This is a genomic window from Pseudomonas pseudonitroreducens (assembly GCF_021603645.1).
In the GTDB taxonomy this organism is placed as follows: domain Bacteria; phylum Pseudomonadota; class Gammaproteobacteria; order Pseudomonadales; family Pseudomonadaceae; genus Pseudomonas; species Pseudomonas pseudonitroreducens.
This window is the reverse complement of the sequence record NZ_BQHJ01000006.1, coordinates 280904-336308: the sequence shown is the minus strand read 5'-3', so window position 1 is coordinate 336308 and position 55405 is coordinate 280904. Positions and strand designations below refer to the sequence as shown.

Below are 55405 nucleotides of genomic sequence, written 5' to 3'. Positions count from 1 at the left end.
ACCGGGGTCAGTGCCTTGACGATGAAATCGCCGCTGGGCAGTGGCTTGATGTAGCTGTCCTCCTCGACGTCGTGCTCGTCCTCGATATCGCCGACGATCTGCTCCAGCACGTCCTCGATGGTCACCAACCCCGCCACGCCGCCGTACTCGTCGATGACGATGGCCATGTGGTTGTGGTTGGCACGGAACTCGCGCAGCAGCACGTTGAGTCGCTTGGATTCCGGGACGAAGGTGGCCGGCCGCAGCAGGTCCTTGATATTGAAGGCGTGTGCGTTGTCGTGAAGGATCAGCGGCAACAGGTCCTTGGCCAGCAGCACCCCCATGACGTCGTCCAGGCTCTCGCCGACCACGGGGTAGCGCGAGTGCGCCGCCTCGATGATCGCCGGGAGGAACTCGCGCGGGGTCTGGGTGGCCTTGATGCTGATCATCTGCGAGCGCGGCACCATGATGTCGCGGACCTGGAGGTCCGCTACCTGGATTGCGCCTTCGACGATGGACAACGCTTCGCTGTCGAGCAGCTTGTTGTCGTGGGCTTCGCGCAGCAGCTCGAGGAGCTCCTGGCGGTTTCTCGGCTCATGGGCAAAAGCCTGGGTGATCTTGTCCAACCACGACTTGTGCCCATTGCTCGATCGGTCTTCGCTCATCATTCCTGCTCAGTGGCTTTTATTCTTCATCGGCCGCGTACGGGTCGGGGTGACCCAGTTCGGCCAGCAATTCCCGTTCCAGACCTTCCATTTCCTCGGCTTCCACATCGTCGATGTGATCGTAGCCGAGCAGGTGGAGGCAGCCATGGATGACGAGGTGGGCCCAGTGGGCCTGCACGGACTTGCCCTGTTCGGCGGCCTCGCGGGTGACCACGGGGGCGCAGATCACCAGGTCGCCGAGCAGCGGGATATCCAGCAGCTCATCGGGAACATCGGCGGGGAAGGACAGTACGTTGGTGGCGTAGTCCTTGTGCCGCCAGGTCTTGTTCAGTTCGCGCCCTTCGGCTTCGTCCACCAGGCGGATGGTGAGTTCAGAATCATTCTGGCGCTGGCGCAGGGCCAGTTCGCACCAGGCTCTGAACTCGGCCTCGCTTGGCAGGCCGGCCGCTTCGGAGGCGACCTGCAGGTCCAGTTCAAGCATTCTTGTTGCCCTGGCCTTCTATGCCGGTCAGACGGTTCTCATAGGCGTCGTAGGCATCGACGATGCGCTGCACCAGCGGGTGGCGCACGACGTCCTTGGACTTGAAGTGGGTGAAGCTGATGCCGGGGACGTCGCGCAGCACTTCCATCACGTGCTTGAGGCCCGAGCGGGTGCCCTTGGGCAGGTCGACCTGGGTGACGTCGCCGGTGATCACCGCGGTGGAGCCGAAGCCGATCCGAGTGAGGAACATCTTCATCTGTTCCATCGTGGTGTTCTGGCTTTCGTCGAGGATGATGAAGCTGTTGCTCAGCGTGCGGCCGCGCATGTAGGCGAGCGGTGCGACCTCGATGACCTGGCGTTCGATCAGCTTGGCCACGGTCTCGAAGCCGAGCATCTCGTACAGCGCGTCGTAGAGCGGGCGCAGATAGGGGTCGATCTTCTGCGACAGGTCGCCGGGCAGGAAGCCGAGCTTCTCGCCGGCTTCCACCGCCGGGCGCACCAGCAGGATGCGGCGGATCTGCTCGCGCTCCAGGGCGTCCACGGCGCAGGCGACGGCAAGGTAGGTCTTGCCGGTGCCGGCTGGGCCGATGCCGAAGTTGATGTCGTGGTCGAGGATCGCCTTGACGTAGCGCTGCTGGTTCGCGCCGCGCGGACGGATGTGTGCCTGGCGGGTCTTGAGCGTCACCAGCGGGACGACGGGCTCGGCGGCGAGTTCTTCCAGGCCGGACTCCTGCAGGAACAGGTGCACCAGGTCGGGCGTCATCTCGGTGCCGTTCTGCACTTCGCGGTAGAGGCGCTGCAGGAGGTTCTCGGCGGCCTGGGTGCGCTCGGGGTCGCCGACCAGTTCGAACTGGTTGCCGCGGTTGCGGATCTCGATGCCGAGGCGCTTCTCGATCTGGTGCAGGTGTTCGTCGAACTGGCCGCACAGGTTGGCGAAGCTACGGGCCTCGAAGGGCTCGAGCATGAATCGATGGATATCCAGGGGGGCGTTCAAGGGCTGTCTAGGTCGCCGTGCTGCAAAGGGAGATGGTCGAAGAATAACCCCCGGCGAGCGAGTACGAAAGTTCAGTCGCCAACGGGGGATTCAACGGTCGAGGTTCAGTGACGTGCTTCCACCAGGGTCGCGCGCAGGGAATTGGGCAGTGCCTCGTAGATTTCCACGTCGACGAACTGGCCGATCAGGCGCGGATTGTCGCAGCGGAAGTTGACCACGCGGTTGTTCTCGGTACGGCCCTGGAGCTGGCCCGGGTCGCGCTTGGCGTAGTCGGTGACGAGGATGCGCTGGATGCTGCCGACCATCCGTCGGCTGATCTCGAAACCCTGCTGGTTGAGGCGGCTGTTGAGGATCAGCAGACGCTGCTTCTTCACTTCGTCGGGGGTGTCGTCCACCAGGTCGGCGGCCGGGGTGCCCGGGCGCGAGCTGTAGATGAAGGAGAAGGAGAAATCGAAGCCGACGTCTTCCACCAGCTTCATGGTCTGCTCGAAATCCTTCTCGGTCTCGCCAGGGAAGCCGATGATGAAGTCCGAGCTGATGCAGATATCCGGTACCGCCGCCTTCAGCTTGCGAATGAGCGACTTGTATTCCAGCGCGGTGTGGTTGCGCTTCATTGCCGCGAGGATGCGGTCGGAGCCGGCCTGCACCGGCAGGTGGACGAACTTCACCAGCTGCGGCACCTCGGCGTGGGCGGCGATCAGCGAGTCGGAGAACTCCAGCGGGTGCGAGGTGGTGTAGCGGATGCGCTCGATGCCATCGACCTCGGCGACCACGCGGATCAGTTCGGCAAAATCGGCGATTCGGCCGTCGTGGGTCTGGCCACGGTAGCCGTTGACGTTCTGGCCCAGCAGGGTGACTTCCTTCACGCCGTTCTCGGCCAGGTGGATCACTTCGGCCAGCACGTCGTCGAACGGCCGGCTGACTTCCTCGCCGCGGGTGTAGGGCACCACGCAGAAGGTGCAGTACTTGCTGCAGCCTTCCATCACCGAGACGAAGGCCGTCGGGCCGTTCACCTGTGGCTCGGGCAGGCGGTCGAACTTTTCGATCTCCGGGAAGGACACGTCCACCTGCGGTTTGCGCGTGGTGCGGGCGGCGTCGATCATTTCCGGCAGGCGGTGCAGCGTTTGCGGGCCGAAGACTACGTCGACGTAGGGCGCTCGCTCGCGAATCGCCGCGCCTTCCTGGCTGGCCACGCAGCCGCCGACGCCGATGACCAGGTTCGGGTTCTGTTGCTTCAGCGTGCGCCAGGCGCCCAGTTCGGAGAACACCTTCTCCTGGGCCTTCTCGCGGATCGAGCAGGTATTGAGCAGGATGACGTCGGCTTCTTCAGCCTTTTCGGTGATTTCCAGGGCCTGGTGTTCACCCAGCAGATCGGCCATGCGCGAGCTGTCGTACTCGTTCATCTGGCAACCGTGGGTCTGGATGAAAAGCTTCTTGGCCATGGAGTCTTTCTTGGTCTGGTTAAAAAATGACCGCGCATTATAAGCCCGAGGCGAGTCGTCTGCCACCGGCTGGGGCAGGGGCCGGCCTGGAGGTCGCGCGGCTGTGCTATGCTGCGTGCCCTTTTTGCAAAGCTGTCATCCTTCGTTCATGAGCAAGCGCGAGAACCCGATCTACAAGGTGGTCTTCCTCAACCAGGGCCAGGTGTACGAGATGTACGCCAAACAGATCTACCAGAGCGATCTGTGGGGCTTCCTGGAGATCGAGGAGTTCGTCTTCGGCGAGCGCACCCAGGTAGTGGTCGACCCCAGCGAGGAGAAGCTCAAGGCGCAGTTCGATGGCGTCATCCGCAGCTTCGTGCCGTTGCACTCGATCATCCGCATCGACGAGGTGGAGCGCCTGGGTACCGCGAAGATCAGCGATGCCAAGATCACCGGCAACGTGATGCCGTTCCCCATGCCGATGCCGAGCAAGGACAGCTGATTCATCACTTCGTAGGAGAGAGCGTGCTCGCGAACCGCCCGACGCCGACATCAGCCGAATAGCCCTGTTCGCGAGCAAGCTCGCTCCTACAGGGAGTGGTGTTTGGCGTGTGGCTCAGGGCAGCGGCGAGAACGGCGAGTTGCCGGCGGTCTGCAGTTCGATCAGGTAGTTGCGGAAGATCTGCCCGAGCACCTTGGTGGCGATGTCCAGCTCGTCCTTGTTCATCTGCTCGGCGACCAGGTCGGCACTGTCCATGGCGTCTTCGGCGCCGTTGACCGCGGCCATCTTCAGCACGATGTAGGCCTGCACATTGTTGGCTTTCACACCTTCACCACGGAAGAACATGGTGCCCAGGCGCAGCTGTGCATCGGCGTGGCCCTGCAGCGAAGCCTTCTCGTACCAGTGCAGGGCGGCCTGGAAGTCGCGCGGGGCGCGTTCGCCGGTATAGAAGAATTCCCCCAGTTCGAACTGTGCCTGTGCGTCGCCGGCATTGGCAGCCTGCTGGCAGCTGGCCAGAGCCTGCTGCAGCTGTTCGGGCACGGTGTTCAGGGTGCAGCGCCCGGTGGCTGGAATCAGCAGCGAGTTGCCGCCCGCCTGAGTGAACAGGGGCAGTGCGAGCAACAGGCAGCCCAGCAGGGTGCGACCAGAACGGTACATGGGGAGAAACGGCCTCCAGGATCGGGGCGGGTAAAACCCGGCCAGCGAAATGCGCCAGCCTTCACATTATGAAATAAGCCGGCGCCTCCTTACAAAGTCTTTACCTTCTTTTCTGTTTTTTTGCTGGAAACGGCTACGGCGGCGGGGGCGGTGTAACGCCAGGATAAAGCCCCGAAAGCCTCGGGGCAGAGCGCAGGGCGCCCGGATGGGCGCCCTGCGTGGAGCGGCTTACTTGAGGGCGGCGAATGCGCGCTCGGCGGCGTCCAGGGTCAGTTTCAGCTCGGTTTCGCCGTGGGCGATGGAGGTGAAACCGGCCTCGAAGGCGCTCGGAGCCAGGTAGACGCCGGCATCCAGCATCAGGTGGAAGAAGCGCTTGAAGCGTTCCGCATCGCTGGTCATCACGTCGTCGAAGGTGACGATGGCGTCGGCGCCGGTGAAGTACAGGCCGAACATCGCGGCGCCCGCCTGGGTGGTCACGAAGGGGATGCCGGCAGCGTCCGCGCGCTCCTGCAGGCCTTGCAGCATGTGGGTGGTGTAGGTGGTCAGCTCGTCGTGGAAGCCGGGGCGGCTGATCAGGCGCAGGGTGGTCAGGCCGGCGGCCATGGCCAGCGGGTTGCCCGACAGGGTGCCGGCCTGGTAGACCGGGCCGAGCGGGGAAATCTGCTCCATGATCTCGCGCTTGCCGCCAAAGGCGCCCACCGGCATGCCGCCGCCGATGATCTTGCCGAAGGTCGACAGGTCCGGGGTGATGCCGTAGTGCGCCTGGGCGCCGCCGAGAGCGACGCGGAAGCCGGTCATCACTTCGTCGAAGATCAGTACCACGCCGTGCTTGTCGCACAGGCTGCGCAGGCCTTCGAGGAAGCCCGGCGCGGGCGGCACGCAGTTCATGTTGCCGGCGACCGGTTCGACGATGATGCAGGCCACGTCCTTGCCGACTTCGCCCAGGGTCTTCTCGACGGCGGCGATGTCGTTGTAGGGCAGGGTCAGGGTGTGCTTGGCGAAGGCTGCCGGCACGCCGGGGGAGTTCGGCACGCCGAAGGTCAGGGCGCCGGAGCCGGCTTTCACCAGCAGGCTGTCGGAGTGGCCGTGGTAGCAGCCCTCGAACTTGATGATGCTGTCGCGGCCGGTGTAGCCACGGGCCAGGCGGATGGCGCTCATGGTGGCTTCGGTGCCGGAGCTGACCATGCGCACCATGTCCATGGACGGCACCAGCGAGCAGACCAGATCGGCCATTTCCACTTCCAGCGCGGTCGGCGCGCCGTAGGACAGGCCGTGGTCGAGCTGCTTGCGCACGGCATCGAGCACGTCCGGGTGGCTGTGGCCGAGGATCATCGGGCCCCAGGAACCGACGTAGTCGACGTAGCGCTTGTCATCCTCGTCCACCACGTAGGCGCCTTCCGCGTGCTTGAAGAACAGCGGGGTGCCGCCGACGCTCTTGAACGCGCGCACCGGCGAGTTCACGCCACCGGGGATGTGTTTCTGGGCATTGGCGAAAAGCGTTTCGGAACGGGACATGGTGTACCTCGCGAAGCTGTGAAGGGCCGGGCGCGTGGGCGCTCAGCGGGTTTCGAAGAGTTGGCTGAAGGCGCGTGCGCGCTGTTCGACTGCGGCCGGGGAGTCGGCGGCGAACAGCGCGTGGATCACGGCGATCATGTCGGCGCCACGGGCGATCAGCTCGGGCGCGTTATCCAGGGTCACGCCGCCGATGGCCACCAGCGGCACGTTGAAGCGGGCCTTGGCCTGCTCCAGCAGTTCGAGGCTGGCGGCGGATGCGCTGGGCTTGGTCTGGGAGGCGAAGAAGCGGCCGAAGGCGACGTAGCTGGCCCCTTCGGCGATGGCTTTCTCGGCCAGCTCGAGGCTGGCATGGCAGGTGCCGCCGATGACGGCATCACGGCCAAGCAGGGCGCGGGCCGCGGCCAGCGAGCCGTCGGTCTGCCCCAGGTGCACGCTGACGCCCAGACGCGCGGCCAGTTCGGCGTCATCGTTGATCAGCAGCGTGGCGCCATGGCGCGCGCAGAGATCGCGCAGGGCCTCGGCTTCGCGCAGGCGGCGCGAAGCGTCGTCGGACTTGTCGCGGTACTGCAGCAGTTTGGCGCCGCCCTTCAGGGCGGCCTCGACGTAGGGCAGCAGGCGGCCGCCGTCGAGCAGCTGGCTGTCGGTGATGGCGTAGAGTCCGCGCAGTTTCATCGGTGCCTCGATCATTGGTGCGGTTGAATCAGTGGCAGTAGTCCAGCGGCAGCCGGCGTGGAACGTACTGGCCATGGCCAGGGGCTTCCGCGTCGCGCAGGGTGCGCCAGGTGTAGTCCAGGGCGCTGCGTACCGCGCTCACCAGTTCCTCGCCCAGGGCCAGGCGGCCGGCAAGCGTACTCGCCAGGGTGCAACCGGAGCCGTGGTAGCTGCCGGGCAGGCGCTGGCAGGTGAAGGTGTGGCGCTGGCCGTCACGGGTGTACAGGCGATTGTGCACCTCGGACTCGTCGCCATGGCCGCCGGTGATCAGCAGGGTCTGGATATACAGCAGCAGCTTGTCGGCGCACTCGTCCGCGGTGCCCTCGGGCAGTTCGGCGAGGATGCGCGCTTCCGGCAGGTTCGGCGTGGCCACGGCGGCGATCGGCAGCAGGCGTTCGCGCATGGCGTAGCCGACGTCGTCCTTGCCCAGCGAACCGCCTCCACCGGCGCGCAGCACCGGGTCACAGACCAGCGGGATGCCCGGCAGGGACTGCATGATCTCGACGACGGTATCGACCATCTGCACCGAGCCGAGCATGCCCAGCTTGACCGCGGCCACCGGCAGGTCGGCGATCACGGCGTTGGCCTGGGCCAGCACCCACTCGCGGTCGAGCACGCGGAAGTCGGAAACGTTGACGGTATCCTGAACGGTCAGTGCGGTGACGGTAGGCGCCGCGTGGCAGCCTTGGGCGATCAGGGCTTCGATATCGGCCTGCAAGCCGGCGCCGCCACTGGGATCGTGACCGGACAGGCAGAGCACTACGGGACGGGAGGCAGGTGTTTTCATGGCGCGGGAGCTTATCACCAAAATGCGCCGCTGAGCTGACCGAACGGTCCATTGCGCAACGCCCGGCCGTTGCCTGGCCGAATGGTCGAATGCCACGGGGCACAAGGCCTGTGCTAGAGTTCGCCGATTCCAACACAACGCCTCCACGGCGCGCCAAAGCGGGAGATGGGGATCTCCGGCGCGGCTGTCGGTGGCACTGCGGGGCACCATGCGGCACTGGCTGATCTTCCTGATCCTACTCATCCTCTCGCCAGTGGCGAGCGCCATCAGCTTCGATGAGCACGTCGGGCAATTGCCCCTGGGGCGGGCGATGGACGTCTTCGAGGACGTGCGCGGCACCGCCGATATCGCCGAGATCAGCTCGCCGGCGCTGGCCGCCAGTTTCCGCCGGCATGAGCGCGACGTGCTCAACGCCGGTTATTCGCGCTCGGTGTTCTGGCTGCGCCTGGACCTGGATTATCAGCCGCAGGTCTCGAAAGATCCGGCCAACTGGCTGCTCGAACTGGCCTATCCGCCGCTGGACAAGCTCGAGCTCTACCTGCCCGATGGCAATGGTGGCTTCAAGCTGGCCCAGCGCACCGGCGACACGTTGCCGTTCGACAGCCGGCCGATCCGCCAGAACAACTACCTGTTCGATCTCAAGCTGGAGCCGGGCAAGCCGCTGCGCGTCTACCTGCGCCTGGAAAGCCAGGGCTCGATCCAGGCGCCGCTGACGCTCTGGTCGCCCAAGGCCTACCTCGAGGAACAGCCGCAGCGCATTTATGTGCTGGGCATCATCTATGGCGTGCTGCTGGTGATGCTGATCTACAACCTGTTCATCTTCCTCAGCGTGCGTGACACCAGCTACCTCTATTACATCCTCTATATAGCCTCGTTCGGTTTCTACCAGATATCGGTCAACGGTGCGGGCATCGAATACTTCTGGCCGAACAACCCCTGGTGGGCCAACGCCTCCACGCCGTTCCTGATCGGTTCGGCCGGGCTGTTCGGTTGCCAGTTCGCGCGCAGCTTCCTGCACACCCGCGAGCACAGCCTGTGGATCGATCGCATCCTGCGCGTGCTGATGGCCGTCGGCGCGCTGGTGATGGTGCTGGCGCTGACCGTCAGCTACGCCGTCGCCCTGCGCCTGGCCACCTACCTTGCGCTGGCCTTTACCGTGGTGATCTTTGCCGCCGGCATCCTCGCCTGGCTGCGCGGCATGCGCGTGGCGCGCTACTTCATCTTCGCCTGGAGCGCCTTCCTGCTTGGTGGGGTCATCAACACGCTGATGGTGCTGGGCTTTCTGCCGAACGTCTTCCTCACCATGTACGCCAGCCAGATCGGTTCGGCGCTGGAAGTCGGCCTGCTGTCACTGGCCCTGGCTGACCGTATCAATGCGATGAAGGAAGAGCGCACGCGGATCCTCCAGGAAACCAGTCGCAAGCTGGAGCAGTTGAACCTGGAACTGGCCAGCAGCAACCGCCTGAAGGATGAGTTCCTCGCGACTGTCACCCACGAGCTGCGCACTCCCATGAGCGGGGTGATCGGCTCGCTGGAGCTGATGCAGACCGTGCCGATGGATGTCGAGCTGGGCCAGTACCACAAGACTGCCACCGGTTCGGCGCGGGACATGATGCGCATGGTCAACGACATCCTCGCGCTGATCGAGCTGCAGGCCGGCAAGCTCTATCCGCGCCGCGAACCGTTCAGCCTGCGCGGCCTGTGCGATGGCCTGCGTGCGCAGTACGCGCCGCGCGCCGAGGAGCGCGGGCTGCGCTTTGTCCTGCAGCTGGACGAGAGCCTGCCCGATACCCTCGAGGGTGATGCCGGCAAGCTGACCCAGGCGCTGGGTTACCTGATCGACAATGCCATCAAGTTCACCCACCAGGGTGGTGTCAACCTGCGTGTGGGTGGCGTGCCGGGCAAAGAAGGGCTGGCCTTGCGCATCGAGGTGCAGGATAGCGGCATCGGTTTCTCCACCCCGCCGGATGGTGCGCTGTACCAGCGCTTCTTCCAGCTCGACGGTTCGCTGACCCGCGAATACGGCGGCCTGGGTATCGGCCTGGCGCTGTGCCGCAAGCTGGTTGCATTGCTGGGCGGCACATTGACCCACGAATCCGTGCCGGGGCAGGGCAGTCGCTTTACCCTGGAACTGCAGGTCGGCCAGCCGGTGCAGAACATTGCCCCGCCGCCGCGCCGTGCGGGCGGCCAGGTGTTGCGCAGCCCGGACCAGTGCACGGTGCTGGTGGTGGAAGACAACGCCATCAACCAGCTGGTGATCCGCGGCATGCTGCTCAAGCTCGGTTACCGCGTGCGCACCGCTGACAACGGCGCCGAAGCGATCGAGTTGCTGCGCCGGGAAACCATCGACACCGTGCTGCTGGACTGCCAGATGCCGGTGATGGACGGTTTCGCTACCTGCCGGGCGATCCGCACGCTGCCGGGTTGCGCCGATCTGCCGGTGCTGGCCATCACCGCCCATAGCCACAGCGGCGACCGCGAGCGTTGCCTGGCGGCCGGGATGAGCGACTACATGGCCAAACCGGTGAAGTTCGAGGAGCTGCAGGCGCTGCTGCATGACTGGCTGCTGTGCCAGCCGGCGCTGCCCAGTCACGCCTGAGGCTGGACAATGCGTAGGAGCGGACTTCGTCCGCGATAGGTTCGCATCGCGCCGGATAGCATCGCGGACAGAGTCCGCTCCTACGCGATGACAAATCCCTCTGCCGGGCCAATGAAAAACGCCGCGATCCCTTTCGGTATCGCGGCGTTTCTGTTTCAGCGAGCAGTCAGGCTCAGACCTTGACGACCCAGCCTTCCGGGCCTTCCACGTCACCCTTCTGGATGCCGGTCAGCTCCTCGTAGAGGCGACGGGTCACCGGGCCGACGTCTTCGCGGCTGAAGAACACGTGCAGGTTGTCCTTGTACTGGATGCCGCCGATCGGGGTGATCACCGCGGCGGTGCCGCAGGCGCCGGCTTCCTTGAAGCGCGCCAGGTCGTCGATCTGTACGTCGCCTTCGATCACTTTCAGGCCCAGGCGCTGTTCGGCCAGCTGCATCAGCGACAGGCGGGTGATGCCTGGCAGCACCGAGCTGGAGCGCGGAGTGACGAATTCGTTGTCGTGGGTGATGGCGAAGAAGTTGGCGGAGCCCACTTCCTCGATGCGGCTGTGGGTGGCCGGGTCGAGATAGATGCAGTCGGCGAAGCCGTCTTTCTTGGCCTGCGCGCCCGGCATCAGGCTGGCGGCGTAGTTGCCACCGACCTTGGCGGCGCCGGTACCGTTGGGCGCGGCGCGGTCGTAGGTGGAGATCACGAAGTCATGGGGCTTCATGCCGCCCTTGAAGTACGCGCCAACCGGGATGCAGAACACCGAGAAGATGAACTCCGGAGCCGGGCGCACGCCGATGTTGTCGCCCACGCCGATCACGAACGGACGCAGGTACAGGGCGCCGCCGGAACCGTACGGAGGAATGAAGCGCTCGTTGGCGCGGACGACCTGGCGGCAGGCGTCGATGAACTGCTCTTCCGAGACTTGCGGCATCAGCACCCGAGCGCAACTGCGCGCCATGCGCGCGGCGTTCTGGTCCGGGCGGAACAGGTTGATCGAGCCGTCCTTGCAGCGGTAGGCCTTCAGGCCTTCGAAGCACTGCTGGCCGTAATGCAGGGCCGAGGAGCCTTCACTGATGTGCAGGGTGTTGTCTTCGGTCAGCTTGCCGTCGTCCCACAGACCATCGCGCCAGTGGGAGATGTAGCGGAAGTCGGTCTTGATGTAATCGAATCCGAGCGTGCCCCAATCGATGTCTTTCTGTTCCATGGTTGCCTCATTCAATGGGATTACCTGCGGCTGCCGCGAGCCGTGCAAGGCCGGCGAGCATCCGGGCAGAGTGTTTGGCGGGCTCTGGCGGCGGGCTGCCCGAATCGGCGGGGATTCGGGCGTGCGGCGGGAACGGCGTTCTCCGCGGGATGGTCACCGCCAGGACTCCATCAAGACTTGCCATGATACCGGCGATATTCGCGGCTGTGGGCCCCTGCTGGCGAATATCGCTGCCATCAGTCGCATCGACCGCTTGAAGGCTGAGGTTCAGGCGATATCGGCTGAGCGGGGCGACATCGCATGGCTTTCACTGTTTCAGGTGAAATGACCAGGTTTCCTGAATGTCATTTCACCTGGTGAATATCATTTGCTCAGTCTGCTGGCGTGGCGACGCTCTGTGGGAACAGCGAGCGGCTGATGAAGCGGGCGGTCTCATGCAGGCTGGTGCCGATCTGTTCCAGCTTTTCGCGGTCGTGCTGGGCGCTGATGCCGATGCCGGAAATGATGAAGCGAGGCTGGCGGTCGTGGTCGATGATCGCGCTGGCGACCATGCTGACGCCGCGGTAGAGGTGGTCCAGGTCGATGGCCCAGCCGCGTTCCAGGGTGGCGCTGGCGCCGCTGCAGTACTCCTCGAAGCTGGGTGGGTTTTCCCAGCGCACGCGGGTCAGGCGGCGGCGCAGTTCATCCTCGGGAAGGTTGCGCAGGCCGGCAATGCAGCGCCCGGCGGCGCCCGCCAGTTCGGGCAGGCGCGAGCCGATGGCGACGTTGACGTGCGCCACGGTAGGCGCGGAGACGGCGATCACGCGGATGTGCGCGTCGTCGGTCACCTGCCACAGGGCGATCAGGATGTGGTGGTTGGTGCTCAGGCGCTCCAGTTCCGGCTGGATCAGGTCGGCGTAGCTGCGGCCGATGAAGCTGACTGCCAGCTCCGACAGGCCCAGGCCCAGGCGGTAGGTCTTGGTCTCGTTGTCGAACGAGGTCAGCTGCTCGTTGCTCAGCGTGCGCAGGATATTGAAGGTCGTGCTCGGGCTGATGCCGGTGGCGCGGGCGATGGCGGTCGCGCCCTCGGGGCCTTCGGCGTTGGCCAGGTGGCGGAGGATCTGGATGGCGTTCACCACGGCGCCGACATCCTTGGCGCTGCCGGTGCGTTTGCTGCTGGCTTCTTCGACGGTCTTTTCAGTGGTCATATTCTGTATTCTGATTGACATTCAGTATTGTGAATGTATTCTGACCCTGCGACGCCTGCAACGGCTTCCGTGAAGCTGGCTTGGCATGGGCGGTAACGCACTTTGCAACAAAGGCAGAACAAGAACAAAGGAGAAACCTCGATGGTGGATTTCCCCGACCGCAGCATGCCAGGGCCCGAGGCGCAGTACCTCGCGTTTCTCGCCCAGGGTCGTTTCATGTTGCAGCGCAGCGCCTCCACCGGCCGGCACGTGTTCTACCCGCGCACCCAGGTGCCCGGCAGCGGCGAAACCGACCTGGAATGGGTCCCCGCCAGTGGCCTCGGCACTCTTTATGCCCTGACCGTCAACCGCGCCCGCAGCGGTGACTACAACGTCGCGCTGATCGACCTCGATGAAGGCGTACGCATGATGTCGCGCATCGAAGGGCATCTCAGCCTGCCCATCGGCACCCGCGTCAAGGCGCGCATTGCCCAGCAGGACAGCGGCGCCGTCGTGGTCTTCGAACCTCTCGCGGAGGTGCCAGCATGAGCCAGGTCCTGCGCGGCAAGACCGCCATCGTCGGTATCGGCAGCGCCGGTATCGGTGAAGCCCACGGCTATAGCGCCATGGAACTGCTCGGCCAGGCCTCGATGAAAGCCATCGCCGATGCCGGGCTTGCGCTCTCGGACATCGACGCGGTGTTCTCGGCCACCAGCTCCCACGCCTTCCCGACCCTCTCGGTCTGCGAGTACCTGGGTATCAAGCCGAAGTTCGTCGATGGCACCAACGTCGGCGGCTCCAGCTTCGAGCTGCATCTTCTGCAGGCGACCCTGGCCCTGGAGGCCGGCCTGTGTGACGCAGCGCTGATCTGTTACGGCTCCAACCAGCGTACCGCGGGCGGCAAACTGGTATCGATGAGCGAGCCGCAGTGGCACGAAACGCCCTACCAGCCGCGCCACCCGATCACCGCCTACGCGCTGGCTGCCAGCCGCCACATGCATCAATACGGCACCACCCGCGAGCACCTGGCCGAAGTGGCCGTGGCCGCGCGCGGCTGGGCCAACCTCAATCCCGAGGCCTTCGCCCGTGGCCCGCTGAGCATCGATGACGTGCTCGCCGCACGGATGGTCAGCGACCCGCTGAGCAAGGCCGACTGCTGCCTGGTCACCGATGGCGGTGGCGCCTGCGTGATGGTGCGCGCAGACCGTGCGCGGGACCTGCCCAAGGCGCCGATCTACTTCCTCGGCGCCGCCGGCGCGCAGTGGCACCGCTCCATCGTGGCGATGCCCGACCTCACCGTCACTGCCGCTTCCGAGAGTGGCCCGCGCGCCATGCAGATGGCCGGCGTGCAGCACGCGGACATCGACCTGGTGATGGTCTACGACGCCTTCACCATCAATACGATCCTGTTCCTCGAAGACCTCGGCTTCTGCCCGAAGGGCGAGGGCGGTCGCTTCGTCCAGGGCGGGCGCATTGCCCCTGGCGGCGAGCTGGCGGTGAACACCAACGGCGGCGGGCTGTCCTGTGTGCATCCGGGCATGTACGGCATGTTCCTGATCATCGAGGCGGTCACCCAGTTACGCCGACAGGCCGGAGAGCGCCAGTTGAAAAAGGCCGATATCGCCCTGCTGCACGGCAACGGCGGCACCTTGTCCAGCCAGGTCACCGCGCTGCTCGGCACCCAGAACGTGCTCTGAAATCCGGGCAAGACGCCCTCCCGGTGGCCACCTGCGACAAGCGGGCGGCCCGCCGTGGACGCGTTCGCCCTCGCGCCGGCACGCCAGCGTCCGGCATCCGTCAATGTTTCAGGTGGAACGTCATGTCAGTGAGTCACTTGCAACACACCGGCTTCTCCAGTCTTACCCCTCTGGTGCAGCCGCGCTCGGTCGCCGTGGTCGGCGCCTCCAGCGACCCGCACCGCATCGGCGGTCGCCCCATCGCCTACATGCTGCGCAACGGTTTCAGCGGTCGCATCCTGCCGGTGAACCCCAACCGCAGCGAAATCCAGGGCCTGCCGGCCTACGCCAGCGTCGATGCGCTGCCCGAGGCGCCGGACGTGGCGATCATTGCGGTGCCGGCGCCGCAGGTGCTGGAGACCGTCCAGGCGCTGGGCCGCAAGGGTGCACGCAGCGCCATCGTGTTCTCCTCCGGCTTCAGCGAAGTCGGCGAGGAAGGCGTGGCCATGCAGGACGCCATCGTCGAAGCCGCCCGCGCGGCGAACATGCGCCTGCTGGGGCCGAACGCTCTGGGCGTGTTCAACGCCAACCTGGGCTACTACGCCTTCTTCTCCACCAGCCTGGAGCGCGGCATCCCGCTGGCCGGGCGGGTCGGCATCGCCACCCAGTCCGGCGCCTACGGCGCGCACCTTCTCGGCCTGTCGCGGCAGCGTGGGCTGGGTACGCCGATCTGTGTCGCCACCGGCAACGAGGCCGACGTCACCCTGGGTGATGCCATCGGCTGGCTGGTGGAATCGCCGGACATTGATGTGGTGATGGCCTACGCCGAATCCATCCGCAACGTCGACAGCTTCCTCGCCGCCCTCGAAGCGGCCCATCGCGCCGGCAAGCCGGTGATCCTGCACAAGGTCGGGCGCAGCGAGCTGGGCGGTCGTGCGGCCATGTCGCACACCGCCTCCCTGGCCGGTGACGACAAGGTGCTCGACGCGGTGCTGGCCGACTACGCCGTGGTCCGCGCGCGCACCACCGAGGAGCTGGTGGATATCGCCTACCTGGCCACCCAACGCATCTACCCGGTGAACAACAGCCTGGGGATGATCACCGTCAGCGGTGGCGCCGGGATCATCGTCAGCGACGCCGCCGAGGATTTCGGCCTGCCCATGCCGCCGATGCCCGAAGCGGCCCAGGCGCGCCTGAAGCAGCGCCTGCACTATGCCTCGCCGCTGAACCCGGTGGACTGCACCGCCCAGGCGCTCAACGACCTGAGCCTGGTGCACGACTTCACCGAGTCCATGGTGGTGGACGGCGGCTATCGCTCGCTGATCGCCTTCTTCACCCAGGCCGGTACCGCCGCCTCCATCGGCCCGCGCCTGGCCGAGCAATTCGCGCGGATCAAGGCCGATCACCCGGACCGCCTGTTCGTGGTCTCGGTAATGGGCGAGGGTGAGGAGCTGGTGCCGTACCAGAACGCCGGCTTCGCCCTGTTCGAGGACCCGACCCGCGCCGTGCGCGCCATCCAGGCCATGGGCCAGTTGGGCGAAGCATTCGCCCGGCCGCTGCGCAGGATTCCTCTGCCCGGTGGCGTCGAGCTGCCGGCCAGCACGCCCGGTGAGGCGGAAGCCAAGCAATTGCTGGCGCGCGCCGGCATCGAATCGGCGCCCGAGCGTGTGTTGAAGAACGCTGCGGAAGCCGCTGCGTTCGCCGAACAGATCGGCTTCCCGGTGGTACTGAAAATCGCCTCGGCGGACATCCTGCACAAGTCGGAAATCGGCGGTGTGCTGCTCAACGTCGGCAGTGCCCAGGCCGTGCGCGAGGGCTACGAACTGCTGCTGCAACGCGCTGCCGAACACGCGCCGAAAGCTCGCCTCGACGGCGTGTTGGTGGCGCGCCAGCTTCAGGGCGGCGTCGAGTGCTTCATGGGCATCCAGCGCGACCCGCAGTTCGGTCCGGTGGCGGTGTTCGGCCTCGGCGGCATCTTCGTCGAGGTGCTCAAGGACGTGGTGTTCCGTCGCTGCCCGTTCGGCGTCGACGAAGCCGAGCAGATGATCCGCAGCATCAAGGGTGCGCCGCTGCTGCTGGGTGCCCGTGGTCGCCCGGTGACCGATATCAAGGCCCTGTCGCGGGTGCTTGCGCAGCTCTCGCAATTCGCCGCAGAAGCCGGCCCGCGCCTGCGCTCGGTGGACCTCAACCCGGTCTTCGCCATGCCTGAAGGGCAGGGCGCCTGGGCCGCCGACGCGGTGCTGGAAGTGGAGGAGGTGGCCCATGGCGCTGAATCCTGAGCACCTGCTGAACTACCCGATCCCGGAAGTACGCCAGCGCTTCAGCCGTCACGACAGCGCCTTCTACGCACTGTCGGTCGGCCTCGGCGCGGACCCGATGGACGAGCACCAGCTGACCTTCGTCGACGCCAATCGCGAGCTGCAAGCGCTGCCGTGCATGGCGGTGGTGCTGGGCCATCCCGGCTTCTGGCTGGGCAACCCGGACACCGGTGTCGATGCCCTGCGCCTGGTCCACGGTGAGCAGAGCATCGAGTGGCTCAAACCGCTGCCGGTGGAAGGCGAAGTGATCGGCCGCACCCGCGTCACCGGGCTGGTCGACAAGGGCGCCGGCAAGGGCGCGCTGCTCTATAGCGAGAAGGTCGTCAGCGATGCGCAGAGCGGCGAGGTGCTGGCGATTGCCCGCGGCACCACCTTCCTCCGCGGCGATGGCGGCTTCGGCGGCGACAGCCAGTCGCTGAGCCAACCGCACCGTCTGCCCGAACAGGCGCCGGACCTGGTCATCGACCTGCCGACCCGCCCCGAGCAGGCGCTGCACTACCGCCTGAACGGCGACGACAACCCGATCCACGCCAGCCCCGCGGCGGCGGCGCGCGGTGGCTTCCCGCGGCCGATCCTGCATGGCCTGTGCACCCTCGGCGTGGCCTTCCACGCGTTGCTGCGCGGTTACGCCGATTACCGCGCGGAGCGTTTCGCCCACCTGCAGGTGCGCTTCTCCGCACCGGTATTCCCCGGCGAAACCCTGCGTACCGAAATCTGGAATGACGGCTCCTTCCGCACCCGCGTCGTCGAGCGCGACGTGGTGGTGCTGGACAACGGCCGCGTGCGCCTGACCCCGGAGATGGGAGAACACGCCGGGCGGGCCTAGCGCGACGACGACCTCAACCAACCTGCGAGAACAACAACAATGAACGCACCCGACAGCTTGGCCCAGCGTGCCGCGATCCCGCGGCGGACCCTGGTGATCGCCTTCCTCTTCTGCTTCCTGGGTCTGCTTGCCGATGGCGCCGACCTGATGTTCCTCGCCTACAGCCTGAACAGCCTCAAGGCGGAGTTCGGCCTCTCCAACTTCGAGGCCGGCTCGCTGGGCAGCATCACCCTGGCCGGCATGGCCATCGGCGGCATCTACGGTGGCTGGGCGTGCGACCGCTTCGGCCGGGTACGGGTGGTCACCTGGACCATCCTGGTGTTCTCCTTGGGCACCGCGTTGCTCGGGCTGGCGCACAACTTCTGGGCCTTCGCGCTGATCCGCTTCGTTTCCTCGCTGGGCCTGGGCTCGCTGTTCGTCGCCTGCAACATCCTGATGTCCGAGTTCGTCACCGCCAGGTACCGCACCACCATCCTGGCGACCATGCAGGCCGGCTGGACCGTCGGCTACCTGGTGGCGACCGTGCTCGCCGGGCAGATCATCCCCGACTACGGCTGGCGCGCGCTGTTCTTCACCGCCATCGGCGCGGCGCTGATCTGCCTGGCGCTGCGGCCCTGGGTGCCGGAATCGCCGTCCTGGCTGGCAGCCCGTGCACAACGGGTGCAGCAGGCCAGCAGCGGTCGCCAACAAGCGGTTACCAGCGGCGGTATGCGCCAGTTGCTGGTCGATCCGTCCACGCGGCGCATGTTCCTGCTGTGGAGCATCACTTCGTGCTTCCTGCTGTTCGGCTACTACGGCACCAACAACTGGATGCCCTCGTACCTGGAAAGCGAGCTGGGCATGAACTTCAAATCCATGACCGGCTACATGGTCGGCACGTACACCGCGATGATCCTCGGCAAGGTGCTCGCCGGCATCGCCTCGGACCGCTTCGGCCGCCGCGCCACCTTCGCCGCCGGGGCCATCGGCACCGCCATCTTCATGCCGGTGATCGTGTTCTGGCACACCCCGGACAACATCGTCTGGATCCTCGCGCTGTTCGGCTTCATCTACGGCGTACCGGTGGGCGTACTCGCCACCTACATGACCGAGAGCTTCTCCACCCAGGTGCGCGGCGCCGCCGTGGGCACCTCCTACAACCTCGGCCGCATCGGCGCGGCGGTGGCCCCGGCGGCCATCGGCCTGCTGGCCTCGCACGTGTCCATCGGCGCCGGCTTCCTGGTGATGGGCATCACCTACGTGATCACCGGCCTGATCCCGGCACTGCTGATCCCCAACCGCCTGTATGACCCGAACCGCGAAGCGCGCACAGCGCAGCCCGGCACACCCGCACGTGCGTCGACGCACAGCGCTGCCCGCCCGCTGGGCCAACCCGTTACCGAGGAAAGCCTGAGATGACCGATCTCACTTGCGCTGCCAATCCGCCCGGCCCGGACATGTTCCCCCGCGATCGATACACCTTCCAGGAGTTCCTCGGCCTGGAACGCTGGATCGATGGCGAGGTGGTGCGGGTGCGCCTGCGCCATCGCCCGGAGCTGATGAACTACATCGACAGCTTCCACGGCGGCGTGCTGATGAGCGTGCTCGACGCCGCCATGGCCGGGGCGATCCGCGCGCAGATGCCGGGTTGCTCGATGGTCACCATCGACATGGCCACCCACTTCATGGGCAGCACCCGCGGTGAGATCAACGCCGTCGGCCGGGTGCTCAAGCGCACCCGCACGCTGTGCTTCTGCGCGGCGGAAATCTTCGATGCAGCCGGCGAGCTGATCGCCAGCGCCACCGGCAGTTTCAAGTACCGGCCCGCGGCGGCCGGAGCTGTTCAACCGACACGGGAATGATGAAATGACCGACCACACCGCGATGGCCGAGGAGCGCGAAGAGCGCCTGCGGCTGATCCGTGACAGCGCCGCTTCCCTGGTCCCGCGCGGCGGCGACCTGGGCCGGGTGCGCCGTCTGCGCTTCCAGCAGGCAGGCGTCGACCGCGACGCCTGGGGCGAAGTCTGCGCCATGGGCTGGCCGGGCCTGCGCCTGGCGGAAGAACTGGGCGGCAGCGGGCTGGGCATGGCCGAGTACGCGGCGCTGCTGGAAGAACTGGGCCGCGGCCTGCTGCCCGAACCGCTGATCGAGGTGAGCCTGATCGCTCCGCTACTGCCGGCGGACGAGCGCGAAGCGCTGCTGGCCGGCGAGCGGCTGATCCTGCCCGCCGGTATCGGTTATGAAGCCGGCGCCGCCGTGCCGGTGCTGCACGACGGCCAGTTGCGCGGCGAGATTGCCCATGTGGTACTCGGTGCTGCCGCCGATGCCTGGCTGGTCGCCTGCGACGCCGGTCTCGCTCTGGTGCAAGGCAATGCCGAAGGTCTGAGCGTTCACCAGGAACCGACCCAGGACGGTGGCCACCTGGCGCGCCTGCGCTTCGACGGCACGCCGGCACAGCTTGTCGAAGCTGCGCCAGCGGCGCTCGATGAGTCGGCACTGGCCTGCTCGGCCTATCTGGTCGGGCTGATGGATGCGGCCTTCGAGCAGACCCGCGACTACCTCGGCGTGCGCCGCCAGTTCGGCCGCGAGATCGGCAGCTTCCAGTCGCTGCAGCACCGCATGGTCGATCTGAAACTGCAGATCGAACTGGCCCGCGCCATCGTCGGCGAAGCGGCTACCGCGCTGGACGACGGTGCGCCGATTGCCCAGGTACAGCGCCTGGTGTCCACCGCCAAGGTGCGCGCCGCCGAGGCCGCCATGCTGGTCACCCGCCAGGCGATCCAGCTGCACGGCGGCATCGGCTACACCGACGAGGCCGACATCGGCCTGTTCCTGCGCCGCGCCATGGTGCTGCTCAACAGTCAGGGCTCGCTGGCCTTCCACCGGGCGCGCTACATCGCCCTGCTGCATGCGGAGGTGGCGTGATGAGCGAGATGCTGCTGCAGGAAACTCACGGTTCTGTGCGCCTGCTGCGCTTCAACAATCCGGCGCGGCGCAACGCGCTGTCCCCCGCACTGCGGGCCGAGCTGCTCGACGCGCTGCGTGAAGCGGACGCCGATCCCACCGTGCGCAGCGTGGTGCTGACCGGTTCGGCGGAAGTCTTCAGCGCCGGCGGCGATCTCAGCGACATGCACGTCACCGACCTCAACGCCGGCCGCGTGCGCATGCAGAAGAACGCCGACCTGATCCGCCAGATGCTGCGCATGGGCAAGCCGATCATCGCCGCCATCGAAGGCTGGGCGGTGGGCGCCGGGCTGTCGGTGGCGCTGGCCTGCGACAGCCTGGTGTGCGGTGTCACGGCGCGCTTCGCCGCCGGCTTCGGCAAGGTCGGCTTGATTGCCGATCTCGGCCAGCTGCACACCCTGCCGGCGCGCATCGGCAACGGGCGGGCGCGGCAGGTGCTGATGTTCGGCCAGGTGATCGAGGCCGAGGAAGCGCTGCGAATCGGCCTGGTGGACCAGCTCTGCGCACCGGGTGCTGCTCTGGATGCGGCGCTGGCACTGGCCGCGAAGGTCGAGCAGCAGGCGCCGCTGGCGCTGTCGCTGACCAAGGCCCTGCTGGCCGATGGCCTGGAGCTGCTGCTCGAACGCGAAGGCGACCTCCAGAGCCAGCTGTTCCTCAGCGCCGACCACGCCGAAGGCAAAGCGGCCTTCCTCGAAAAACGTTCCCCGAATTTCCGGGGCCAGTAATCAAGAGAGCAGTGACATGACCGATTACAACGCCCTTGAAGATGGCGAATTCCGTCGGCTGGTGCGCGACTGGGTCGCCGCCAATTACCCGCAGCGCATCCGCAACCTGGCCCACCGTCTGGGCCGCGACGACACCTGGGAGTGGTACCAGGCGCTGTCGCAGCAAGGCTGGCTGTGCCCCGGCTGGCCGGTGCAACACGGCGGCATGGGCCTCTCCGCCGGCAAGCAGCTGATCATGATCGAGGAGATGGAAAACTACGGCTGCGCGCGCCTGCCCGACAGCGGCATCACCATGCTCGGCCCGCTGCTGATCCGCTACGGCAGCGACGCCCAGCGCGAGCGCTTCCTGCCGCGCATCTTGAGCGGCGAGGACATCTGGTGCCAGGGCTACAGCGAGCCCAATGCCGGCTCCGACCTTGCCAGCCTGCGTACCGAAGCGGTGTTGCGCGACGGCGAATGGGTGATCAACGGCCAGAAGACCTGGACCACCATGGGCACCGAGGCCAACTGGATCTTCGTGCTGGCGCGCACCGAGCGCAGCGCCAAGGCACAGCAGGGCATCAGCTTCCTGCTGGTGCCGATGGACAGCCCTGGCGTCGAGGTGCGGCCGATCCTCAACCTGGAACTGCAGGGCGAGTTCTGCGAGGTGTTCTTCAACGACGTGCGCGTGCCGGAGGAAAACCTCGTCGGCGCGGTCAACCACGGCTGGGGCATGGCCAAGGCGCTGCTGGGTTTCGAGCGCATCTTCCTCGGCTCGCCGAAGCAGGCCACCTTCGCCCTCGAGCGCCTGGTGCGCCTGGCCCGTCACCAGGGCCTGTGGGACGACCCGGTGTTCGCCCAGCGTTTTGCTGCGCTGAGCATGGACCTGGACTGCCACAAGGCGCTCTACGAGCGCTTCGCCGAACGCCTGCGGCGCGGCGAGGAACTGGGCCCGGACGTTTCCCTGCTGAAGATCCACCAGTCCGAGCTGTACCAGCGCATCAGCGAGCTGGGGCTGGAGATCGCCGGTCTCGATTCGGCGCTGCTCAACCCCTTCAGCGACGATCCCGAGCTGCACCCGGCGGGCATCTTCATCCAGTCGCGGCCGACCACCATCTACGGCGGCACCAACGAAATCCAGCGCAACATCCTGGCCAAGGCCGTGCTCGGCCTGCCGAGCTGATCGTGCGCACGACGAACCTCAAACACGAATTGAAGTAAGGAACGAGCAATGACCCAACGACTCAACGAAGGCAAGGTAGCGATCGTCACCGGCGCCGGTGGCGGCATTGGCCGCGAGATCGCCCTGGCCCTGGCCGACAGCGGCGCGCGGGTACTGATCAACGATATCGGCGTGTCCCTGCAGGGCGAGGGCGGCTCGGCGTCCCCGGCCGAGGAAACCCTCGGGCTGATCCGTCAGCGCGGCGGCGACGGCGCGATCAATACCGACAGCGTGTCGGACTGGGACAGCGCCCGGCGCATCGTCTCCAGCGCCGTCGACGCCTTCGGCCGCGTGGACATCGTGGTGAACAACGCCGGCATCCTGCGCGACACCATCTTCCACAAGATGAGCGCCGAGGACTGGCTATCGGTGATCAACGTGCACCTCAACGGCAGCTTCTTCGTCAGCCGCGCCGCCGCCGAGCACTTCCGCGCGCAGAACAGCGGCGCCTTCGTGCACATGACCAGCACCTCGGGGCTGATCGGCAACTTCGGCCAGGCCAACTACTCGGCGGCCAAGCTGGGCATCGTCGCCCTGAGCAAATCCATCGCCCTCGACATGCAGCGCTACAACGTACGCTCCAACTGCATCGCGCCCTTCGCCTGGAGCCGCATGACCGACTCCATCCCGGCCGAGACGCCGGAGCAGAAAGCGCGGGTGGAAAACCTGCAGCGCATGACCCCGGACAAGAATGCGCCGCTGGCCGTGTACCTGGCCTCCGATGCCGCCAGCGCGGTCAACGGCCAGGTGTTCGCCGCGCGTAATCACGAGATCTTCCTCATGAGCCAGAGCCGCCCGCTGCGCAGCGTGCACAGCGACAACGGCTGGACCCCGCAAAGCATCGCCGAGCACGGCATGCCGGCGCTGCGTGGCAGCTTCATGGACCTGGCGCGCAGCCCGGACGTGTTCTCCTGGGACCCGATCTGACACTTCGGAGGCAGGCCCATGTTCAAGACCCGATTCACTGAAACCTTCGGCGTCGAACACCCGATCATGCAGGGCGGCATGCAGTGGGTGGGGCGCGCCGAGATGGCTGCGGCAGTGGCCAATGCCGGTGGCCTGGCAACGCTCTCGGCGCTGACCCAGCCGACGCCGCAGGCGCTGGCCGACGAGATCGCGCGCTGCCGCGAGCTCACCGACCAGCCCTTCGGCGTCAACCTGACGCTGCTGCCGACGCAGAAGCCGATTCCCTACGCCGAGTACCGCGCGGTGATCATCGAGAGTGGCATCGGCGTGGTCGAAACCGCCGGGAACAATCCCGGCGAGCACATCGCCGAATTCCGCCAGCACGGGGTCAAGGTGATCCACAAGTGCACCGCCGTGCGCCATGCGCTGAAGGCCGAGCAACTGGGAGTCGATGCGGTGTCCATCGACGGCTTCGAGTGCGCCGGCCATCCGGGCGAGGACGACATTCCCGGCCTGGTATTGCTGCCCGTCGCAGCCAACCGGCTGCGAGTGCCGATCATCGCCTCCGGTGGTTTCGCCGACGGCCGAGGGCTGGTGGCGGCGCTGGCGCTGGGGGCCGATGCGATCAACATGGGCACGCGCTTCCTCAGCACCCGCGAATGCCCGATCCACCCGCAGGTCAAGGCGGCCATCCGCGCCGCCGACGAGCGCTCCACCGACGTGATCATGCGTTCGCTGCGCAACAGCGCGCGGGTTGCGCGCAACGCCATCAGCCAGGAAGTGCTGGCCATCGAGGCGCGTGGCAATGCCACCTACGCCGACATCGCCACGCTGGTCAGCGGCCTGCGCGGGCGCACGGTCTACGAGCAGGGCGACACCGACCTGGGCATCTGGTCCGCCGGCATGGTCCAGGGCCTGATCGATGACGAACCGACCTGCGAGGAACTGCTGCGCGGCATCGTCGAGCAGGCGCAGGGCCTGATCCGCAAACGACTGGAGGGCTTGCTCGCCGATTGATCCCGAGTGCGGCGCCTTCAGGAGCGGCGCCGCCTTCATCTCACCTGACGAAGAGACAACAACAATGAAAAATCTTCCCGTACGGGCGCTCGTATCGAGCTTCGCCTGCCTGCCCCTGTTCGCCCACGCGGACTTCATCGCGGACAGCAAGGCCAACCTGGAACTGCGCAATTTCTACTTCAACCGCGACTACCGCCAGAGCGGTGCCGCGCAGTCGAAATCCGAGGAGTGGGCGCAGGGATTCCTGCTGCGCTTCGAGTCCGGCTACACCGAGGGCACGGTCGGCGTGGGCGTGGACGCGCTCGGCCTGCTGGGCATCAAGCTGGACTCCAGCCCGGATCGCACCGGCTCCGGCCTGCTGCCGTATTCGGCCAGCGACAAGCGCGCCGCCGACGATTACAGCGACCTGGGCGTGACCGCCAAGCTGCGCGCCTCGAAAAGCACCCTGAAGGTCGGCACGCTGCTGCCGAAGCTGCCGGTGGTGCAGTACAACGACACCCGCCTGCACCCGCAGACCTTCCAGGGTGGCCTCGCCGAGATCAACGAGATCGACGGCCTGACCGCGCAACTCGGCCAGCTGCGCCAGGTGAAGCAGCGCGACTCGAGCAACGACGAAGACCTGTCGATGACCCGTGGCAACAAGCGCAACATCGTGCTCGGCAGCCACACCAGCAGCGACCGCTTCAACCTCGCCGGCGGCACCTACCGCTGGACCGACAACCTCAGCACCAGCTACCACTACGGCGGCCTGGAGAACTTCTACCGCCAGCACTACCTGAGTCTGGTGCATACGCTACCCATCACCGAGGGGCAGTCGCTCAAGTCCGACATCCGCTGGGCGCGCTCCACCGACGACGGCGGCAGCAATGTCGACAACCGCGCGCTCAACGCACTGTTCACCTACCGCATCGGTGGCAGCGGCTTCGGCGTGGGCTACCAGCGCATGTCCGGCGACACCGGTTTCGCCTACCTGTCCGGCACCGACCCGTACCTGACCAACTTCGTGCAGATCGGCGACTTCGCCAACAAGGACGAGCGCTCCTGGCAGGCGCGCTACGACTACGACTTCGCCGGCCTCGGCCTGCCCGGCCTGACCTTCATGACCCGTTACCTGCAAGGCGACCACATCGACCTGCTGAACGGCCAGGGGCGCGGCAAGGAGTGGGAGCGCGACACCGACATCGGCTACGTGGTGCAGAACGGCCCGCTGAAGAACCTCGGCTTCAAGGTGCGCAACGGCGCCTTCCGCAGCGATTTCGGCAACGACATCGACGAAACGCGGGTCATCGTCAGCTACCAGATGCCGCTCTGGTAATAGTCGTTACGGGCGGTGGCGGTTTGGCCAGAATCGCCCCGCCCGTGGCGGGAATGTCCCTTTCAGACAAAGTCTGAACCATGATTCACTGCTTTCAATGCAGTGAATCAGGATTCAGACCATGGCATACCGGCAAACCCAGGCCCGGCTGCAAAAGGACGGCGAACTGCGCGAGCGCATTCTCGAGCTGGCGTTGGCGCGGGTCGTCGACGGCGGCTTCGCCGCGCTGACCATGCAGAGCCTGGCGGACGCCGCCGGTATCGCCACTGGCAGCCTCTATCGGCATTTCAGCGGCAAGGGCGAACTGGCCGCCGAAGTCTTCGCCCGCGCCAGCCAGCGCGAGGTCGATGCGCTGGGCGCGCTGCTGAACGACTCGGGCAGCGCCGCCGAGCGCCTGAGCCGCGGCCTGCACCAGTTCGCCGCCCGTGCCTGGGGCAGTCGTCAGCTGGCCTTTGCGCTGATCGCCGAACCGGTCGACCCTGAGGTGGACGAGCAGCGCCTGGTCTACCGCGAAGCCTACGCCGCCCTGTTCGTCACCCTGCTGGAGCAGGGCATCGCCGCCGGCGAATTCCAGCCCCAGCCGGTGCAACTGACCGCCGCCTGCCTGGTCGGCGCGATTGCCGAGGCGCTGATCGGCCCGCTCTCGCCGCCAGCCCGCGCCGCGCGGGATGCCGGCGAATCCAAGGTTTCCCTGGAGGACGTCAGCGACGCCCTCGTGAACTTCTGCCTGCGCGCCGTCGGTGCGTTCCCTGCTGCTTTGCCAAAAACTGCCAGGCCCACGCCTGTGATGGAGGACCAGCCATGATCCCGCACCAGTACGCCGAAACCCACGAAGTGACCAACCAGGTGCCGCCGCTGGATGGCGCCAACCTCTATCGCGTCGACGTACCGCTGCAGGAGTGGGTGCGCCGCTACGGCGGTGGCTTCGCCGAGCAGAAACTCGACGCCTACGGCGCGCTGGCGGGCGGGCCGCTGATGGCAGCGGGCTTCCTGGCCAACGAGAACAAACCGGTGTTCAAGTCCCATGACCGCTACGGCCATCGCGTCGACCTGATCGAATTCCACCCGGCCTACCACGAGCTGATGCGCGCCTCCATCGAGGCCGGCATCCCGTCCATGCCCTGGACCGACCCGCGCGCCGGTGCCCAGGTCGCCCGCGCCGGCCTCAGCTACCTGCACAGCCAGGCCGAAGCTGGCACCGGCTGCCCGCTGACCATGACCTTCGCCAGCGTGCCGGCCATCCGCCTGCAAGCGGATATCGCCGAGAAGTGGCTGCCGAAAATCCTCTCCACCGAGTACGATCCGCGCAACCTGCCCATCGAGCAGAAGGCCGGCGCCACCATCGGCATGGCCATGACCGAGAAGCAGGGCGGCACCGACGTGCGTGCCAACACCACCCGCGCCTATCCGGTGGGCATGCCCGGCCCGGGCCAGGCCTACGAGCTGGTCGGCCACAAGTGGTTCTGCTCGGCGCCGATGTGCGACGCCTTCCTCACCCTGGCCTACACCGACAAGGGCCTGACCTGCTTCCTGCTGCCGCGCCACCGCCCGGACGGCAGCCGCAACGAGTTCTACATCCAACGCCTGAAGAACAAGCTGGGCAACTGGTCCAACGCCTCCAGCGAAGTGGAATACCGTGGCGCGCTGGCCTGGATGGTCGGCGAGGAAGGCCGCGGCGTGCCGACCATCATCGAGATGGTCGCCATGACCCGCTTCGACTGCATGATCGGTTCCAGCTCGCTGATGCGCCAGGCGCTGACCCAGGCCGCGCACCACTGCGCCTACCGCCAGGTCGGCGGTCGCGTACTGGCCGAGCAGCCGCTGATGCAGAACGTGCTGGCCGACCTCGCCCTGGAAAGCGAAGCCGCGCTGGCCCTGACCATGCGCATGGGCCGCGCCCTGGACCACCTGCATGACGAACAGGAAGACAAATTCGCCCGCCTGGTCACCGCCGTGGGCAAGTACTGGATCTGCAAGCGCGCCCCCGCAATGATCAACGAGGCCGCCGAATGCCTGGGCGGCGCCGGCTACGTCGAGGACACCATTCTCCCGCGCCTATACCGCGAGGCGCCGGTCAACTCCACCTGGGAAGGCTCGGGCAACGTGCAGTGCCTGGACGTGCTGCGCGCCCTGTCCAAGGAGCCGGGCGTGCTCGATGCCCTGTTCGCCGAACTCGGCGACGGCCATGGCGATGCGCGCCTGGCCTCGTTCATCGGCAACCTCAAGGCGTCCTTCGCCGATACCCAGGACATCCAGTACCGCGCCCGCCAGCTCACCGAGAACGTCGCTGTCGCCCTGCAGGCCAAGCTGCTGCTGGAAGCGGGCAACTCGGTAGTCTCCGACGCGTTCATCGCCAGCCGCCTGGACGACGGCGGCCGCGTCTACGGCACCCTGCCGCGCGGGGTGGATGTGGAAGCGCTGGTGGCGCGGGCGACGCCGCACCTGGCGTGAGGTTGAGCGATAGGCTCAGGGCGGTGCTATGCCGCCCTCGGCTTGACCTCGTCGATGATCTGCTGCCCTGATTCCAACTCTGCGACGCGCAGATCGAAGGCTGTCTGCAGGTTGACCCAGGACTGAGCGTCCCCTCCGAAGTAGCGTGCCAGGCGCAATGCGGTGTCTGCCGTAATGCTGCGGCGTTCGTTGACGATCTCGTGGATTCGCGTGGCGGGAACCCGCAGGGCTGTAGCCAAGGCGTTGGCCGACATTTCCAGCGGTGCCAGATATTCCTCCCGGAGGATTTCGCCCGGGTGAACCGGGCGCATGCGATTTTGCGTCATGTCTGTTTACCTTCAGTGGTAGTCCACTATCTCAACGTCGTGCACGTTGCCATCGACCCAGCGAAAGCAGATTCGCCATTGCCCGTTGATACGGATGCTGTGCTGGCCAGCCCTGTTACCCTTCAGCAGCTCCAGGCGATTGCCCGGTGGCGACTTGAGAAAGTCCAGCGTCGCCGCTGCGTCCAGCATTTGCAGCTTCCGTTCCGCCTGCGCCTGAAAGGATCGGAATGCTTTCGGACAGGCTCCTTCGAACAGCGCTTGCGTGTGCTTGCAGGCAAACGACGTGATCATGGTTGAACGTTATCACGGCTAGCGTATAACGCAATGCGTAATATGCTTTGCGTTAAGGTGTCGTTGGAAAGACGTTGTGACATGGTTTCGGGCTTCGTGCCGACGGTGTGTACCTGGTTTCGTAGGGCGAATAACGCGCCAGCGTTATCCGCCGTGGAGATTCCGGCGGATAACCTGTTCCAGGTTATGCGCCCTACGGGGGCGTCAGGCGCCAGCGCAAGGAGCGCCACCAGCCGGAGCGTGGTGCGGTAGCGGTTTTGGGCTGCAGGAGCTGCGGCACGTCGCTGTAGCGCACCCAGAGCTGGTCGTTCCATTCCAGCAGCGCGATGTCGCGGCTTTCCCAGCGCAGCAGGGAGCGGCGTGGGGGCTGGACGGGGAGGGTGGGGCCGCGCAGGGCGGGGATGACTTCCTGGGTGATCCACTGCCGCAGGCTGCGGTTTTCCGGGTGGCGGTAGCGGGACAGGAGATTGAAGAAGCCGGCTTCGCAGACCAGCCAGGTGTCCTGCTCGCCATTGTGGGTCTGCAGCCGCTCCCGGCGCTTCAGGTCGGCGTCGAGGCGATGTACGGTGAAGTGCTCCGCCGGGCAGCCCATCAGGCCGCCCAGATCGCTGGCGGCGAACCAGGGTTGGTTTTCCAGCATCAGGGCCCGGAGCGGGCGCTGGTGGCGGATAAATACAGTTGCATTGAGAGCTTCTTGATTCATAGAGGTAGCAGCCCAAACAAAGTGAAGGTACCTGCTGCCCTCCGCCGTCAATCGAAGGGTGGCAGACCGCGCGGGGTTGACGGACCGGCGTTTGGACGAACCGGCAGACCCATTCAATGAATGAATCTCCCTGCGCGATCTGCCATTGAGCGTGACTGCTTGAGTTGCAGACGCAGAACGGCTTGCAAAGATGGGCATCATCTTCACGTGCATTGCTAGACGCATAAGTGCCCAAACCATCAGGCCGTCAAACCCGGCTGCGGGATTGACCGCAGCGCGGCCAATCTAGCGGCGGCACCTTGATAAACAAGACGCTTCCAGCAGCTTGGGACGACCTGACAAGCGATATACGAAAATGGAATGCCGTCGATTCCTTTCGGCTGTCATCCGCACTCGCGGTCGCGGATTCTGTCATAGGCTTTCTTCAACCCTTCCGCTCGTCCTGCCGGTTCGGAATCTGTCATCCCTTTCTGTGACGGAAGCAGGCAAGATGGAGCTGATCGTTCAGACAGGATGCCCACCATGAGTCTTACGACTGGCGACGAGTTCTTCGTCGCGCAGACCGCCGAAGAGGCCGTCGATCGACTGGCCGTGCTCCACGAGCGCGCCACCGGCGCCCTGAACCAGGCGCTCAAGCGGTACCTGAAGGACCGCGAAGTCCCCGACGCGCAGCAGCGCGAACAATTCCGCTACCCGCTGCTGCGGGTGACCTACCTGTGCCAGGGCGAAGTGCCCTCCACCACCCGCGCCTACGCCAAGGTCCAGGTGCCCGGCACCTACGCGGTGACCATCACTCAACCCAAGGCCTTCCGCAAATACCTGCTCGAGCAACTGCGCCCGCTGATGGAAGACTTCACCGTGCGTGTGGAAGTCGGTGTCAGCCAGCAGAACATTCCTTACCCCTACGTGGTGGAGAGCGGTGACGAGCTGGGCGGTTCCGGGGTGACCGCCGCCGAGCTGGCGCGGGTGTTCCCCAGCACTGATCTGTCGGCGACGTCCGACGGCGTTGCGGATGGTCTGTACGAATGGGAGAACGCCGACCCGATGCCGCTGGCGCTGTTCGACGCCGCGCGCACCGACTTTTCCCTGCGCCGCATGGTGCACTACACCGGCAGCGACTGGCGCCATGTGCAGCCGTGGATCCTGCTGACCAACTACCACCGCTACGTCGACCAGTTCATCCACCTGGGCCTGGAGCGCCTGCGCGATGACCCGCGCTTCGTGCGCATGGTGCTGCCGGGCAACGTGATCATCGAGCGCGGCCTCGATGCCGGCGAGGCCAACGCCATTGTCGCCAGCGTCGAGTGGCATCGCTTCCAGATGCCGGCCTACCACCTGATCGCCGAAGATGGCGACGGTGTGACCCTGGTGAACATCGGCGTCGGCCCGTCCAACGCGAAAAACATCACCGACCACCTCGCCGTGCTGCGCCCGCACTGCTGGCTGATGGTCGGCCACTGTGGCGGCCTGCGCCAATCGCAGACCATCGGCGACTACGTGCTGGCCCACGCCTACATGCGTCGCGACGGCATTCTCGACCGCGTACTGCCGCCGCACATCCCGATCCCGGCGCTGGCGGAAGTGCAACTGGCGCTGCAGGAAGCCGCGGCGGTGGTCACCGGCGAGCGCGGCGACCAGCTCAAGCGCCGCCTGCGCACCGGCACCGTGCTCACCTACGACGACCGCAACTGGGAGCTGCACTGGGCCCAGGAACGTCCGCTGATCAACCTGGCGCGGGCGATCGCGGTGGACATGGAAAGCGGCACCATCGCCGCGCAGGGTTACCGTCTGCGGGTGCCCTACGGCACGCTGTTGTGTGTATCGGACAAGCCGCTGCACAGCGAGATCAAGCTGCCCGGCGCGGCCACCGCGTTCTACCAGCGCGCGGTGAGCCAGCACCTGTCCATCGGCATCGCCGCCGTCGATCTGCTGCGCACCCAGCTCAACTCGCTGCACTCGCGCAAGCTGCGCAGCTTTGACGAGCCGCCGTTCCGCTGACCTGCGACAGGGCGCGGCGCGGCTGCCGGGGCGATGGTGATTGCCCCGGCTGCATCAAGGAAGCCGCGTAGGGCGCATAACGCGCCAGCGTTATCCGCCGTGGCGGTTGCGGCGGATAACCTGTTCCAGGTTATGCGCCCTACGGTGCAGGCCGTCTGAAGAAAGCCGATGGAGAGTGTTGCCGATGACCGATCCTCGCAAGACCCCGGCGGGCCGCGTGCTCGCCCTGCTGGACCTGACCTCGCTGAATGCCGGCGATGACCTGCAAAGCACCGTGGAGCTCTGCCGCCGCGCGCTGACGCCGTATGGCGAGGTGGCGGCGGTGTGCGTCTGGCCGAAGCTGGTGCATGTAGCCCGGCGCACGCTCAACACCTTGGGCGGACGCGGCGTGAAGGTCGCCAGCGTGTGCAACTTCCCCGCCGGCACTGCGCCGTTGGCGGAGGTGGTGGAGGAGGTGCGCAAGACCCTCGCCGAGGGCGCCGACGAGATCGACCTGGTCTACCCCTGGCGCAAGCTCAAGGCCGGCGAGGCAACCGCTGCAGTGGAGCTGATCCGTACCTGCAAGACGCTGTGCGGACCGTACCACCGACTCAAGGTGATCCTGGAAACCGGCGAGCTGGCCGATTCGCAGCTGATCCGCACGGCCTGCCGCGAAGCTATCGCCGGTGGCGCCGACTTCCTCAAGACCAGCACCGGCAAGGTGGCGGTGAACGCCACGCCCGAGGCGGTGCGGGTGATGCTCGAAACCATCGAGGAGGAGGGCGGCAAGGTAGGGCTCAAGGTGTCCGGCGGCCTGCGCACGCTGGCCGATGCGCAGCTCTACCGGGCGCTGGTGGAGGAGCGTTTCGGCGCCGGCTGGATCACTCCGGAGCACCTGCGCTTCGGGGCTTCATCGCTGCTTGACGACCTGCTGCGCGAGTTGGGCACGCAGGCCAAGCCGATTTCCACGCGCAGCTACTGAATCGCCCGCGTTGACGCAGCCCGAGGCGAGCCTAGAATGCTCGCCTCCCGCGCCATGGGGAATCGTGGCGCGTCCTTCCGGTCGGACTTTCGCCGACCTCTTCCGCTGGTGATTGCATGCCGTTTCGCGCCCCCTCGCACCTGACCAACCCCTTGCGCCGCTTCGCCCGCCGCCTGGTGGAAAACGGCACGCCCGAAGTCGCCGCACCGCTGCCGCTGCCGGACAGCATCGCCGGCGAACCCTGGTTCTCGGTGGGCAAGGCGGTGGAGGGGCTGGGCGGTGAGCGGGTAGACGGCTGGTGCCTGGAAGAGTGGCCGGGGCTGGCCCTGCGCGCCCGCTTCAGCGCCTGCTGGCGCGATGCCCAGGGCCGCCTGTGGAATGTGCTGCCGGGTGGCGAAGCCATCGCCTTCCTGCCCGACCCGAAGCGTCGCTACGAAGGCGTGCCGCTCGCCGAACAACTGCATGCGCTGGAGCGTGACGAGCTGCTGGAGGATTACCTCTGGCTCAGCCGCGAGTTGAGCAAACCGCAGATGGATGACGAGCGCCGGGAAGTCCGCGAATCCATGCGCCAACGGCTGGAAAGCTGGCTGGAACTGGGCGGCCGCGGCGACAAGCCGTGCCCATGCAACAGCGGCAAGCGCTATCGCAATTGCTGCAGCAAGCGGGTGCGGGAGAACTGAGACTGCTCTTCGCAGGAGGGAGCTGGCTCGCGAACCGGGTGTTGTCGATGGACCGGTGTTGGCCTGACGCCAATCGCGGACGAAGTCCGCTCCTACCCAGAGACAACCGCCGTGCGCTTTTGCAGGGGCCTTACGCCCGGCTTTCTGTAGGAGCGAGCTCGCTCGCGAACCGCCCAGCACTGCCGCCGCCGGAAAGCACGTTCGCGAGCACATTCGCTCCTAGAGGGAAGCATCCGGCATCGGTGGCACGAGCCACTGCTCGCCGGGCTTGGGCGCGCGGAAACGCTCTGCGGCCACGCCGTGCTGCTCAAGGGCCTTGGCCAGGTCGCTGAGCGGCGTGAACTGCCCTTCATCGCTCAGGCGGAAGGTACCGAAGTGGATCGCCATGCTGCACTGCGAGTCGAGATGCTGGTGCGCCTGCACGGCGTCGTCCGGGTTCATGTGGTGGTGGCGCATGAACCAGCGCGGCTCATAGGCGCCAATCGGCAGGGCGGCGAAGCGCATGGGGCCGAAGCGTTCATGCATCAGACCGAACTCTTCGCCCAGCCCGGTATCGCCGGGGAGCAGCAGCGGGCCGTCCGGCGACTCCAGCACGAAGCCCATCCACAGCGTACGGTTGGTATCGCGCCGCGAACGCGCCGACCAGTGCTGCGCCGGCACGCCAGTGAGCAGCATGCCCTCGGGCATCGGCAGGCTCTGCCACCAGTCCAGCTCGGCGATGTCAGTGAAGCCGCAGGCGCGGATCAGCTCGCCATTGCCCAGGCCGGTCACCACCTTCGCCGACGGGAAGCGCCGGGCCAGCTCGCGCAGGCTGTGGATATCCAGATGGTCGTAATGGTTGTGGCTGACCAGGATCAGGTTGATCGGCGGCAACTCGTCCAGCGCCAGACCCGGCGGATGTACGCGCTTGGGGCCGACGAAGCTGAACGGGCTGGTGCGCTCGCACCAGAGCGGGTCGGTGAGGATGTTCAGGCCGCGGTGCTGAATCAGCAGGGTGGCGTGGTTGATGTAGGTGACGCGCAGCTCGTCGCCTGCGACGCGCGCTGGTGTCTCCGGACGGGCGTCGGGGCCGGGCTGGGTGATCCATTCCTGCTGGCGGCCGCGCTCACGCTGCCATTTGAGGAAGGCGCGCAGGCCGTTGTGCGGTTGGCGGTCGAGATTATGGAAGCGCGTGCCGTCGAAGTGCGCCGACTGCGGGCCGCGATAGCGGGCGCCGAGGCGACCGCTGAGGTTCTGCAAGGTGATCAGCCAGGTGGGGTGGCTCATGGGCATGCTTGTGCCTGCTCTTGCGATGAGTACTCGGCACAACCTAGCATGCCGGGCATTCGCCGTACCCCAACCTCGGTTACCAGTCTTTTCGCCATGCCTCGTCCTCCGCGCCCCGCCAATCGCCGTCCTGCCGCCCGTCCCGCGCCCCGCCGCGTGGCCAAGGCGCCGCCGGCGCAACCCAGGCTGATCCTGCTGAACAAGCCGTTCGACGTGCTGACGCAGTTCAACGACAGCGACGGTCGCGCAACGCTGAAGGATTTTGTCGATGTGCCGGGCGTCTATCCGGCCGGGCGCCTGGACCGCGACAGCGAAGGCCTGTTGCTGCTGACCAACGACGGCCGCCTGCAGGCGCGCATCGCCGATCCCAGGCACAAGCTGCCGAAGACGTATTGGGTGCAGGTGGAAGGCGAACCGAGCGACGAGCAGCTCGAGCAGTTGCGCAAGGGCGTGCAGCTCAACGACGGCCCGACCCTGCCGGCCGAGGCGCGGCGCCTGGATGAGCCACAGCTGTGGGAGCGCGACCCGCCGGTGCGTTTCCGCAAGTCGGTGCCCACGGCCTGGCTGGAACTGGTGATCCGCGAGGGACGCAACCGCCAGGTGCGGCGGATGACGGCGGCGGTCGGCCTGCCCACGCTGCGCCTGGTGCGCGTGCGCATCGGGCCGTGGCAGTTGGACGGACTGCAGCCGGGAGAGTGGCGGGAAGTCAGCCCCGAGCTGTGATCATCGGGGCGGGGACGTGCTTCAGAAGCCGCCTTCGAGTCCGGCGACGACCACCGACTTGATCAGGAAACCGAGTACGCCCAGGCCCAGTGCGAAGAACAGCACCATGGTGCCCATGCGGCCGGCCTTGGACTTCTTCGCGAGGTCCCAGACGATGAAGGCCATGAACAGGATCAGGCCGGTCACCAGGCCATACATCATCCAGTCTTCGAAACTTTCGTTCATTGCTGCTCCTGCCCGGTACGGACGTGTCTCGTGGGGCGCCGGGACTGAGGGTGGTGGTGGAGAAGGCGCGCATTATACGCATGCGACGCTTTGTCGTTCAGAGCCGTTCATAAATTGACCAGTTCCTCCTGCGCGACGGACGCAATGCCGCGAAAATTCCCGCCGCAGCCCGGCTGGCGGGGAAATTTCCGGTATCGATTTCGTTCGGCGGGAGACAGGGTGCGCTGCTGTGTCGCAGGGGCGGTGCAAGTTGTAGGAGCGAGCTTGCTCGCGAACAGAGCTCGCCTGACAGACTGATGCTTGGCGGTTCGCGAGCAAGCTCGCTCCCACAAAAAACTGATCAGACGCGCAGGTGATCCAGCGGCAATTCGGTGCTCGCCAGCACGTTGCGCAGCACGAAGCTCGACCGCACGCTGGTAACGCCCTCGATGCGCGTGACCGTGCCGAGCAGGAAGTGCTGATAGTGCTCCATGTCCGGCACCATCACCTTGAGCTGGTAGTCTGCGTCCATCCCGGTCACCAGGCTGCATTCCAGCACTTCGGGACACTTGCCGATGATCTGCTGGAAGTGCTCGAAGCGCTCCGGGGTGTGCCGGTCCATGCCGATCAGCACGAAGGCGGTAAGGCTCAGGCCGAGTTTCTTGCTGTCCAGCAGGGCGACCTGACGGACGATGTAGCCGTCGTCCTCGAGCTGCTTGACCCGCCGCGAGCAAGGAGAGGGGGACAGGCCGATGCGTTCGGCCAGTTCCTGGTTGGAGATGCGCGCATCGCGTTGCAGTTCGGCAAGAATTCGCAGGTCGTAGCGGTCCAGCTTGTCCATGAAAGCCTCGGATTTTAATTGAATTGCGCTTTTGGCGTAATTTTTAGCTGTTTGTTGCTCAGGTGGTGCCTGTGTGAGCAATCTTAGCAATCATTTCCTTGCTCTGTCGCCGTACTATTTCTTCCAGATTCACAGCCCGGACATTACGTCCCCTGCGATCCGCCCAATCAGGCGCTTCGCGGCCCGCCGAACCCACAGGATCGCGCCGGCCACCGGGCTACGCACTGCCCAGAAGGCGGAGCGAGGTGAGCCGGCGCCAACAGCGACGAGCAGGACGAGATTCCACAAAGGGAGGCTGACGAGCCTCCCTTTTTTCTTGCCCGCGATTTGTCCCCATCTTTACCCTGACTTTACCCAACACCTTGCAATGCGGGCGTTGCGCCGTGGTCTATGGCATTGTCACATCACTGTTTTCGGCCGTCGCCGAAGTGAGGAATTCATGAAGTCGGGCATCGGGCGGTTCGCCTCCTTCGCTGTGCTTTCGCTGGCGCTGGCTGTGCAGACCGCCACGGCTGCCGGTTTTGGCGGCGCGGATACGCAGGGCGGCCAGGGCCAGCCGCCGAGCCAGGGCAGTGGTCAGGGACGTCCTTCCGGCGGTTCGGGCAACGCTGGCGGTGGCAAGTTCGGCTCCCACGAAGTCCCGAGTGGTTCTGGCGGTGGCTGGCAGGGGCGTCCGCCCAGCGGTGGCAACAATGGCCAGTGGCAGGGCCGACCTCCTGGCGGCGGCAACAATGGCCAATGGCAGGGGCGCCCACCGGGCAATGGCGGTAGCAACAACGGCCAATGGCAAGGGCATCCGCCAAACGGCAACGGCCATGACAATGGCCAGTGGCACGGCCGCCCTCCGGGCCAGAATGGCAATAACGGCAATCAGTGGCAGGGTGGTCAGGGCCGCCCGCCGGGCTATGGCGACAGCCAATGGCAGAACCGTCCGCCCGCCAATAACGACAACGCGGGCAAGTTCGGTTCCCATGAAGTGCGCCCACCATCCGGCAACTGGCAGGGGCGGCCGCCGCCCCACGGCAACTGGGGCCCACATCCGTCCTACTGGCGGCCAGGCTATGTGGTGAATGCCATGCCGAGCGGGCACTACCGCGTGCCTTATCGTGGCAATGACTACTACTTCAACGACGGCTACTGGTACCGCCCCTACGGCTCGCGCTACGTGGTAGTGACGCCGCCCTACGGGGTGCGCGTGCGCTATCTGCCGTCCTACTCCGAGCAGGTGTGGGTCGGCAGCATCGGCTACTTCCTGGCTGCCGGCACCTACTACCTGTGGCAAGCCAGCTCGCAGGACTACGAAGTCGTGGCACCGCCCCAGCAGCAACCGGTGGCCGTGGCGCAGACCGGCTATGACGTGATCGCCTACCCGCTGTACAACCAAGGGCCGGACCAGCAGGCCCGCGATCGCTACGAGTGTCATGGCTGGGCGGTGCAGCAGAGCGGCTTCGACCCGGCCTCGGCGAGCTACGCGCCGCCGGCCGACGTCGCCGACAACTACCGCCGCGCGCTGGGCGCCTGCCTGAGTGGCCGCGGCTACAGCGTCAACTGATCGTCTCTTTGCCCACCACTTCCTGCGGGTCGGCGTGCACCAGCACCTCGGCCCGCGGGAATTCCTTGTGGATCGCCAGCACCGCCTCGTCGCACAGGTGATGGGCCTTCGACAATGACAGCTCGCCGGGCAGTTCCAGATGCAGCTGGACGAACCAGTGCGTGCCGGAAATCCGTGTGCGCAGGTCATGCGCGCCCAGCACGCCGGGCACTTCCTTTACCAGTTCGAGCATGCGCGTGCTGACGTCCGGGGGCAGTTCCTCGTCCATCAGCACGGCGACGGATTCGCGGGCGATCTGGAACGAACTCCAGAGGATGTAGAAGGCGATGCCCAGGCCGAAGATGGCGTCCATCTGCTGCCAGCCGAAGTTCGCCAGCAGCAGGGCGACCAGGATGCTGCTGTTGAGCAGCAGGTCGGAGCGGTAGTGCAGGGAGTCGGCGCGAATGGCGTTGGAGCCGGTGATCTTCACCACATAGCCCTGCACCATCAGCAGGCCGGCGGTGAGTGCCAGGGACAGGATCATCACGGCGATGCCCCAGCCGGCGGCTTCCACCGGTTCCGGGTGTTGCAGGCGGTCGATGGCCTGCGCACCGACCAGCACGGCGCTGACCGCAATGAACAGTGCCTGAGCCAAACCGGACAGCGATTCCGCCTTGCCGTGGCCGTAGCGGTGGTCGTCGTCCGCCGGGCGGATGGCGTAGTGCACCGCCAGCAGGTTGAGGAAGGAGGCGGCGCCGTCGAGCAGCGAATCGGTGAGGCCGGCGAGCAGGCTGACCGAGCCGCTGAGCCACCAGGCGATGGCCTTGGCGACGATCAGGGTGCTGGCGACGCCGAGCGACGCAAAGGTCGCCAGCCGCATGAGGTGGGCGTGGCTGGCGTGCTTGAGCATCAGGTGTCCAGGCGGTTGGGCAGGAAGTAGATGTAGTCCAGCAGCGGCGCCTTGTGGCCCAGCGCGGTGATCGCCGCACTCATCTGACCGCGGTGGTGGGTGCCGTGGTTGACCAGGTGCTGGACGATGTTCGCCAGGCTCTGGCGGTGTTCCTGCCCGGCCATGTTGCGGTAGTCCAGCTGGGTGCCGAGGGTGGCGTCGCTCTGCTTGCTCAGCCACAGGCGCCAGGCGCCGACACCGTCATTGAGGAAGTCTGCGAGGCCGGCGCGATCGGGCGCGGCCTCGGCGTCGAGCCGTTCGAACTGCCAGGGCTCGCGCTGCACACGGGCGAACCAGATGCGATCGACCACCGCTAGGTGGTTGAGGGTGCCGTGCAGGCTGCCGAAGAACAGCCCGCGCGGCGCGCGATAGGCCTCTTCATCCAGGGGCGCGACAGCCTCCAGGATGCGTTCGTAGGCCCACTGGTGGTACGCCAGGAGTTGCTGCAGGTGTGAAGCGAGAGCGCCGTGCATATCAGGCCTCCGGGCGCAGGCCCAGGCTGGCGAGTTGTTGGAGGCCACCGCTGCGCTGGATCAGACGCGGGTCGTCCAGGGGCAGGCTGCGGCCGGTTTCACGCTCGAGGATCGCCTTGAGTTTAGCCTTGTCCACGCTGCCGTCTTCACCCACGGCATCCTTGAGCTTTTCCGGCGCGACGGAGTACTTCGCATCGGGCAGGTAGATCGCGCCGGTGGCGAAGTCTACGCCGAAGGCGATCAGCCCCGGGATGATGTAGAACAACAGGCCGATGGCGTCGAAGGCGACGATGGCCGGGTCGATGCGGCCGTCGATCTGGCCGCGACGGTCGGGATAGAACAGGGTGCCGCAGGCGGTCAGCTGGCTGAACAGGGCGGCGCTCAGAACGGCGCAGGACACACGGGTGGCAAGACGCATGGAAAACCTCCGGGAGGATGATGCGGACAACTATAACAACGAGTCCTGAACAGCTGCTGGCAGTTTCGCACTAGTCAGCGTTCTGGTTGCTTCTATGACTGCCGAGTTGGCAGCCTGGTTCGCCCGCTATAATCGCCGCCCCCCGCGCAAGCCGGGTTACCGCCTTATGACACTCGAGTTCCAGGAGCCGGCATGATCGCCCTACCCATCGACAGCGTTCTCCCCGAGCTGCGCCAGGCCCTGGCCGCGCGCCACGAGGTGGTGCTGGAAGCGCCGCCCGGCGCGGGCAAGACCACTCGCGGGCCGCTGGCGCTGCTGGACGAAGTGTGGCTGGCCGGGCAGTCGATCCTGATGCTGGAACCGCGCCGCCTGGCCGCCCGTGCCGCGGCTGAGCGGCTGGCCAGCGAACTGGGCGAGAAGGTCGGCGAGACCGTCGGCTACCGCATCCGCCTGGACAGCAGGGTCGGCCCGAAGACGCGCATCGAGGTGGTCACCGAGGGCATCCTCGCCCGCCGCCTGCAGGACGACCCGGCGCTGGAAGGCATCGGCCTGGTGATCTTCGACGAATTCCATGAACGCTCGCTGGACGCCGACCTGGCGCTGGCGCTGACCCTCAACGGCCGCGCGCTGCTGCGCGATGAGCCACCGCTGAAGGTGCTGGTGATGTCCGCCACACTGGAGGGAGAGCGCCTGTCCGCGCTGCTGGACGACGCCCCGGTGGTGCGCAGCGAGGGCCGCATGTTCCCGGTGGATATCCGTTGGGGCCGGCCGTGGCAGGCTGGCGAGTTCATCGAGCCGCGCGTGGTGCAGACGGTGCAGCAGGCGCTGGCCGACGAGCCGGGCAGCCTGCTGGTGTTCCTGCCCGGGCAGGCGGAGATTCGTCGCGTTGCCGATCAACTGAGCGAGGCGCTGACCGGCCGCGCCGATATCCTCATCTGCCCCTTGCATGGCGAACTCGACCTCGATGCCCAGCGCGCCGCCATCGAGCCCGCGCCGGCCGGTAAGCGCAAGGTGGTGCTGGCGACCAACATCGCCGAGACCAGCCTGACCATCGACGGCGTGCGTGTCGTGGTGGACGCGGGGCTGGCGCGGGTGCCGCGCTTCGATCCGGGCAGCGGCATGACCCGCCTGGACACCCAGCGCATCTCCCGTGCCTCTGCTACCCAGCGCGCCGGCCGTGCCGGACGCCTGGAGCCGGGCGCCTGTTATCGCCTGTGGTCCGAGGCGCAGCACGAGCAACTGCCGGCTTACGGCGCGGCGGAAATCCTCCAGGCCGATCTCGCCGGTCTTGCGCTGCAACTGGCGCGCTGGGGTGTTGCCCCGCAGGATCTGGCCTGGCTCGACCTGCCGCCTGCTGCCGCTTATGCACAGGCCCAGGACCTGCTGGAGCGTCTCGGCGCGCTGGCCTCGCGCAGCGGCGGGGGGGCACTGACACCCCACGGTCAGGCGATGGCCGAGGTGCCGGCGCACCCGCGAATCGCCCACCTGCTGCTGCGCGGTCACGCCTTGGGACTGGGACAATTGGCCTGTGATCTGGCCGCACTGCTGGGCGAGCGCGACATCCTGCGCGGCAACGACGCCGACCTGCATCACCGCATCGCTTTACTGGCCGGCGAGCAGAGCGGCCAGCGCGCGAGCCGTGGGGCAGTGCAACGGGTTCGCCAGTTGGCGCGGCAGTTCAAGGGCTACCTGCGGGGGCCCGCCCGTGAACCGGTGGCCGACCCGGAACATCCGCGCTGGCTCGGCGGCCTGCTGGCCTTCGCCTATCCGGACCGCATCGCCCGCCAGCGCCGCGCCGGTGGCGGCGAGTACCGCCTGGCCAACGGCCGCGCCGCGCTGTTCGGTGAGCCGGATGCGCTGATGAAGGAAGCCTGGCTGGTGATCGCCGATCTCGGCAGCCGCCAGGGCCAGCGCGAGGAGCGCATCTACCTGGCGGCGGCGCTGGAGCCGGCGCTGTTCGAGTCGACTCTCGCCGAACAGGTCAGCGTCCACGACGAGCTGGAGTGGGACGAGCGTGAAGGCGTGTTGCGCGCCGAGCGCCAGCGCAAGGTCGGCGAGCTGGTGCTGTCCACCGATGCGCTACCCAATCTCGACGCCGAAGCCCGCAGCCGCGCTTTGCTGGGGCTGGTGCGCCGCAAGGGCCTGGAGTTGTTGCCGTGGACGCCGGAGCTGCGGCAGTGGCAAGCGCGCATCGCCTTGTTACGGCGGCTCGATCTGGATGGCAAGGGCGAGAGCGAGTGGCCGGACGTCAGCGATGCCGCGCTGCTGGATTCGCTGGAAGACTGGCTGTTGCCGTATCTGGGCAAGGTGTCGCGACTCTCGCATTTCGGCAACCTGGAGTTGAGTGGGATTCTCCATGCGCTGCTGCCCTGGCCATTGCCGCAACGCCTGGACGAACTGGCGCCGCGCACGTTGCAGGTGCCTTCGGGCTCGAACATTCGCCTGGATTACAGCGAGTTCCCGCCGGTGCTCGCGGTACGCCTGCAGGAGCTGTTCGGTCTGGCCGATACGCCGCGCATTGGCCAGGGGCGTGTGGCGGTGAAGTTGCACCTGCTCTCTCCGGCGCAGCGGCCGGTGCAGGTGACCCAGGACCTGGCCAACTTCTGGCGTAGCACCTACGCCGAGGTGAAGAAGGACCTGAAGGGGCGCTACCCGAAGCACTACTGGCCGGACGACCCGCTGATCGCCGAGCCCACGGCGCGGGCGAAGCCGCGCAAGAGCTAAGGATGGCGCTGCTACAGGTCATCCGTGATATCGGGGAGTGGCGGGGAGTCGATCGCGGACGGAGTCCGCTCCTACGGGATAACCTCGGCGCAGGGGGCGTCCTCACCCTAACCCTGGCTGCGCGCCCCGCCCAGAGGGATAGAGAACCGTTCGGCGCAGGATGAGACCATGGCCTCAGCCGACACAATCTGCCCCCTCTCCCCAAGGGAGAGGGCTGGGGTGAGGGGGAATCACCGGCACGGACTGACCTGAAGAAGACAGTTGCTCCCACCCAGGGTTCAAGCTCCACAGAACGGCTTTTTTGTAGGAGCGAGCTTGCTCGCGAACGGATTCCGCGGTGGTGTTGGGGCGAAGGTTGTTCGCGAGCAAGCTCGCTCCTACAGGTCATCCGTGATATCGGGGGGGGCGGGGAGTCGATCGCGGACGGAGTCCGCTCCTGCAGGCGTGCCGTTTTCAAGATTCAGGGCAATTTCATCTCGTAACCCGCCGCCTGCAATTCGTCGTAGGCGTGGTCCAGCTGTGCGCGCAGCGCTTCGGCGCCGGGCGCATGGCGGGAGACGATCAGCTTGGTCGGCACGCTGTACAGGTTGTCGAAGGCCAGCGGTGCCATGTTCAGCTCCCGGCGTGCCTGTTCCACCGGAGTCTGGTAGTCGATCAGGTAGTCGCCACGGCCACGCTCGAGCATCTGCAGGGCGGCGGTATGGGTGCTGGTGCGGTGCAGTTCCAGTTTCAGCTTCGGGTCGGCGAGCAGGTCGGTGATCGGTCGCCAGTAGCTGTAGCCGCTGATCAGGATGACCCGGCTGCCGGTCAGGCCCTCGGGGACTTTCGGCGACGGCTGCGCGGGCCTGCGGTAGAGATTCAGCTCGACATGGCCGAGCACGCGCTCGCACTCCAGGGTGCTGCCCGCCAGTTCCTGCTTGCCCGGTGCGCCGGCCCAGAGTTGCACGCTGCCGTCCTGCAGGCCGAGGTACAGGCGGGCGCTGGGCAGTGGGCGGAAGTCGGCGCGGTAGCCGGCCTTGAGCAGGATGCGCCGGACCATTTCAGCGCCGCTGCCGCGGGTGCTGCCGTCCGCGGCGGTGTAGGTGTAGGGCGGGAATTCGTAGTAGCCGACGGTCAGCGCGGGTAGCGGATGCGGTAGGCGGTCGGCCAGCGTGGGCCTGTCGACGGCGCTGGCGTTGAGGCAGAAGAGGGCGATGATCAGCCCGGCGAGACGGCTCAAATGCATGGATGGCCTGGTGTGCTCGTTATCGTTTTTGTTCGAAGCGAGCCGAGCATGCGACCGCAGTGCCGCGGTTGTCCAGTTGCCGCCAGTGGCGATGTGCCGCAATGCTCAGTGGGGCAGCAGGAAGCGCGCGGAAAGCGGCAGGTGGTTGGAGATGCGCAGGGTGTCGTGGCTGCGCACGGCGGCGTCCAGGCGGCTCAGGCTGGGGCTGTGGAACAGGTAGTCGAGGGTGCGGTCGGGCTGGTGCACGCGCGGGTCGTTGGGGAAGTGGGTGTACCAGTCCGCCTGGGCCGCGCCACTGGACTCCTCCACCGCCGGGACAACCGGGAAGCGCGCCGCCAGCAGGTTCAGCTCGCTGTTGGCGCGGTAGGGCGCACGCAGGACTTCCGGCAGGTACGGGTACTGGCCCAGGGGCAGCAGGCCGAGGTCGCCGCCCAGCAGCCACGGCCGACCGGCGGCCTGCAGGGTGCTCAACTGGGCTTCGACGGCTTCCACCTGGCGCTGCGGGGTGTCGTCGCCGTTGGGCCGTTCCAGGCGCGTGTTGATCACGCTGAGCTGGCCGCCGCCGCGAATCGGCAGGTCGCTCTGCAGCAGCGCCGGTTGCGGGGCGAACAGACGTAGCAGCGGGATGGATGAGCGCTGTGGCAGGGCAATGCGCTCGCCGTGGCTGATCTGGAAGCGGCTGAAGGTCACCAGCTTGCGCCCGGCGCTGCCGAACACGTGGGGATTGGGGTCGAAGCGCGCCTTCCAGTCGAAGGCAGCCATCGAGCAGGGATAGAGGTCGCTCAGGCGGTCGCCGATCAGCGCCTGCTGGTCCTGCTTGCCGGTGGCGGCGGCGCCGTCGTCCACTTCCTGGAGCAGGACGATGTCCGGCGCTTCATCGCGAATCACCCGCACCACTTCGTCGAGGCTGTAGGCGATGTCCTCGGGACTGGGGCTGTCGTCGGGGCCGGTGGTGTCCGGCAGGTCGTCCCAGAAAATGTAGCGTTTGCCGGCCAGGTACTGGACGTTCCAGGTCATCACCTTGAGTGCCTGGCCCGGCTGCAGTTGCGGCGCGGGCGCGCGGCACTGCGCGGCGACCGTTTCGCGCCCGGGCGGATGCCAGGCCAGCAGCCAGGCCGCGGCGGTGATGGCGAGCAGCAGGGCGATGAACAGCAGGAACAGGGCGCGACGGCGAAGCGAGAGGCTCATGGGTGACCAGGGGCTATGCTTGTTGGGGCCAGAGGATAGTGGCTGTGGCTTTGTATTTCATCTCTGCGTTCCTTGTGGGAATTATCCTGAAACCTTGTGAGATGTAGTTCGCAAGACGCTGCACTCGCGCCCTGCGGGCTTTGGGAGATCGCCATGCCCCGCACACGCTTTTCCCACTCCGCTTATCGGCACAAGGTGGTGCTGGTCAGTGGCGGCTGTTCCGGCATCGGTCGCGCCCTGGTGTTGCGCTTCGCCCAGGCCGGCGCGCACCCGGTGATCCTCGACCTTGACCAGGCTGCGCTGGACAGTCTGGTGCAGCACCTGCGCGAACACCTGAATGTCGAAGCACTCGGCCTGCGCTGCGACATCGCCGATGCGGAGGCCGTGGAGCGCGCGGTGGCGCTGGCGGTCGAGCGCTTCGGCGGCATCGACGTATTGGTGAACAACGCCGGGATTACCCACCGCAGCCTGTTCATCGAGACCGAGCTGGCGGTGTTCCGGCGGGTGATGGCGGTGAATTTCTATGGCGCGCTGCATTGCACCCAGGCGGCTTTGCCCAGCCTGCTGGCGCGGCACGGGCAGATCGTCGTGCTCAGCTCGCTGACCGGCTTCGCCCCGCTGCTCTATCGCAGCGCCTATAACGCCAGCAAGCATGCGCTGCACGGCCTGTTCGACACGTTGCGCATGGAGCTGGGCGGCACCGGTGTAGCCATCACCCTGGCCTGCCCGGGCTTCACTGCCACCGACCTGCGCAAGAACGCGCTGGTCGGCGACGGCTCGGTGATCCGCCAGCCGGCGGTGGTATTGGGCGCGGAAGTCGCCTCGCCACGCGACGTCGCCGAAGCGATCTACCAGGGCGCGGTGCGCCGTCGGCGATTGCTGGTGCTGTCCAACGTCAACTGGCGGGCGCGCCTGCTGGCGCGCTACTTCCCGCGGCTGTTCGAGAAACTGCTGGTGCCGAAGATGTCGGGGCTCAGGCCGGGGCACTAGCTTTTCGCAGGAGCGAGCTTGCTCGCGAACGGATTCATCGGCGACGCCGGAGCGGTGCGGGTTCGCGAGCAAGCTCGCTCCTACAGGTTCGTTGCCGGCCCGGAGCGCGGTGGCTGATCGATGGGTAGGAGCGGACTTCGTCCGCGATCGATTGCACCTCGCGCCGAGGCCAATCACGAACGGAGTCCGCTCCGGCGCTCAATGCGAGTGCGTGTCGAAACCACCGCCGGCCAGGGCCATGTCCCAGAACGATGCCTCGATCTTGTGCCCGTCGAGGTCGCGGATGAAGCAGCCGTAGTAAGGGTCGCCATACAGCGGGCGTGGGCCGGGGGCGCCTTCGTCGGTGGCGCCGGCGGCTATCGCGGCGCGATAGAACGCGTCCACTTCCGCGCGGGAATTGGCCATGAAGCCGAAGTGCGTGCCGTTGCCGACGCTGGCGGGGCGCCCGTCGATAGGCGTCTGCAGCCAGAATTCGGGGAACTCGCGGCCATAGGCCACCGCGCCGGGATGCTCCATGATCTGCCGGCAGCCCAGGGTTGGCAGCACGGCGTCGTAGAACGCCTTGGCGCGCGGGTAATCGTTGGTGCCGATGGAAATGTGCGAAAGGCAGCTGGGCGGGAAGTCGCTCACGGCGAGTCTCCATACTCGGGGAAAGGAGACTCCAGCGTAGAACCCCGGCCCGCGACGTGCCGGGGTATTTGTTGCGACGTGCTGCCGCTCAGGCGGCCTCGCGGCCGAGCAGGATGAAGATGCGGTAGGCGGCCACCGTCAGCAGCAGCTGGAAGAACCCGCTCAGCGAGTGCAGTGCGACACTGAGCAGCGGCGCGTCCTGGCTGGCCTCGGCGATCCAGTTCTCGGCGATCCACACCGGTGCAAGGATGGCCAGGGAGGTCATCAGCAGCAGGAAGAAATGCCCGGTGGTCAGGCTGAAGCTCTCGCGCATCGCATCGATGGGCGCGCGGCCGCGCTGTACCAGAAGAAACTCGGCGAAGGCCAGCTTGACCATCACGAAGATGCCCGGCAGCACCATCAGGTACAGGCCGATCACGATCAGCAGCGAGCTGATCGCCGAGAGCAGGGCGAAGGCCGGCCACAGGCGCAGCGCGGCGCTCCACAGTTCACGCACGCTGCGCTGCACACCTTCGCCGGTGTCGATCATGTAGAGAATCAGGCTGGCGGTGTAGATCGGATAGAACACCAGGCCCGCGGCCATGCCCCAGGGGGCGATGTTCTGCGGGCCGGCGGCGACGTTGATCTGCTGCTGCACCAGCGTCTCGATGACGATCCACGGCAGGCACAGTGGCACCAGGATGCCGAGGTGGCGGGAGAAGAAGAACCAGGTGTCGCGAAGGATGGAAAGGGGATTCATCAGTAACCCGATACTGTCCGAGGGCTTCGACTCTAACTTAAGCAAACCCTCAGATAGAAGGCGCGAGAATTCTGCGACCGGAACTTGTTTTTTTCCGACCCGATCCAATGTTTCGCTACAGCAATCCGTTTTGATTCACCCGCTCACTCGAGGCCTGCCATGAATTCCGAAGAGCAATCCCTGATCGATGGTCTGTTCGCCCGCCTGCGCGACGCCGAAGCGCAGACCGCGCCGCGCGACGCCGATGCCGAGGCGCAGATCAACAGGCACCTGGTGCAGCAGCCTGCCGCGCCGTACTACATGGCCCAGGCGATGCTGATCCAGGAAGCGGCTATCAAGCGCCTGGACCAGCGCGTCAAGGAACTGGAAGCGCAGCAGGCGCGGGCGCAGGAGCAGCGCCCCAGCAGCGGCGGTTTCCTTGCCGGGCTGTTCGGCGGCGGGCAGAGCCAGGAGCAGCGTCCGGCGCAAGCGCAGCAACGCCCGGATGGCTGGGGCCAGACGCGCTTCTCGCAACCCGGCGGCAATGCGGCCTACGCGAACAATCCCGGCGCCAGCAACCCGAACGACTTCAGGCCTGCCCAGCCGGCCCAGGCCGCACCGCAGGGCGGCGGCTTCCTGCGTGGCGCCCTGCAGACTGCGGCGGGCGTAGCTGGCGGGGTGATGGTGGCGGACCTGCTGACCAGCATGTTCCACCACAACCAGCCGCAGGAAATCGTCGAAGTGATCCAGGAACAGCCGGTGCAGCCGGAGCCTTCGAGCTTCGATGACTCGCAGACGGACGACTCCTTTGGTGGCGGCGACCGCTATGCCGACAGCAACTTCAGTGACGCCAACTACGACGACGGCGGCAGCTTCGGCGACGATTCCGGCTTCTTCGGCGGTGACGACGGCGACATGTTCAGCTGATCCCGCCCGCCGGGACTGGCGGGGGCCGCGCGCACTGCCGATAATGCGCCCCCGCTGTTCGAGTCCCGGAGTCACCGTTGAAGACCATCGCCCTGTTCGCCGACGTGCAGAACCTCTACTACACCGTGCGTCAGGCCTACGGCTGCCACTTCAACTACGCCGCGCTGTGGGCCGAGCTGAGTGCCCAGGGCACTATCGTCCAGGCCTACGCCTATGCCATCGACCGGGGTGATGCGAAGCAGCAGCAGTTCCAGCAGATCCTGCGCAAGCTCGGCTTCACCGTGAAGCTCAAGCCCTACATCCAGCGCGCCGATGGCTCGGCCAAGGGCGACTGGGACGTGGGCATCACCATCGACATCCTCGACGCTGCGCCGAACGTGGACGAGATCGTCCTGGCCTCCGGTGACGGCGATTTCGACCTGCTGCTCGAGCGCGTCCGCGCCGGCGGCACCGATGCCACCGCCTACGGCGTGCCGGGCCTCACTGCCCAGGCGCTGATCCGCGCGGCCAGCCGCTACGTGCCCATCGAGGGCGGGCTGCTGCTGCGCTCCTGATCCTTGCGGCTACAATGCCGCCCATTCCGAATTCGTATTGCGAGCGCTCCATGACCTTCGCCAACCTCGGCCTGATCGATCCTCTCCTGCGCGCCCTCGACGGGCTCGGCTACCAGAACCCGACGGCGGTGCAGGCCCAGGCCATTCCCGCGGTGCTCAAGGGCCGCGACCTGCTTGCCGCTGCGCAGACCGGCACCGGCAAGACAGCCGGCTTCGCCTTGCCGCTGTTGCAGAAGCTGCTGCAGGAAGGCCCGCAGGTGGCGGCCAACTCGATCCGTGCGCTGGTGCTGGTGCCGACCCGCGAGCTGGCCGAGCAGGTCCACGAGAGTTTCCGCGCCTACGGCCAGCACGTGCCGCTGCGCACCGCCGTGGCCTATGGCGGGGTCAGCATCAACCCGCAGATGATGAAGCTGCGCAAGGGCGTCGACGTGCTGGTGGCCACACCTGGCCGCCTGCTCGACCTGTACCGGCAGAACGCCCTGAAATTCAACCAGCTGCAGGCCCTGGTGCTCGACGAAGCCGACCGCATGCTCGACCTGGGCTTTGCCCGCGAGCTGGATGACGTCTTCGCCGCACTGCCCCGGCGCCGGCAGACCCTGCTGTTCTCCGCGACCTTCTCCGACGCCATTCGGCAGATGGCCCGCGAGTTGCTGCGCGACCCGCTGACCATCGACGTGGCGCCACGCAACACGGCGGCGAAGACGGTGAAGCAGCACCTGGTCACCGTCGACAAGAAGCGCAAGGCCGAGCTGTTCCTGCACCTGCTGCGCGAGCAGGGCTGGCGCCAGGCGCTGGTGTTCGCCAAGACCCGCAAGGGCGTCGACGAGCTGGTCGGCCAGTTGCAGAAGGAAGGCATCCGCGCCGACGCGATCCACGGTGACAAGCCGCAGCCGTCACGCCTGCGCGCGCTGGCGCGGTTCAAGGCCGGCGAAGTGGACTTCCTCATCGCCACCGACGTCGCCGCCCGTGGCCTGGATATCGAGGAGATGCCACTGGTGGTCAACTTCGACCTGCCCATCGTCCCCGAAGACTACGTGCACCGTATCGGTCGTACCGGCCGTGCCGGGGCCAGCGGGCAGGCGATCTCGCTGGTCTGCGCGGACGAGGTGCAGCAGCTGGCGGCCATCGAGACGCTGATCGGCCAGACCCTGCAGCGCCAGGAAGAAGATGGCTTCGAGGCGGAGCATCGGGTGCCCGTCACCGCTCCTGGCGGCCAGATAACCAAAAAGCCGAAGAAGCCCAAGCAACCCAAGGTGCCCGAAGGCAAGCCGGGCAAGGTGCACCTGGGCTCGCTGCTGGACGACAAGCCGCAGGTCAAGGCGGTGCGCAAGGCGCCGGGGTTCGGTCTTGGCGGAAAACCGGCAGGCGGCAAGTCTCCGTCTGGCAAGTCGCCTGCTGGAAAGCCGGGCGGCAAGGGCGGTCGCCGCCCCTGAGCCGTTAAGGCGCGCGTCTGCTTCATCGCGGTGCGCCGCCGAGGGCTGAGTCGGGGGCTGCCAGCAGGCGTGGCGGGGCCTTGCGCGGTGTGGCGCAAAAGCTGCATTTCCGTGTGGAATCCCGAACGCCTATAGTGTGCCCATCGCGCACACAACAAGAACGACAGCCCATGCGCCACAAGGAACTCAAAGCCTGGACCGGCGGAGTCGCCCATCTGCTCCCGCTGGCCGCCGGTCGCCCGCGCCTGCTCGGCCTCAGCCAATGGCTGCAGCAGGTCTGTGCGGTGGATAACTTCGTGCTCTTCGTCTACGAAGGCAACCACCGGCCACTGGACCTGTTCGACACCTTCCCGGCCGACATCCGCCACGTCTACGTCGAGGACTACCAGGTCGGCCCCTACCTGCTCGATCCCTTCTACCTCGCCTGTACCCGCCACCAGGCGCCGGGGCTGTGGCGCCTGCGGCAGTTTGCGCCGGACCACTTCTACCTGGGCGAGTACTACCAGACCTACTACCAGCAGACCGGCCTGACCGAGGAGATTGCCTTCTTCATCGACCTCGCCGACGGCGCCACCGCGGTGCTCTCGCTGATGCGCAAGACCTCCAGCCCCGCCTACAGCCGCGACGAGATGCAGTTGCTGGAGTGCGCGCGGCCGGTGGTCGAGCAGGTGGTGCGCGAGGCCTGGGAGCTGCGCCGCGCGCAACCACGCCCGGCGCAGGACCTGGACTACCAGATCCGCGAAGCCTTCGACCAGTTCGGCGCCCAGCTGCTCACGCCCCGCGAGCAGGAAATCGTCCAGCTGCTGCTGCGCGGCCACTCCAGCGCCTCGGTGGCCGAGCAACTGGATATCAGCCCCGGCACTGTGAAGATCCACCGCAAGAACCTCTACGCCAAGCTCGGCATCGGCAGCCAGTCGGAGCTGCTCGGGCTGTTCATCCGCGAGCTGGCGGGGCGTGACGTTGCAGGTGGGATGCGCGCGGTGGGCTGAGTGTCGGCAACCCGTAGGGCGAATAACCGTTCACGGTTATCCGCCATTGCCTCTGGTTACGCTGCAGGCGGCGGATAACGCCTGGGGCGTTATGCGCCCTACGTCGCTGGCGGGGCGTGACGTTGCGGGTGGAATGCGCGCGGTGGGCTGAGTGTCGGCAACCCGTAGGGCGAATAACCGTTCACGGTTATCCGCCATTGCCTCTGGTTACGCTGCAGGCGGCGGATAACGCTTGCGGCGTTATGCGCCCTACGGCGCTGAGTGCACGGCTCTTCGTAGGAGCGAGCTTGCTCGCGAACCGATCACCACCGGAGTTGCTGGAAGCTCGTTCGCGAGCAAGCTCGCTCCTACAGGTACGCTCCGTACTGCTGTCTTTCACTCACCCCAGCCCTGGCTGCGCGCCCCGCTCCTGAGGGGGAGGGAGCCGTCCATGCCGGCTGAAGCAAAAGGTTTCATCCTGCGCTGAATAGTCCCCTCTCCCGCTCGCGGGAGAGGGTTAGGGTGAGGGGCTTTTGATCCGGTAGGCACGATCCAATCCCGCCATCTATCCCCCGAGGGATATATACACCCCGAAACCCCGGTTGTTAGCGTGACCACCAACAAGAACAAGGTGGGAGCGCGGTGATGGAAAGCGGTCAGGATGTCGATATCGAATTCCGTAACGTGGTCAAGCGCTACGGCAGCGTGCCGGCGGTTAACGGGCTGAGCTTCAAGGTCAAGCGCGGCGCTTTCCACTCCTTCCTCGGCAGCTCCGGCTGCGGCAAGACCACCACCCTGCGGATGATCGCCGGCTTCGAGCAGCCCAGCGAAGGCGAGGTGCTGCTGGCCGGCCAGGCGGTGGCCGGGGTGCCGGCGCACCAGCGTGCGGTGAACATGGTGTTCCAGCACTACGCGCTGTTCCCGCACCTGACGGTGGCCGAAAACATCGCCTATGGCCTGCGCTACCGCACGCCGCGCCCGGACCGCGCGCAGCAGCGCCGCATGGCCGACGAGGCGCTGGAGATGGTCCGCCTCTCCGGCTTCGGCGCGCGCAAGCCCCACGAGCTTTCCGGCGGCCAGCAGCAGCGCGTGGCGCTGGCCCGCGCCCTGGTGAACAAGCCTACCGTGCTGCTGCTCGACGAGCCGCTGGCGGCGCTGGACCGCAAGCTGCGCAAGGAAATGCAGTCCGAGCTGCTGCGCCTGCAGCGCGAGGTCGGCATCACCTTCGTGCTGGTCACCCACGACCAGGAAGAAGCGCTGTCGATGAGCGACAGCATCAGCATCATGAAGGACGGCCTGATCATCCAGACCGCCACTCCCGAAGCCCTCTACGAGACCCCGGCGAGCCGCTACGTGGCGGACTTCATCGGCGAGTCCAACCTGTTCGCCGGCACCGTCCGCCGCCTCGATGGCGGCCGCGTGGTGCTGGGCACCCCGGCCGGGCTGGAACTGAGCAGCCCGCCGACGCCGACCGGCCCCTCGCTCGCGCTCCAGGCCGAAGGCTGCATCGCCGTGCGCCCCGAGCTGGTCGGCATCGCCGCCGTCGATTCGGAACTGCAGCGCGAAGTGCGCCTGAAGGGCCGCGTCGAGGACCGCATCTACCTGGGCAACGTCACCGAATACCGCGTGCGTACCGACGCCTTCGGCATCGTCTGCGTGCGTGTGCCGCGCAAGGCCGGCGGCGAGGCCGAAGCCTTCGAGCACGGCGCGCCGGTGCAGGTCGGCTGGAACCAGGCCAGTGGCCTGGCCATGGCCCTTTGAACCGGGCTCGGCCCGACGATCCAAGCATAACGACAATCAGCAGACAGGCGGGGAGTGACGATGGACAAGAAGAGCTTCATCAAGACCATGCGCAGCTGGGAAAACGGCTCCATCACGCGGCGCGACTTTCTCGGCAAGACCGGGCTGGGGCTGGCGATGGCGGTGGTCGCCGCCAACACCCCCGGCCTGCTGACCGGCAAGGCCTACGCGGCCGAGGGCAGCAATATCGGTGACCGCCTGGCGCTGGCCACCTGGCCGAACTACCACAGCCAGGAAAACTTCGACGCCTTTGCCAAGTCGACCGGCGCGCGGGTGCAGATGAACGTCTTCGGCTCCAACGAGGAGATGCTCGCCAAGCTGCAGGCCGGCGGCAGCGGCTGGGACGTCTTCGTGCCGACCAACTACACCATCAGCACCTACGTGCAGCTCGGACTGATCGAGCCGCTGGACCTGTCGCGCATCCCCAACTTCGACCCCAAGGCCTTCGAGGAACGCTTCATGGCCCAGGGCACGGTGGACGGCAAGGTCTACGCGGTGCCGAAGAACTGGGGCACCACCGGCATCGTCTATGACGCCAGCCGCGTGAAGGGCAGCCCGGATTCCTGGAAGCAGTTCTGGGACCTCACCCTGACCAGCGCCTCGGGTCGCACCATCGTCCACGACTACCAGCTCACCGCCATCGGCAACGCACTCAAGTACTACGGCTACAGCTTCAATTCGCTGGACCCGAAGGAACTGGCCGAGGCCGAGAAGCTGCTGATCCAGGCCAAGCCGCACCTGTTCGCGATCAACTCCGACATCCAGCCCTCGCTGCGCAACGGCGATGCCTGGATGGCCATGGCCTGGACCGGCGACGCCTCCCAGCTGCACCGCGACAACCCGGACATGACCTTCGTGCTGGGCAAGGAAGGCGGCGAGATCTGGAGCGACTTTTTCGCCATACCCAAGAGCGCCGAGCACAAGGATGCCGCCTACGCGTTCATCAACTACCTGCTCGACCCGCAGCACAACAAGCTGGAGGTGCTCTCCCACGGCTACCCGAGCGGCGACAAGCGCGTCGACGCGCTGCTCTCCAAGGAGATGCTCGACGACCCGATCATGTACCCGGCAGCCGAGCGTCTGTCACCGCTGGAGTTCGGCGCCGCGGCGACCCTTACCAGCCCGGTGCGCGCCGAACTGATGGCGCGGTTCAAGGCCGCCTGAGGATGCCTTTCGTGTAGGAACGAGGGGGGCGCCTAGCCCTTGCTCGCGAACGCTTTTCCCGGCAGTTCTGAGCTGGGCGGGTTCGCGAGCAATAACGATGGCGTCCCCCTCGCTCCTACAGGGGAACTGCGTAACTCCATGCGTAGGGAATCGAACATGAACATCGCTGTCAGCGCCCCGTTGCCACAGACCCAGGCGACGCCCGCGGTCTCGCGCGCGAAAAGCCTCGGCCGGCGCGTCACGCTCCTGCTGCTCCTGCCGTCCACCCTGTGGTTCCTGCTGCTACTGCTGATGCCGCTGGTGATCATCCTGGTCTTCAGCTTCGGCGAGCGCAGCGCCGTGGGCGGCTACGGCGGCGGCCTGACGCTGGAGAACTACCTGAACCTCGGTTCCCGCGCCCAGGCCTTCTGGAACACCCTGACCCTGGCGCCGCTGGGCACCCTGGCCTGCCTGCTGGCAGCCTACCCGCTGGCCTACTTCCTGGCGGTGAAGGTGCGGCGCAACAAGTCGCTGCTGCTCACGCTGGTCATCGTGCCGTTCTGGACCAGCTTCCTGATCCGCACCTACGCCTGGATCTTCATCCTCAGCGGCCGCGGCATTCCCGCGCTGCTGGAGAGCTTCGGCATCGCCGACGTGCGCCTGATCAACACGCCCTATGCGGTGCTGATCGGCATCGTCTACGGCTACCTGCCGCTGATGGTGTTCCCCATCTACGTGACCCTGGAGAAGCTCGACAAGCGCCTGCTGGAAGCCTCCGGCGACCTCGGCGCGAGCGCCTTCGAGACCTTCCGCCGGGTGACCCTGCCGCTGTCCGCGCCGGGGGTGATCACCGGGGTGATGCTGGTGTTCATCCTGCTCATGGGCGAATTCCTGATCCCGGCGATCCTCGGTGGCGGCAAGGTGTTCTTCGTCGGCAACGCACTGGTCGACCTGTTCCTGCAATCACGCAACTGGCCGTTCGGCAGCGCGGTGGCGATGACCCTGGTGGCGATGATGCTGGCGATCATCGGCATCTACCTGAAACTCGTGGCGCGCTACGGCGGCTCACGCAACGACGGAGTGCTCTGACATGTGGCTGCGCAGTTACTCCACCTCGGTCTACCTGTTCCTCTACGCGCCCATCGCGCTGATCATGCTCTTCGCCTTCAACGCCGGGCGCAGCGGGCTGAGCTTCCAGTGCTGCTCGGTGCAGTGGTTCGGCCGCGCCTTCGGTAACCCGTTCATCATGGAGGCCCTGGGCAACAGCGCGCTGATCGCCTTCTGCTCGGCGCTGATCGCCACGTTGTTCGGCACGCTTGCGGTGTTCGGCCTGCAACGCGTGGGCAAGCGCGTGCGCCTGCTGTTCGACGCGCTGACCTACTGCGCGATCATCGTGCCGGGCATCGTCATCGGCATCGCCACGCTGATCGCCTTCATCACCCTGTTCGACGTGCTCAACCCGCTGCTGGCGCTGCTGGACATGGGTTTGCCGAAACTCAACATGGGCTTCGGCACTGTGGTGGCGGCGCACTCGCTGTTCACCATGGCGCTGGTGATGGTGATCGTCCGCACCCGTGTCGAGGCGATGGACAAGTCGCTGCTGGAAGCCTCCGCCGACCTCTACGCGCCGCCGCTGGACACCTTCTGGCGGGTGACCCTGCCGCAGATCGCCCCGGCCATCCTCGCCGGCTTCC

At 66.6% G+C, this 55405-nt stretch carries 54 protein-coding genes (2 of these 54 cut by a window edge); 31 read left to right on the top strand and 23 right to left on the bottom strand.

The features are described from left to right. The 4 genes from L6D89_RS16955 to miaB form a co-directional block, all read right to left on the bottom strand. Positions 1 to 644 carry the 5' portion of an HlyC/CorC family transporter gene (locus L6D89_RS16955; protein WP_169942182.1) on the bottom strand. It extends 196 nt beyond the left edge of the window, so only the first 644 of its 840 coding nucleotides appear in the window; it begins with the start codon at positions 642 to 644; the stop codon falls past the left edge of the window. A 19-nt stretch (positions 645 to 663) separates the two neighbouring features. Next, entirely contained in the window at positions 664 to 1125 is a 462-nt protein-coding gene (ybeY, locus tag L6D89_RS16950; protein ID WP_236200578.1) for an rRNA maturation RNase YbeY, read from the bottom strand. Next, positions 1118 to 2119, bottom strand: coding sequence for a PhoH family protein (locus L6D89_RS16945; RefSeq protein ID WP_236172444.1), 1002 nt, complete (start codon positions 2117 to 2119; stop codon positions 1118 to 1120). The genes ybeY and L6D89_RS16945 overlap by 8 nt, the downstream gene beginning before the upstream one ends. Before the next feature lie 104 nt (positions 2120 to 2223). After that, positions 2224 to 3561: a tRNA (N6-isopentenyl adenosine(37)-C2)-methylthiotransferase MiaB gene (miaB, locus tag L6D89_RS16940; RefSeq protein ID WP_236200577.1), complete on the bottom strand. Its 1338-nt coding sequence runs from the start codon at positions 3559 to 3561 to the stop codon at positions 2224 to 2226. A gap of 148 nt (positions 3562 to 3709) precedes the next feature. Between miaB and L6D89_RS16935 the strand changes: the two genes are divergently transcribed. After that, positions 3710 to 4042, top strand: a complete 333-nt coding sequence (locus tag L6D89_RS16935; RefSeq protein WP_054906781.1) for a DUF1820 family protein — start codon at positions 3710 to 3712, stop codon at positions 4040 to 4042. A gap of 114 nt (positions 4043 to 4156) precedes the next feature. Here L6D89_RS16935 and L6D89_RS16930 read toward each other — a convergent pair whose 3' ends face one another. From L6D89_RS16930 to L6D89_RS16915, 4 genes are all read right to left on the bottom strand, one after another. After that, positions 4157 to 4699, bottom strand: coding sequence for a tetratricopeptide repeat protein (locus tag L6D89_RS16930; protein WP_017521798.1), 543 nt, complete (start codon positions 4697 to 4699; stop codon positions 4157 to 4159). Positions 4700 to 4927: 228 nt separating this feature from the next. Then, complete coding sequence (hemL, locus tag L6D89_RS16925; RefSeq protein ID WP_236200576.1) at positions 4928 to 6214, bottom strand: glutamate-1-semialdehyde 2,1-aminomutase; 1287 nt, start codon at positions 6212 to 6214, stop codon at positions 4928 to 4930. A 42-nt stretch (positions 6215 to 6256) separates the two neighbouring features. Then, a complete protein-coding gene (gene thiE, locus L6D89_RS16920) occupies positions 6257 to 6886 on the bottom strand; it encodes a thiamine phosphate synthase (RefSeq protein WP_236200575.1) in 630 nt (209 codons plus the stop codon). Between the two features lie 28 nt (positions 6887 to 6914). Then, on the bottom strand, positions 6915 to 7712 hold the full coding sequence (locus tag L6D89_RS16915; RefSeq protein WP_236200574.1) for a hydroxymethylpyrimidine/phosphomethylpyrimidine kinase: 798 nt from the start codon (positions 7710 to 7712) through the stop codon (positions 6915 to 6917). Between the two features lie 208 nt (positions 7713 to 7920). Here L6D89_RS16915 and L6D89_RS16910 point away from each other — a divergent pair, with 208 nt between their 5' ends. Next, complete coding sequence (locus L6D89_RS16910; RefSeq protein WP_236200640.1) at positions 7921 to 10311, top strand: hybrid sensor histidine kinase/response regulator; 2391 nt, start codon at positions 7921 to 7923, stop codon at positions 10309 to 10311. A gap of 172 nt (positions 10312 to 10483) precedes the next feature. Here L6D89_RS16910 and L6D89_RS16905 read toward each other — a convergent pair whose 3' ends face one another. Together L6D89_RS16905 and L6D89_RS16900 are read right to left on the bottom strand one after the other, a co-directional pair. After that, positions 10484 to 11503 carry a branched-chain amino acid aminotransferase gene (locus L6D89_RS16905; RefSeq protein WP_236172450.1) on the bottom strand — a complete coding sequence of 340 codons (1020 nt, stop codon included), beginning with the start codon at positions 11501 to 11503 and terminating at the stop codon, positions 10484 to 10486. A 371-nt stretch (positions 11504 to 11874) separates the two neighbouring features. After that, positions 11875 to 12690 (bottom strand): IclR family transcriptional regulator, encoded by an 816-nt coding sequence (locus L6D89_RS16900; RefSeq protein ID WP_236200573.1) that lies wholly within the window; start codon positions 12688 to 12690, stop codon positions 11875 to 11877. 141 nt (positions 12691 to 12831) lie between these two features. Between L6D89_RS16900 and L6D89_RS16895 the strand changes: the two genes are divergently transcribed. The 14 genes from L6D89_RS16895 (at position 12832) to L6D89_RS16830 (ending at position 28047) form a co-directional block, all read left to right on the top strand. Beyond that, positions 12832 to 13218, top strand: a complete 387-nt coding sequence (locus L6D89_RS16895) for a Zn-ribbon domain-containing OB-fold protein (protein WP_236200572.1) — start codon at positions 12832 to 12834, stop codon at positions 13216 to 13218. Next, positions 13215 to 14366 (top strand): thiolase, encoded by a 1152-nt coding sequence (locus tag L6D89_RS16890; RefSeq protein WP_236172453.1) that lies wholly within the window; start codon positions 13215 to 13217, stop codon positions 14364 to 14366. Before L6D89_RS16895 ends, L6D89_RS16890 begins: the two co-directional genes overlap by 4 nt. Positions 14367 to 14488: 122 nt before the next feature. Beyond that, positions 14489 to 16624, top strand: a complete 2136-nt coding sequence (locus L6D89_RS16885) for an acetate--CoA ligase family protein (RefSeq protein WP_236200571.1) — start codon at positions 14489 to 14491, stop codon at positions 16622 to 16624. Next, a complete protein-coding gene (locus L6D89_RS16880; protein ID WP_236172455.1) occupies positions 16608 to 17489 on the top strand; it encodes a MaoC/PaaZ C-terminal domain-containing protein in 882 nt (293 codons plus the stop codon). Before L6D89_RS16885 ends, L6D89_RS16880 begins: the two co-directional genes overlap by 17 nt. A 39-nt stretch (positions 17490 to 17528) precedes the next feature. Beyond that, positions 17529 to 18887 (top strand): MFS transporter, encoded by a 1359-nt coding sequence (locus L6D89_RS16875; RefSeq protein WP_236200570.1) that lies wholly within the window; start codon positions 17529 to 17531, stop codon positions 18885 to 18887. A 38-nt stretch (positions 18888 to 18925) separates the two neighbouring features. Continuing rightward, entirely contained in the window at positions 18926 to 19330 is a 405-nt protein-coding gene (locus L6D89_RS16870) for a PaaI family thioesterase (RefSeq protein WP_236172575.1), read from the top strand. Between the two features lie 4 nt (positions 19331 to 19334). Then, positions 19335 to 20393 (top strand): acyl-CoA dehydrogenase family protein, encoded by a 1059-nt coding sequence (locus L6D89_RS16865; protein ID WP_236200569.1) that lies wholly within the window; start codon positions 19335 to 19337, stop codon positions 20391 to 20393. An 8-nt stretch (positions 20394 to 20401) separates the two neighbouring features. After that, entirely contained in the window at positions 20402 to 21157 is a 756-nt protein-coding gene (locus tag L6D89_RS16860; protein WP_236200639.1) for an enoyl-CoA hydratase/isomerase family protein, read from the top strand. A 16-nt stretch (positions 21158 to 21173) separates the two neighbouring features. Further along, positions 21174 to 22319 carry an acyl-CoA dehydrogenase family protein gene (locus L6D89_RS16855; RefSeq protein ID WP_236200568.1) on the top strand — a complete coding sequence of 382 codons (1146 nt, stop codon included), beginning with the start codon at positions 21174 to 21176 and terminating at the stop codon, positions 22317 to 22319. A 48-nt stretch (positions 22320 to 22367) separates the two neighbouring features. Next, the gene (locus tag L6D89_RS16850) at positions 22368 to 23285 is read left to right on the top strand and encodes an SDR family NAD(P)-dependent oxidoreductase (protein ID WP_236200567.1); all 918 of its coding nucleotides are present in this window, start codon (positions 22368 to 22370) and stop codon (positions 23283 to 23285) included. A gap of 18 nt (positions 23286 to 23303) precedes the next feature. Beyond that, a complete protein-coding gene (locus tag L6D89_RS16845) occupies positions 23304 to 24281 on the top strand; it encodes an NADH:ubiquinone reductase (protein WP_236200566.1) in 978 nt (325 codons plus the stop codon). Between the two features lie 64 nt (positions 24282 to 24345). Then, complete coding sequence (locus tag L6D89_RS16840) at positions 24346 to 25596, top strand: OprD family porin (protein ID WP_236200565.1); 1251 nt, start codon at positions 24346 to 24348, stop codon at positions 25594 to 25596. Between the two features lie 121 nt (positions 25597 to 25717). Beyond that, positions 25718 to 26401 carry a TetR/AcrR family transcriptional regulator gene (locus tag L6D89_RS16835; protein WP_236200564.1) on the top strand — a complete coding sequence of 228 codons (684 nt, stop codon included), beginning with the start codon at positions 25718 to 25720 and terminating at the stop codon, positions 26399 to 26401. Next, positions 26398 to 28047: an acyl-CoA dehydrogenase family protein gene (locus tag L6D89_RS16830; RefSeq protein ID WP_236200563.1), complete on the top strand. Its 1650-nt coding sequence runs from the start codon at positions 26398 to 26400 to the stop codon at positions 28045 to 28047. Before L6D89_RS16835 ends, L6D89_RS16830 begins: the two co-directional genes overlap by 4 nt. 26 nt (positions 28048 to 28073) lie before the next feature. On the opposite strand, the gene L6D89_RS16825 is transcribed toward L6D89_RS16830, so the two are convergent. The 3 genes from L6D89_RS16825 to L6D89_RS16815 all read right to left on the bottom strand — a co-directional run bounded on the left by L6D89_RS16825 (position 28074) and on the right by L6D89_RS16815 (position 29304). After that, positions 28074 to 28373 (bottom strand): HigA family addiction module antitoxin, encoded by a 300-nt coding sequence (locus L6D89_RS16825; RefSeq protein WP_236200562.1) that lies wholly within the window; start codon positions 28371 to 28373, stop codon positions 28074 to 28076. Positions 28374 to 28385: 12 nt separating this feature from the next. After that, positions 28386 to 28664: a type II toxin-antitoxin system RelE/ParE family toxin gene (locus tag L6D89_RS16820; protein WP_236200561.1), complete on the bottom strand. Its 279-nt coding sequence runs from the start codon at positions 28662 to 28664 to the stop codon at positions 28386 to 28388. 193 nt (positions 28665 to 28857) lie between these two features. Then, positions 28858 to 29304 (bottom strand): BRO-N domain-containing protein, encoded by a 447-nt coding sequence (locus L6D89_RS16815; RefSeq protein ID WP_236200560.1) that lies wholly within the window; start codon positions 29302 to 29304, stop codon positions 28858 to 28860. Positions 29305 to 29889: 585 nt separating this feature from the next. On the opposite strand from L6D89_RS16815, the gene amn reads away from it, so the two are divergent. From amn to L6D89_RS16800, 3 genes are all read left to right on the top strand, one after another. Next, positions 29890 to 31365 carry an AMP nucleosidase gene (gene amn, locus L6D89_RS16810; RefSeq protein WP_236172466.1) on the top strand — a complete coding sequence of 492 codons (1476 nt, stop codon included), beginning with the start codon at positions 29890 to 29892 and terminating at the stop codon, positions 31363 to 31365. 184 nt (positions 31366 to 31549) lie between these two features. Then, positions 31550 to 32326 (top strand): deoxyribose-phosphate aldolase, encoded by a 777-nt coding sequence (gene deoC, locus L6D89_RS16805; RefSeq protein ID WP_236200559.1) that lies wholly within the window; start codon positions 31550 to 31552, stop codon positions 32324 to 32326. Positions 32327 to 32442: 116 nt separating this feature from the next. Further along, entirely contained in the window at positions 32443 to 33006 is a 564-nt protein-coding gene (locus tag L6D89_RS16800) for a hypothetical protein (protein ID WP_054906798.1), read from the top strand. A gap of 219 nt (positions 33007 to 33225) precedes the next feature. On the opposite strand, the gene L6D89_RS16795 is transcribed toward L6D89_RS16800, so the two are convergent. Continuing rightward, entirely contained in the window at positions 33226 to 34278 is a 1053-nt protein-coding gene (locus tag L6D89_RS16795) for an MBL fold metallo-hydrolase (protein WP_236200558.1), read from the bottom strand. A gap of 150 nt (positions 34279 to 34428) precedes the next feature. Here L6D89_RS16795 and L6D89_RS16790 point away from each other — a divergent pair, with 150 nt between their 5' ends. Continuing rightward, a complete protein-coding gene (locus L6D89_RS16790) occupies positions 34429 to 34995 on the top strand; it encodes a pseudouridine synthase (RefSeq protein WP_236200638.1) in 567 nt (188 codons plus the stop codon). Positions 34996 to 35016: 21 nt separating this feature from the next. On the opposite strand, the gene L6D89_RS16785 is transcribed toward L6D89_RS16790, so the two are convergent. Next, entirely contained in the window at positions 35017 to 35220 is a 204-nt protein-coding gene (locus tag L6D89_RS16785) for a DUF2788 domain-containing protein (RefSeq protein ID WP_015475469.1), read from the bottom strand. Positions 35221 to 35560: 340 nt separating this feature from the next. Then, positions 35561 to 36040, bottom strand: a complete 480-nt coding sequence (locus L6D89_RS16780; protein ID WP_024763946.1) for an Lrp/AsnC family transcriptional regulator — start codon at positions 36038 to 36040, stop codon at positions 35561 to 35563. A gap of 439 nt (positions 36041 to 36479) precedes the next feature. Here L6D89_RS16780 and L6D89_RS16775 point away from each other — a divergent pair, with 439 nt between their 5' ends. Next, a complete protein-coding gene (locus L6D89_RS16775; protein ID WP_236200557.1) occupies positions 36480 to 37592 on the top strand; it encodes a DUF6515 family protein in 1113 nt (370 codons plus the stop codon). On the opposite strand, the gene L6D89_RS16770 is transcribed toward L6D89_RS16775, so the two are convergent. From L6D89_RS16770 to L6D89_RS16760, 3 genes are read right to left on the bottom strand one after another with little or no spacing between them, the layout of a single operon-like run. After that, a complete protein-coding gene (locus L6D89_RS16770) occupies positions 37585 to 38481 on the bottom strand; it encodes a cation diffusion facilitator family transporter (protein WP_236172469.1) in 897 nt (298 codons plus the stop codon). The two genes, L6D89_RS16775 and L6D89_RS16770, sit on opposite strands and share 8 nt — an antisense overlap. Further along, positions 38481 to 38993: a DinB family protein gene (locus L6D89_RS16765; RefSeq protein ID WP_236200556.1), complete on the bottom strand. Its 513-nt coding sequence runs from the start codon at positions 38991 to 38993 to the stop codon at positions 38481 to 38483. Before L6D89_RS16765 ends, L6D89_RS16770 begins: the two co-directional genes overlap by 1 nt. Position 38994: 1 nt before the next feature. Beyond that, on the bottom strand, positions 38995 to 39411 hold the full coding sequence (locus tag L6D89_RS16760) for a polyribonucleotide nucleotidyltransferase (RefSeq protein WP_236200555.1): 417 nt from the start codon (positions 39409 to 39411) through the stop codon (positions 38995 to 38997). A 192-nt stretch (positions 39412 to 39603) separates the two neighbouring features. Between L6D89_RS16760 and hrpB the strand changes: the two genes are divergently transcribed. Further along, positions 39604 to 42135: an ATP-dependent helicase HrpB gene (gene hrpB / locus L6D89_RS16755; RefSeq protein ID WP_236200554.1), complete on the top strand. Its 2532-nt coding sequence runs from the start codon at positions 39604 to 39606 to the stop codon at positions 42133 to 42135. Positions 42136 to 42595: 460 nt separating this feature from the next. On the opposite strand, the gene L6D89_RS16750 is transcribed toward hrpB, so the two are convergent. Continuing rightward, positions 42596 to 43360 (bottom strand): substrate-binding periplasmic protein, encoded by a 765-nt coding sequence (locus L6D89_RS16750; protein WP_236200553.1) that lies wholly within the window; start codon positions 43358 to 43360, stop codon positions 42596 to 42598. A 105-nt stretch (positions 43361 to 43465) separates the two neighbouring features. Further along, positions 43466 to 44548: an endonuclease/exonuclease/phosphatase family protein gene (locus tag L6D89_RS16745; protein WP_236200552.1), complete on the bottom strand. Its 1083-nt coding sequence runs from the start codon at positions 44546 to 44548 to the stop codon at positions 43466 to 43468. 153 nt (positions 44549 to 44701) lie between these two features. On the opposite strand from L6D89_RS16745, the gene L6D89_RS16740 reads away from it, so the two are divergent. Next, entirely contained in the window at positions 44702 to 45538 is an 837-nt protein-coding gene (locus tag L6D89_RS16740) for an SDR family oxidoreductase (protein ID WP_236200551.1), read from the top strand. Positions 45539 to 45736: 198 nt separating this feature from the next. Here L6D89_RS16740 and L6D89_RS16735 read toward each other — a convergent pair whose 3' ends face one another. Both L6D89_RS16735 and L6D89_RS16730 read right to left on the bottom strand, forming a co-directional pair. Next, entirely contained in the window at positions 45737 to 46168 is a 432-nt protein-coding gene (locus tag L6D89_RS16735; protein WP_236172475.1) for a VOC family protein, read from the bottom strand. A gap of 88 nt (positions 46169 to 46256) precedes the next feature. Beyond that, complete coding sequence (locus L6D89_RS16730; protein ID WP_236172476.1) at positions 46257 to 46907, bottom strand: YciC family protein; 651 nt, start codon at positions 46905 to 46907, stop codon at positions 46257 to 46259. A 159-nt stretch (positions 46908 to 47066) separates the two neighbouring features. Here L6D89_RS16730 and L6D89_RS16725 point away from each other — a divergent pair, with 159 nt between their 5' ends. The 8 genes from L6D89_RS16725 to L6D89_RS16690 all read left to right on the top strand — a co-directional run. Beyond that, on the top strand, positions 47067 to 47813 hold the full coding sequence (locus tag L6D89_RS16725; protein ID WP_236200550.1) for a DUF2076 domain-containing protein: 747 nt from the start codon (positions 47067 to 47069) through the stop codon (positions 47811 to 47813). A 77-nt stretch (positions 47814 to 47890) separates the two neighbouring features. Beyond that, positions 47891 to 48367 (top strand): LabA-like NYN domain-containing protein, encoded by a 477-nt coding sequence (locus L6D89_RS16720; RefSeq protein ID WP_236200549.1) that lies wholly within the window; start codon positions 47891 to 47893, stop codon positions 48365 to 48367. 50 nt (positions 48368 to 48417) lie between these two features. Continuing rightward, entirely contained in the window at positions 48418 to 49800 is a 1383-nt protein-coding gene (locus L6D89_RS16715) for an RNA helicase RhlE1 (protein ID WP_236200548.1), read from the top strand. A gap of 170 nt (positions 49801 to 49970) precedes the next feature. Beyond that, positions 49971 to 50789 carry a helix-turn-helix transcriptional regulator gene (locus L6D89_RS16710; protein ID WP_236200547.1) on the top strand — a complete coding sequence of 273 codons (819 nt, stop codon included), beginning with the start codon at positions 49971 to 49973 and terminating at the stop codon, positions 50787 to 50789. 624 nt (positions 50790 to 51413) lie between these two features. Next, positions 51414 to 52529, top strand: coding sequence for an ABC transporter ATP-binding protein (locus tag L6D89_RS16705; protein WP_236200546.1), 1116 nt, complete (start codon positions 51414 to 51416; stop codon positions 52527 to 52529). A 60-nt stretch (positions 52530 to 52589) separates the two neighbouring features. Continuing rightward, a complete protein-coding gene (locus tag L6D89_RS16700; RefSeq protein ID WP_236200545.1) occupies positions 52590 to 53732 on the top strand; it encodes an ABC transporter substrate-binding protein in 1143 nt (380 codons plus the stop codon). A gap of 156 nt (positions 53733 to 53888) precedes the next feature. Further along, the gene (locus tag L6D89_RS16695; RefSeq protein WP_236200544.1) at positions 53889 to 54800 is read left to right on the top strand and encodes an ABC transporter permease; all 912 of its coding nucleotides are present in this window, start codon (positions 53889 to 53891) and stop codon (positions 54798 to 54800) included. 1 nt (position 54801) lies between these two features. After that, a protein-coding gene (locus tag L6D89_RS16690; protein WP_236172484.1) for an ABC transporter permease crosses the window boundary here: on the top strand, positions 54802 to 55405 show its 5' portion. The gene runs 215 nt beyond the window's last position; only the first 604 of its 819 coding nucleotides appear in the window; the start codon lies at positions 54802 to 54804; its stop codon lies beyond the right edge, outside the window.

Excerpts from the sequence above, each read along its gene's own strand:
- L6D89_RS16835 (WP_236200564.1), top strand. The coding sequence starts at position 25,718 with ATGGCATACCGGCAAACCCAGGCCCGGCTGCAAAAGGACGGCGAACTG.
- L6D89_RS16915 (WP_236200574.1), bottom strand. The coding sequence starts at position 7,712 with ATGAAAACACCTGCCTCCCGTCCCGTAGTGCTCTGCCTGTCCGGTCAC.
- L6D89_RS16895 (WP_236200572.1), top strand. The coding sequence starts at position 12,832 with ATGGTGGATTTCCCCGACCGCAGCATGCCAGGGCCCGAGGCGCAGTAC.
- L6D89_RS16910 (WP_236200640.1), top strand. The coding sequence starts at position 7,921 with ATGCGGCACTGGCTGATCTTCCTGATCCTACTCATCCTCTCGCCAGTG.
- L6D89_RS16930 (WP_017521798.1), bottom strand. The coding sequence starts at position 4,699 with ATGTACCGTTCTGGTCGCACCCTGCTGGGCTGCCTGTTGCTCGCACTG.
- L6D89_RS16785 (WP_015475469.1), bottom strand. The coding sequence starts at position 35,220 with ATGAACGAAAGTTTCGAAGACTGGATGATGTATGGCCTGGTGACCGGC.
- L6D89_RS16845 (WP_236200566.1), top strand. The coding sequence starts at position 23,304 with ATGTTCAAGACCCGATTCACTGAAACCTTCGGCGTCGAACACCCGATC.
- L6D89_RS16740 (WP_236200551.1), top strand. The coding sequence starts at position 44,702 with ATGCCCCGCACACGCTTTTCCCACTCCGCTTATCGGCACAAGGTGGTG.
- L6D89_RS16775 (WP_236200557.1), top strand. The coding sequence starts at position 36,480 with ATGAAGTCGGGCATCGGGCGGTTCGCCTCCTTCGCTGTGCTTTCGCTG.
- L6D89_RS16710 (WP_236200547.1), top strand. The coding sequence starts at position 49,971 with ATGCGCCACAAGGAACTCAAAGCCTGGACCGGCGGAGTCGCCCATCTG.
- L6D89_RS16900 (WP_236200573.1), bottom strand. The coding sequence starts at position 12,690 with ATGACCACTGAAAAGACCGTCGAAGAAGCCAGCAGCAAACGCACCGGC.
- L6D89_RS16695 (WP_236200544.1), top strand. The coding sequence starts at position 53,889 with ATGAACATCGCTGTCAGCGCCCCGTTGCCACAGACCCAGGCGACGCCC.
- L6D89_RS16765 (WP_236200556.1), bottom strand. The coding sequence starts at position 38,993 with ATGCACGGCGCTCTCGCTTCACACCTGCAGCAACTCCTGGCGTACCAC.
- miaB (WP_236200577.1), bottom strand. The coding sequence starts at position 3,561 with ATGGCCAAGAAGCTTTTCATCCAGACCCACGGTTGCCAGATGAACGAG.
- hemL (WP_236200576.1), bottom strand. The coding sequence starts at position 6,214 with ATGTCCCGTTCCGAAACGCTTTTCGCCAATGCCCAGAAACACATCCCC.
- L6D89_RS16825 (WP_236200562.1), bottom strand. The coding sequence starts at position 28,373 with ATGACGCAAAATCGCATGCGCCCGGTTCACCCGGGCGAAATCCTCCGG.
- L6D89_RS16725 (WP_236200550.1), top strand. The coding sequence starts at position 47,067 with ATGAATTCCGAAGAGCAATCCCTGATCGATGGTCTGTTCGCCCGCCTG.
- L6D89_RS16865 (WP_236200569.1), top strand. The coding sequence starts at position 19,335 with ATGACCGACCACACCGCGATGGCCGAGGAGCGCGAAGAGCGCCTGCGG.
- L6D89_RS16820 (WP_236200561.1), bottom strand. The coding sequence starts at position 28,664 with ATGATCACGTCGTTTGCCTGCAAGCACACGCAAGCGCTGTTCGAAGGA.
- L6D89_RS16730 (WP_236172476.1), bottom strand. The coding sequence starts at position 46,907 with ATGAATCCCCTTTCCATCCTTCGCGACACCTGGTTCTTCTTCTCCCGC.
- L6D89_RS16800 (WP_054906798.1), top strand. The coding sequence starts at position 32,443 with ATGCCGTTTCGCGCCCCCTCGCACCTGACCAACCCCTTGCGCCGCTTC.
- L6D89_RS16850 (WP_236200567.1), top strand. The coding sequence starts at position 22,368 with ATGACCCAACGACTCAACGAAGGCAAGGTAGCGATCGTCACCGGCGCC.
- thiE (WP_236200575.1), bottom strand. The coding sequence starts at position 6,886 with ATGAAACTGCGCGGACTCTACGCCATCACCGACAGCCAGCTGCTCGAC.
- L6D89_RS16870 (WP_236172575.1), top strand. The coding sequence starts at position 18,926 with ATGTTCCCCCGCGATCGATACACCTTCCAGGAGTTCCTCGGCCTGGAA.
- L6D89_RS16875 (WP_236200570.1), top strand. The coding sequence starts at position 17,529 with ATGAACGCACCCGACAGCTTGGCCCAGCGTGCCGCGATCCCGCGGCGG.
- L6D89_RS16905 (WP_236172450.1), bottom strand. The coding sequence starts at position 11,503 with ATGGAACAGAAAGACATCGATTGGGGCACGCTCGGATTCGATTACATC.
- L6D89_RS16760 (WP_236200555.1), bottom strand. The coding sequence starts at position 39,411 with ATGCGTCTTGCCACCCGTGTGTCCTGCGCCGTTCTGAGCGCCGCCCTG.
- deoC (WP_236200559.1), top strand. The coding sequence starts at position 31,550 with ATGACCGATCCTCGCAAGACCCCGGCGGGCCGCGTGCTCGCCCTGCTG.
- L6D89_RS16880 (WP_236172455.1), top strand. The coding sequence starts at position 16,608 with ATGGCGCTGAATCCTGAGCACCTGCTGAACTACCCGATCCCGGAAGTA.
- L6D89_RS16815 (WP_236200560.1), bottom strand. The coding sequence starts at position 29,304 with ATGCTGGAAAACCAACCCTGGTTCGCCGCCAGCGATCTGGGCGGCCTG.
- L6D89_RS16715 (WP_236200548.1), top strand. The coding sequence starts at position 48,418 with ATGACCTTCGCCAACCTCGGCCTGATCGATCCTCTCCTGCGCGCCCTC.
- L6D89_RS16885 (WP_236200571.1), top strand. The coding sequence starts at position 14,489 with ATGTCAGTGAGTCACTTGCAACACACCGGCTTCTCCAGTCTTACCCCT.
- L6D89_RS16890 (WP_236172453.1), top strand. The coding sequence starts at position 13,215 with ATGAGCCAGGTCCTGCGCGGCAAGACCGCCATCGTCGGTATCGGCAGC.
- L6D89_RS16860 (WP_236200639.1), top strand. The coding sequence starts at position 20,402 with ATGCTGCTGCAGGAAACTCACGGTTCTGTGCGCCTGCTGCGCTTCAAC.
- amn (WP_236172466.1), top strand. The coding sequence starts at position 29,890 with ATGAGTCTTACGACTGGCGACGAGTTCTTCGTCGCGCAGACCGCCGAA.
- L6D89_RS16795 (WP_236200558.1), bottom strand. The coding sequence starts at position 34,278 with ATGCCCATGAGCCACCCCACCTGGCTGATCACCTTGCAGAACCTCAGC.
- L6D89_RS16770 (WP_236172469.1), bottom strand. The coding sequence starts at position 38,481 with ATGCTCAAGCACGCCAGCCACGCCCACCTCATGCGGCTGGCGACCTTT.
- ybeY (WP_236200578.1), bottom strand. The coding sequence starts at position 1,125 with ATGCTTGAACTGGACCTGCAGGTCGCCTCCGAAGCGGCCGGCCTGCCA.
- L6D89_RS16700 (WP_236200545.1), top strand. The coding sequence starts at position 52,590 with ATGGACAAGAAGAGCTTCATCAAGACCATGCGCAGCTGGGAAAACGGC.
- L6D89_RS16705 (WP_236200546.1), top strand. The coding sequence starts at position 51,414 with ATGGAAAGCGGTCAGGATGTCGATATCGAATTCCGTAACGTGGTCAAG.
- hrpB (WP_236200554.1), top strand. The coding sequence starts at position 39,604 with ATGATCGCCCTACCCATCGACAGCGTTCTCCCCGAGCTGCGCCAGGCC.
- L6D89_RS16745 (WP_236200552.1), bottom strand. The coding sequence starts at position 44,548 with ATGAGCCTCTCGCTTCGCCGTCGCGCCCTGTTCCTGCTGTTCATCGCC.
- L6D89_RS16780 (WP_024763946.1), bottom strand. The coding sequence starts at position 36,040 with ATGGACAAGCTGGACCGCTACGACCTGCGAATTCTTGCCGAACTGCAA.
- L6D89_RS16750 (WP_236200553.1), bottom strand. The coding sequence starts at position 43,360 with ATGCATTTGAGCCGTCTCGCCGGGCTGATCATCGCCCTCTTCTGCCTC.
- L6D89_RS16840 (WP_236200565.1), top strand. The coding sequence starts at position 24,346 with ATGAAAAATCTTCCCGTACGGGCGCTCGTATCGAGCTTCGCCTGCCTG.
- L6D89_RS16855 (WP_236200568.1), top strand. The coding sequence starts at position 21,174 with ATGACCGATTACAACGCCCTTGAAGATGGCGAATTCCGTCGGCTGGTG.
- L6D89_RS16935 (WP_054906781.1), top strand. The coding sequence starts at position 3,710 with ATGAGCAAGCGCGAGAACCCGATCTACAAGGTGGTCTTCCTCAACCAG.
- L6D89_RS16830 (WP_236200563.1), top strand. The coding sequence starts at position 26,398 with ATGATCCCGCACCAGTACGCCGAAACCCACGAAGTGACCAACCAGGTG.